The sequence below is a fragment of the Mesorhizobium sp. BAC0120 genome (genome assembly GCF_033542235.1).
Lineage (GTDB): Bacteria > Pseudomonadota > Alphaproteobacteria > Rhizobiales > Rhizobiaceae > JAWRCU01.
In genome coordinates this window covers 452,805-508,149 of the sequence record NZ_JAWRCU010000002.1, presented here as the reverse complement: position 1 = coordinate 508,149, position 55,345 = coordinate 452,805, and the positions used below count along the sequence as shown (strand labels likewise).

Annotated in this window: 57 protein-coding genes (1 of these 57 running past the window's edge); 36 read left to right on the top strand and 21 right to left on the bottom strand. The window is 62.2% G+C overall.

The window, feature by feature from the left end:
• Window positions 1–890: 890 nt before the first annotated feature.
• The 3 genes from SAZ10_RS05905 (at window position 891) to SAZ10_RS05895 (ending at window position 3,553) form a co-directional block, all read left to right on the top strand.
• Window positions 891–2,165 (top strand): hypothetical protein, encoded by a 1,275-nt coding sequence (locus tag SAZ10_RS05905; RefSeq protein ID WP_318608257.1) that lies wholly within the window; start codon window positions 891–893, stop codon window positions 2,163–2,165.
• Window positions 2,166–2,700: 535 nt separating this feature from the next.
• A complete protein-coding gene (locus SAZ10_RS05900) occupies window positions 2,701–3,123 on the top strand; it encodes an Hsp20/alpha crystallin family protein (RefSeq protein WP_318608256.1) in 423 nt (140 codons plus the stop codon).
• A gap of 31 nt (window positions 3,124–3,154) precedes the next feature.
• The gene (locus tag SAZ10_RS05895) at window positions 3,155–3,553 is read left to right on the top strand and encodes an Hsp20/alpha crystallin family protein (RefSeq protein ID WP_318608255.1); all 399 of its coding nucleotides are present in this window, start codon (window positions 3,155–3,157) and stop codon (window positions 3,551–3,553) included.
• On the opposite strand, the gene SAZ10_RS33555 is transcribed toward SAZ10_RS05895, so the two are convergent.
• The 4 genes from SAZ10_RS33555 to SAZ10_RS05880 form a co-directional block, all read right to left on the bottom strand.
• Window positions 3,548–4,045: a methyltransferase gene (locus SAZ10_RS33555; protein WP_412535175.1), complete on the bottom strand. Its 498-nt coding sequence runs from the start codon at window positions 4,043–4,045 to the stop codon at window positions 3,548–3,550. The genes SAZ10_RS05895 and SAZ10_RS33555 overlap by 6 nt on opposite strands.
• A gap of 583 nt (window positions 4,046–4,628) precedes the next feature.
• Window positions 4,629–4,838 (bottom strand): cold-shock protein, encoded by a 210-nt coding sequence (locus SAZ10_RS05890; protein ID WP_318608254.1) that lies wholly within the window; start codon window positions 4,836–4,838, stop codon window positions 4,629–4,631.
• A gap of 179 nt (window positions 4,839–5,017) precedes the next feature.
• Window positions 5,018–5,164, bottom strand: a complete 147-nt coding sequence (locus SAZ10_RS05885) for a hypothetical protein (RefSeq protein WP_318608253.1) — start codon at window positions 5,162–5,164, stop codon at window positions 5,018–5,020.
• Between the two features lie 451 nt (window positions 5,165–5,615).
• Entirely contained in the window at window positions 5,616–5,861 is a 246-nt protein-coding gene (locus SAZ10_RS05880; RefSeq protein WP_318608252.1) for a ParB N-terminal domain-containing protein, read from the bottom strand.
• A 211-nt stretch (window positions 5,862–6,072) separates the two neighbouring features.
• Here SAZ10_RS05880 and SAZ10_RS05875 point away from each other — a divergent pair, with 211 nt between their 5' ends.
• The 8 genes from SAZ10_RS05875 to SAZ10_RS05840 all read left to right on the top strand — a co-directional run bounded on the left by SAZ10_RS05875 (window position 6,073) and on the right by SAZ10_RS05840 (window position 12,260).
• On the top strand, window positions 6,073–7,227 hold the full coding sequence (locus SAZ10_RS05875; protein ID WP_318608251.1) for a PHB depolymerase family esterase: 1,155 nt from the start codon (window positions 6,073–6,075) through the stop codon (window positions 7,225–7,227).
• 134 nt (window positions 7,228–7,361) lie between these two features.
• Entirely contained in the window at window positions 7,362–7,667 is a 306-nt protein-coding gene (locus tag SAZ10_RS05870) for a hypothetical protein (RefSeq protein WP_318608250.1), read from the top strand.
• Window positions 7,668–7,681: 14 nt separating this feature from the next.
• On the top strand, window positions 7,682–7,888 hold the full coding sequence (locus tag SAZ10_RS05865; protein ID WP_318608249.1) for a KTSC domain-containing protein: 207 nt from the start codon (window positions 7,682–7,684) through the stop codon (window positions 7,886–7,888).
• Window positions 7,889–8,314: 426 nt separating this feature from the next.
• On the top strand, window positions 8,315–10,321 hold the full coding sequence (gene uvrC, locus SAZ10_RS05860; RefSeq protein WP_318608470.1) for an excinuclease ABC subunit UvrC: 2,007 nt from the start codon (window positions 8,315–8,317) through the stop codon (window positions 10,319–10,321).
• Between the two features lie 102 nt (window positions 10,322–10,423).
• A complete protein-coding gene (gene pgsA, locus SAZ10_RS05855) occupies window positions 10,424–11,014 on the top strand; it encodes a CDP-diacylglycerol--glycerol-3-phosphate 3-phosphatidyltransferase (protein WP_318608248.1) in 591 nt (196 codons plus the stop codon).
• Window positions 11,015–11,275, top strand: coding sequence for a molybdopterin converting factor subunit 1 (moaD, locus tag SAZ10_RS05850; protein WP_318608247.1), 261 nt, complete (start codon window positions 11,015–11,017; stop codon window positions 11,273–11,275).
• Window positions 11,276–11,281: 6 nt separating this feature from the next.
• Window positions 11,282–11,755, top strand: coding sequence for a molybdenum cofactor biosynthesis protein MoaE (locus SAZ10_RS05845; protein WP_318608246.1), 474 nt, complete (start codon window positions 11,282–11,284; stop codon window positions 11,753–11,755).
• 79 nt (window positions 11,756–11,834) lie between these two features.
• A complete protein-coding gene (locus SAZ10_RS05840) occupies window positions 11,835–12,260 on the top strand; it encodes a YbaY family lipoprotein (protein ID WP_318608245.1) in 426 nt (141 codons plus the stop codon).
• 75 nt (window positions 12,261–12,335) lie between these two features.
• Here the strand turns inward: SAZ10_RS05840 and ndk are convergent, their stop codons facing one another.
• The gene (gene ndk, locus SAZ10_RS05835) at window positions 12,336–12,758 is read right to left on the bottom strand and encodes a nucleoside-diphosphate kinase (protein WP_318608244.1); all 423 of its coding nucleotides are present in this window, start codon (window positions 12,756–12,758) and stop codon (window positions 12,336–12,338) included.
• Window positions 12,759–13,011: 253 nt separating this feature from the next.
• On the opposite strand from ndk, the gene SAZ10_RS05830 reads away from it, so the two are divergent.
• From SAZ10_RS05830 to SAZ10_RS05820, 3 genes are all read left to right on the top strand, one after another.
• The gene (locus SAZ10_RS05830) at window positions 13,012–13,392 is read left to right on the top strand and encodes a VOC family protein (RefSeq protein ID WP_318608243.1); all 381 of its coding nucleotides are present in this window, start codon (window positions 13,012–13,014) and stop codon (window positions 13,390–13,392) included.
• Window positions 13,393–13,477: 85 nt separating this feature from the next.
• The gene (locus tag SAZ10_RS05825; protein ID WP_318608242.1) at window positions 13,478–13,990 is read left to right on the top strand and encodes a DinB family protein; all 513 of its coding nucleotides are present in this window, start codon (window positions 13,478–13,480) and stop codon (window positions 13,988–13,990) included.
• 53 nt (window positions 13,991–14,043) lie between these two features.
• Window positions 14,044–15,921 (top strand): ABC-F family ATP-binding cassette domain-containing protein, encoded by a 1,878-nt coding sequence (locus SAZ10_RS05820; RefSeq protein WP_318608241.1) that lies wholly within the window; start codon window positions 14,044–14,046, stop codon window positions 15,919–15,921.
• A gap of 93 nt (window positions 15,922–16,014) precedes the next feature.
• Here SAZ10_RS05820 and SAZ10_RS05815 read toward each other — a convergent pair whose 3' ends face one another.
• Complete coding sequence (locus SAZ10_RS05815; RefSeq protein WP_318608240.1) at window positions 16,015–16,464, bottom strand: DNA polymerase III subunit chi; 450 nt, start codon at window positions 16,462–16,464, stop codon at window positions 16,015–16,017.
• A 30-nt stretch (window positions 16,465–16,494) separates the two neighbouring features.
• A complete protein-coding gene (locus SAZ10_RS05810) occupies window positions 16,495–17,988 on the bottom strand; it encodes a leucyl aminopeptidase (protein ID WP_318608239.1) in 1,494 nt (497 codons plus the stop codon).
• A 375-nt stretch (window positions 17,989–18,363) separates the two neighbouring features.
• On the opposite strand from SAZ10_RS05810, the gene SAZ10_RS05805 reads away from it, so the two are divergent.
• The 6 genes from SAZ10_RS05805 to rsmA all read left to right on the top strand — a co-directional run bounded on the left by SAZ10_RS05805 (window position 18,364) and on the right by rsmA (window position 25,976).
• Window positions 18,364–19,572, top strand: a complete 1,209-nt coding sequence (locus SAZ10_RS05805; RefSeq protein WP_318608238.1) for an LptF/LptG family permease — start codon at window positions 18,364–18,366, stop codon at window positions 19,570–19,572.
• Window positions 19,569–20,654, top strand: coding sequence for an LPS export ABC transporter permease LptG (gene lptG, locus SAZ10_RS05800; protein WP_318608237.1), 1,086 nt, complete (start codon window positions 19,569–19,571; stop codon window positions 20,652–20,654). Before SAZ10_RS05805 ends, lptG begins: the two co-directional genes overlap by 4 nt.
• 155 nt (window positions 20,655–20,809) lie before the next feature.
• Complete coding sequence (locus SAZ10_RS05795) at window positions 20,810–23,083, top strand: LPS-assembly protein LptD (RefSeq protein ID WP_318608469.1); 2,274 nt, start codon at window positions 20,810–20,812, stop codon at window positions 23,081–23,083.
• Window positions 23,084–23,172: 89 nt separating this feature from the next.
• Window positions 23,173–24,117, top strand: a complete 945-nt coding sequence (locus SAZ10_RS05790) for a peptidylprolyl isomerase (protein WP_318608236.1) — start codon at window positions 23,173–23,175, stop codon at window positions 24,115–24,117.
• A 9-nt stretch (window positions 24,118–24,126) separates the two neighbouring features.
• Window positions 24,127–25,143 carry a 4-hydroxythreonine-4-phosphate dehydrogenase PdxA gene (gene pdxA / locus SAZ10_RS05785; RefSeq protein WP_318608235.1) on the top strand — a complete coding sequence of 339 codons (1,017 nt, stop codon included), beginning with the start codon at window positions 24,127–24,129 and terminating at the stop codon, window positions 25,141–25,143.
• Window positions 25,140–25,976 (top strand): 16S rRNA (adenine(1518)-N(6)/adenine(1519)-N(6))-dimethyltransferase RsmA, encoded by an 837-nt coding sequence (gene rsmA, locus SAZ10_RS05780; protein WP_318608234.1) that lies wholly within the window; start codon window positions 25,140–25,142, stop codon window positions 25,974–25,976. The genes pdxA and rsmA overlap by 4 nt, the downstream gene beginning before the upstream one ends.
• A gap of 94 nt (window positions 25,977–26,070) precedes the next feature.
• On the opposite strand, the gene gmk is transcribed toward rsmA, so the two are convergent.
• From gmk to fabD, 7 genes are all read right to left on the bottom strand, one after another.
• Window positions 26,071–26,727, bottom strand: coding sequence for a guanylate kinase (gene gmk / locus SAZ10_RS05775; RefSeq protein ID WP_318608233.1), 657 nt, complete (start codon window positions 26,725–26,727; stop codon window positions 26,071–26,073).
• Window position 26,728: 1 nt separating this feature from the next.
• Complete coding sequence (locus tag SAZ10_RS05770; protein ID WP_318608232.1) at window positions 26,729–27,616, bottom strand: YicC/YloC family endoribonuclease; 888 nt, start codon at window positions 27,614–27,616, stop codon at window positions 26,729–26,731.
• Window positions 27,617–27,640: 24 nt separating this feature from the next.
• Entirely contained in the window at window positions 27,641–28,831 is a 1,191-nt protein-coding gene (mltG, locus tag SAZ10_RS05765; protein WP_318608231.1) for an endolytic transglycosylase MltG, read from the bottom strand.
• 233 nt (window positions 28,832–29,064) lie between these two features.
• Window positions 29,065–30,327 (bottom strand): beta-ketoacyl-ACP synthase II, encoded by a 1,263-nt coding sequence (gene fabF / locus SAZ10_RS05760; RefSeq protein ID WP_318608230.1) that lies wholly within the window; start codon window positions 30,325–30,327, stop codon window positions 29,065–29,067.
• A gap of 40 nt (window positions 30,328–30,367) precedes the next feature.
• Complete coding sequence (locus tag SAZ10_RS05755) at window positions 30,368–30,604, bottom strand: acyl carrier protein (RefSeq protein ID WP_318608228.1); 237 nt, start codon at window positions 30,602–30,604, stop codon at window positions 30,368–30,370.
• A gap of 192 nt (window positions 30,605–30,796) precedes the next feature.
• Window positions 30,797–31,534 (bottom strand): 3-oxoacyl-[acyl-carrier-protein] reductase, encoded by a 738-nt coding sequence (gene fabG / locus SAZ10_RS05750; RefSeq protein ID WP_318608227.1) that lies wholly within the window; start codon window positions 31,532–31,534, stop codon window positions 30,797–30,799.
• 51 nt (window positions 31,535–31,585) lie between these two features.
• Window positions 31,586–32,530: an ACP S-malonyltransferase gene (gene fabD / locus SAZ10_RS05745; RefSeq protein WP_318608226.1), complete on the bottom strand. Its 945-nt coding sequence runs from the start codon at window positions 32,528–32,530 to the stop codon at window positions 31,586–31,588.
• A gap of 452 nt (window positions 32,531–32,982) precedes the next feature.
• Between fabD and rpsF the strand changes: the two genes are divergently transcribed.
• From rpsF to SAZ10_RS05725, 4 genes are all read left to right on the top strand, one after another.
• A complete protein-coding gene (gene rpsF / locus SAZ10_RS05740) occupies window positions 32,983–33,468 on the top strand; it encodes a 30S ribosomal protein S6 (RefSeq protein WP_318608225.1) in 486 nt (161 codons plus the stop codon).
• On the top strand, window positions 33,468–33,716 hold the full coding sequence (gene rpsR, locus SAZ10_RS05735) for a 30S ribosomal protein S18 (RefSeq protein ID WP_318608224.1): 249 nt from the start codon (window positions 33,468–33,470) through the stop codon (window positions 33,714–33,716). The genes rpsF and rpsR overlap by 1 nt, the downstream gene beginning before the upstream one ends.
• Window positions 33,717–33,920: 204 nt before the next feature.
• A complete protein-coding gene (gene rplI / locus SAZ10_RS05730) occupies window positions 33,921–34,505 on the top strand; it encodes a 50S ribosomal protein L9 (RefSeq protein ID WP_318608223.1) in 585 nt (194 codons plus the stop codon).
• A 132-nt stretch (window positions 34,506–34,637) separates the two neighbouring features.
• Window positions 34,638–35,948, top strand: a complete 1,311-nt coding sequence (locus SAZ10_RS05725; protein ID WP_318608222.1) for a cyclopropane-fatty-acyl-phospholipid synthase family protein — start codon at window positions 34,638–34,640, stop codon at window positions 35,946–35,948.
• 153 nt (window positions 35,949–36,101) lie between these two features.
• On the opposite strand, the gene SAZ10_RS05720 is transcribed toward SAZ10_RS05725, so the two are convergent.
• From SAZ10_RS05720 to SAZ10_RS05710, 3 genes are all read right to left on the bottom strand, one after another.
• Window positions 36,102–36,326, bottom strand: a complete 225-nt coding sequence (locus SAZ10_RS05720) for a hypothetical protein (RefSeq protein ID WP_318608221.1) — start codon at window positions 36,324–36,326, stop codon at window positions 36,102–36,104.
• Window positions 36,327–37,034: 708 nt separating this feature from the next.
• Window positions 37,035–37,256, bottom strand: coding sequence for a hypothetical protein (locus tag SAZ10_RS05715; RefSeq protein WP_318608220.1), 222 nt, complete (start codon window positions 37,254–37,256; stop codon window positions 37,035–37,037).
• Window positions 37,257–37,301: 45 nt separating this feature from the next.
• Window positions 37,302–37,733: a hypothetical protein gene (locus SAZ10_RS05710; protein WP_318608219.1), complete on the bottom strand. Its 432-nt coding sequence runs from the start codon at window positions 37,731–37,733 to the stop codon at window positions 37,302–37,304.
• 160 nt (window positions 37,734–37,893) lie between these two features.
• Here SAZ10_RS05710 and SAZ10_RS05705 point away from each other — a divergent pair, with 160 nt between their 5' ends.
• The 8 genes from SAZ10_RS05705 to purF all read left to right on the top strand — a co-directional run bounded on the left by SAZ10_RS05705 (window position 37,894) and on the right by purF (window position 46,971).
• Window positions 37,894–38,610: a response regulator transcription factor gene (locus SAZ10_RS05705; RefSeq protein ID WP_318608218.1), complete on the top strand. Its 717-nt coding sequence runs from the start codon at window positions 37,894–37,896 to the stop codon at window positions 38,608–38,610.
• Window positions 38,607–40,019: an ATP-binding protein gene (locus tag SAZ10_RS05700; protein ID WP_318608217.1), complete on the top strand. Its 1,413-nt coding sequence runs from the start codon at window positions 38,607–38,609 to the stop codon at window positions 40,017–40,019. Before SAZ10_RS05705 ends, SAZ10_RS05700 begins: the two co-directional genes overlap by 4 nt.
• A 115-nt stretch (window positions 40,020–40,134) precedes the next feature.
• On the top strand, window positions 40,135–40,458 hold the full coding sequence (locus tag SAZ10_RS05695; protein ID WP_318608216.1) for a YnfA family protein: 324 nt from the start codon (window positions 40,135–40,137) through the stop codon (window positions 40,456–40,458).
• Window positions 40,459–40,460: 2 nt separating this feature from the next.
• Entirely contained in the window at window positions 40,461–41,435 is a 975-nt protein-coding gene (locus tag SAZ10_RS05690; protein ID WP_318608215.1) for a small ribosomal subunit Rsm22 family protein, read from the top strand.
• A gap of 202 nt (window positions 41,436–41,637) precedes the next feature.
• Window positions 41,638–43,125, top strand: a complete 1,488-nt coding sequence (locus tag SAZ10_RS05685) for a replicative DNA helicase (RefSeq protein ID WP_318608214.1) — start codon at window positions 41,638–41,640, stop codon at window positions 43,123–43,125.
• Between the two features lie 245 nt (window positions 43,126–43,370).
• Window positions 43,371–44,768: a DNA repair protein RadA gene (radA, locus tag SAZ10_RS05680; RefSeq protein WP_318608213.1), complete on the top strand. Its 1,398-nt coding sequence runs from the start codon at window positions 43,371–43,373 to the stop codon at window positions 44,766–44,768.
• 53 nt (window positions 44,769–44,821) lie between these two features.
• Window positions 44,822–45,427, top strand: coding sequence for a CvpA family protein (locus SAZ10_RS05675; protein ID WP_318608212.1), 606 nt, complete (start codon window positions 44,822–44,824; stop codon window positions 45,425–45,427).
• Between the two features lie 80 nt (window positions 45,428–45,507).
• The gene (gene purF, locus SAZ10_RS05670) at window positions 45,508–46,971 is read left to right on the top strand and encodes an amidophosphoribosyltransferase (protein WP_318608211.1); all 1,464 of its coding nucleotides are present in this window, start codon (window positions 45,508–45,510) and stop codon (window positions 46,969–46,971) included.
• 34 nt (window positions 46,972–47,005) lie between these two features.
• On the opposite strand, the gene SAZ10_RS05665 is transcribed toward purF, so the two are convergent.
• Window positions 47,006–47,428 carry a DoxX family protein gene (locus SAZ10_RS05665; protein ID WP_318608210.1) on the bottom strand — a complete coding sequence of 141 codons (423 nt, stop codon included), beginning with the start codon at window positions 47,426–47,428 and terminating at the stop codon, window positions 47,006–47,008.
• A 394-nt stretch (window positions 47,429–47,822) separates the two neighbouring features.
• On the opposite strand from SAZ10_RS05665, the gene SAZ10_RS05660 reads away from it, so the two are divergent.
• The 3 genes from SAZ10_RS05660 to SAZ10_RS05650 all read left to right on the top strand — a co-directional run bounded on the left by SAZ10_RS05660 (window position 47,823) and on the right by SAZ10_RS05650 (window position 52,370).
• The gene (locus SAZ10_RS05660; protein WP_318608209.1) at window positions 47,823–48,608 is read left to right on the top strand and encodes an SDR family NAD(P)-dependent oxidoreductase; all 786 of its coding nucleotides are present in this window, start codon (window positions 47,823–47,825) and stop codon (window positions 48,606–48,608) included.
• Between the two features lie 121 nt (window positions 48,609–48,729).
• The gene (locus SAZ10_RS05655) at window positions 48,730–49,614 is read left to right on the top strand and encodes a DMT family transporter (protein ID WP_318608208.1); all 885 of its coding nucleotides are present in this window, start codon (window positions 48,730–48,732) and stop codon (window positions 49,612–49,614) included.
• Window positions 49,615–50,129: 515 nt separating this feature from the next.
• Window positions 50,130–52,370 (top strand): AMP-binding protein, encoded by a 2,241-nt coding sequence (locus tag SAZ10_RS05650; RefSeq protein WP_318608207.1) that lies wholly within the window; start codon window positions 50,130–50,132, stop codon window positions 52,368–52,370.
• A 101-nt stretch (window positions 52,371–52,471) separates the two neighbouring features.
• Here SAZ10_RS05650 and pssA read toward each other — a convergent pair whose 3' ends face one another.
• Window positions 52,472–53,302, bottom strand: coding sequence for a CDP-diacylglycerol--serine O-phosphatidyltransferase (pssA, locus tag SAZ10_RS05645; protein ID WP_318608206.1), 831 nt, complete (start codon window positions 53,300–53,302; stop codon window positions 52,472–52,474).
• The gene (locus SAZ10_RS05640; RefSeq protein WP_318608205.1) at window positions 53,299–54,000 is read right to left on the bottom strand and encodes a phosphatidylserine decarboxylase; all 702 of its coding nucleotides are present in this window, start codon (window positions 53,998–54,000) and stop codon (window positions 53,299–53,301) included. The genes pssA and SAZ10_RS05640 overlap by 4 nt, the downstream gene beginning before the upstream one ends.
• A 200-nt stretch (window positions 54,001–54,200) precedes the next feature.
• On the opposite strand from SAZ10_RS05640, the gene SAZ10_RS05635 reads away from it, so the two are divergent.
• Window positions 54,201–54,848 carry an imm11 family protein gene (locus SAZ10_RS05635; RefSeq protein WP_318608204.1) on the top strand — a complete coding sequence of 216 codons (648 nt, stop codon included), beginning with the start codon at window positions 54,201–54,203 and terminating at the stop codon, window positions 54,846–54,848.
• 79 nt (window positions 54,849–54,927) lie between these two features.
• Here SAZ10_RS05635 and SAZ10_RS05630 read toward each other — a convergent pair whose 3' ends face one another.
• Window positions 54,928–55,345: the 3' end of an ABC transporter permease gene (locus SAZ10_RS05630; RefSeq protein WP_318608203.1), read on the bottom strand. 587 nt of this gene lie beyond the right edge of the window; 418 of the gene's 1,005 nt are visible here — the last part of the coding sequence; its start codon lies off the right edge, out of view; its stop codon occupies window positions 54,928–54,930.

The window sequence follows — 55,345 nt, the reverse complement described above, 5'->3', positions numbered from 1 at the left end:
CACATGAAGGCAGCAACACCAACCCGCACCGGGCAGCGCTCATGCTCGCCTGCCCACGACCACTATTGCTGATAGATCGGGAGTGAACATGGACAACGCACGTATCATGTGCTTGAGGCGCCTCTTCGTCAGGCTTTCTGCCGCGGCTTTGCTTGTCTGGACATGCGATATCGCCGCGGCCGCCCTTCGCGTTGAGGGACAGGTTCAAGGAGGCGGCAGACCGATTGCGCACTCCGCGGTGATACTCTGGAGCGCAACGGCGAGCGCGGCTTCGCAACTTGCCCAGGTTCGGGCCGATGCCGATGGCCGCTTCGAGATTTCCGTCGAGAAGTCGCCGAACAGCGATACGAGCCTTTACCTGGTGGCCACAGGCGGCGACCCCGTTGGCGCCAATGGCGGTGGGGACAATCCTGCGATCGGATTGATTGCTGTGCTTGGCAACACGTCACCGGCAAAGGTGACGATCAATGAGTTCACAACCGTCGCGTCGGTGTGGACGCACAACCAGTTCCTCGAGGGCACCGCGATCAAGGGCCCTGCGCTCAGCCTGCGCATCGCCGCGGGCAACGTGCCCAACTTCGTTGATCTCGAAAGCGGGCGCTGGGGACCGGCCATCGAGGACCCGCTTAACAGCAACCAGACTCCGACGATGGCAAATTTCGCGACGTTGGCGAATGTGCTTGCCGGCTGCATCACGCGGGTTGCCGCCGATGCGTGTGACAGGCTCTTCGCCGCGGCGACGCCGCCGAAAGGCGCGGCTCCAACCAATACCCTTGCAGCGGCCGAGGCAATCGCAAAGTATCCGTCGCACGAGCCGGCACGGGTGTTTGCGCTGCTCGACGCGTTCTATCCGATCCCCCAGGGCAAGACCCTCAGGGGCCACCCCGTACATGCCGTATCTGAGCTACGCGCCGAGTGCCTGGGTGCTGCCGCTCAAATTCACCGGCGGCGGCCTCAATGCGCCGGGGAAGATCATGTTCGACGGCGAGGGCAATGCCTGGACGGGCGTCAACTTCATAGTCGGCTCGCAAGCGGGCGACGCGCTCTGGGACGGCAACCTGTCGAAATTCGCGCCAAACGGAAAGCCGCTTTCTCCCGCGACGACGGGGTTCGAGGGCGGCGGCATCGAAGGCCCGGGCTTCGGAACGGCCATCGATTCAAAGGGCCGCGCCTGGGTGACGAGCACGGGCAGCAAGACGATCTCGCTCTTCGACAAGGAGGGCAAACCGCTTTCGCCGCCCGAGGGCTATAATTTCGGCGGGCAGCTCGGAGTGATGCAAGGCATCATCGTGGCGCCCAACGGCGACGTTTGGGCGCTCGACTTCGAGAAGGACCAAGTCGTCTACATGCCCGAGGGCGATCCCAGCAGAGTGAAATTCTTCTGCAGGTCCACTGACGGCAGGCCAAACAAGGACAGCCCCTGCAAACTGAACGGGGCTTTCCACCTTGCGATCGACCAGCAGGACAGAATTTGGATCACCAGCGCTTTGGGCGACACTGTTGCGCGTTTTCCCGCTAGCGATCCGGAGAAAGTCCAAGTGTTCCCCACCGGCGGTCATAGCGGCAAGGGCATGGCGATCGACAGCCAGGGCAATGCCTGGATCACCAATACTCTGGGCACCGGGCTCGACTTGGGCGTCAAGGCGAAGTTGCTGGAGTTGAAGCTGACTGGTCAGACCAGCCAATTCCATCGAGTGGTATTCGACTATTTGAACGCCAACCGCTCGCTGGGCAGCATCTCGATGTTGCGTCCTGATGGGACCCCGGCCCCCGGCTCACCGTTCCATGGCGGCGGCAGCTGGGGATCCTGGGGCGTGGTAATCGATGGCAACGATCAGGTCTGGAGCTCGAATTTCGCCGGCGGGTCGATCACCCATCTTTGCGGCGCACGGACTGAGACCTGTCCGCCGGGCATGAAGACCGGTGATCCGATCTCGCCGCCCGAGGGCTATGTCGGTGGCGGCATGCAGCCTTTGACCGACATCGCCATCGATCCGGCCGGCAACGTCTGGGTTGCCGACAACTGGCAGCGACCCGAGAGCTGTTTTGCCCCCTACGCCAGCGAAGCGCATTCGACTCAATGTGGTGGCAATGGACTGACGGTCTTCTACGGAATGGCGAAACCGGTGCGTGCCCCGCAAATCGGTCCGGCCCAGCCGATGTAGTCCACCGGGAGGCATCAACTTCCCGCCGACGCAGAACCCGGCAAGTCACAGTCTTGAGCAGGTCATGCAACGGGTCAGGGAGATGCGGACGGCCGGTCGCTCCGATTGACGGGCTATCCGGCGTATTACACGGAGGCGGCCAGGGAGGCCGCCCCCATCCGCCACGGATTTTGACCTGACAAGCTTCTGCCGCACATCACGCCGGGGCGAAAATTGGCATTACCTCATCTGTCACGTTCGCGTCCCGGTGCAGCAATGCCCGATTGGCGCTGTTAGCGGAACATCGTTTGGCGGACGACAATGACCGCAACGGGTCAAACCTGCGCACTCACCGATCGCGCAGGCACGGTGCGCGAACTGCACCGCATCGATGACCGCCCCCTCTTGAACACCACCCTTTCGCTTCCTAATTCGATTAGCACTCGAAGGCAGGGAGTGCCAAGCGGCAGGGAGAAAGACCTTCCGCGGGTGACGTTCACGCTTTCAGCCGCTTCCGCCCTGGCTTCACTAGTAACCCTTAGAAGCGAGGAGAATCATGGCAACGCTGATAGCTGATCCATTCGAAACGCTTTTCAATCTCCAGCAGGCCCTGGACACGTTCCGGCAAAGTGGTTGGCTGGGATCCAGCCTAAGCGGCACCGGCGCTTATCCGCCGGTTAATGTGTTTCGCAAAGGCGACGACTTCGTCATAATTACGGAAATCCCAGGCATTGGGAAGTCAGACCTCGATATCCAGGTCAAGAACAGTTCCGTCCGGATCGCAGGAAGCAAATCCATCGACTATGACAAGGGCAGCCTCCATCGCAGGGAGCGCTCAGCAGGGCGCTTCGATCGAGCCGTCACCCTTCCGGTTCGCATAGACGCTGACCGTGTCAAGGCGGAGTACCGGGATGGAATTCTGGCGATCTACTTACCGCGCGCCGAGCAGGACAAGCCCCGGTCGGTCAAGATCGCCTGAGCTCGCAAACTCTGGCTCACTGATGGTAACAATGGCGAAATCGCAGGAACTTTCGGTGCAGCAGAAGAAGGAGGTCACCGCGAAGGAAGAGAAGACCGTTCCGGCCCGCTACTTCATGCCCAATACTGACATCTATGAGACGGAGCAGGCGCTTACTCTCGTGATGGAGATGCCTGGCGTCGAGAAAAAGGACGTTCTCGTTCAGCTGGAGAATGACGTTTTGCGCGTCGAAGGTCACATCGACTTCGTCAAATACGAAGGCCTCGAACCAGTCTACTCCGAATACAATGTGGGACACTATGCGCGCCGATTCACCTTGTCAGACAAGATCGACCAGGACGGCATCAGCGCCGAACTGGCCGACGGCGTACTGACGCTTACCCTCAACAAGGCGAAGTCAGCTCTGCCCCGTCGCATCGCAATTTCATGAGAGATGAGCTCTGCGAGCCCCGCTTGCCAAAGACGATTTCGAAGCCGCCCGGGCCTTAGCGGGCGGCCTTCGAATTTCGCGGCGATGACGGGCCCATATTGTTGGAAAAGGCAGCGCCTCAAGGATGGAAATGGGTTGTTGGGTCTGAATCACTTGTTCAAGCCGTGGTCCCGCTGCGTCGAACAGGCTTGCATCCTGTGCCTCCATCCTCTCCAGGCCGCCGGTCACGGTCAGCATGACCACGTGATTCCTTTGATCTGGTTCGGTTCGTCGCCCGACGGCACGAGCGTCTCCCACAAGTACCTTTCCGTTCGGTAGCATGGCCTTGCGGCAATTTCGCAGGATCGTGGCGGCACGCCTATCGTCCCAATCGTGGACGACCTTCTCGATAACCTGAAGATCACCGCTCGGAACGCTCTCAAAGAAGTCGCCGGCGCGTTCGCGCCCCGCCGGGTGAAGGCGCGCGCCCTGCCCTTCTCGATGATAGCTCAGTGCGATCGCCGTTATATTTATTTCGTGCAGCCAGTTGGGGCAGTCCGTGGCTCCTCGACCAGCGTGGCGAGCTGAGGCTCGATAAATTGAAGGCCGGCGGCCTTAGGAGGCATGGATTAGCCGGGCTGAAGCCCTCGACCTGATCCATCACTTCGGGAATGACCGGAAGGGCTAGGGAAGCGAACAAGCTCAAAACTGTGAATGACTAGCGCCGAAGAGCTCGCCCGGCGGCAAGGGCGCCCGTTACGTCGGCGAATTGCGTTTGCGTGGCCGGGTATTTGCCGCTGCCGGCGTTATCTCCGGTTCGGCCTGTTCCTTAGACATCCGAGCCAGCCTCAGGCTTCGGGTCTTTGCCTCGCGAGCTGATCTCTCGGTATCGATGATCTTTTGCGCGGCACGAGCAGTCGCTTCGTTTTTCCTCTCGCCACTCGTCGGCTTCGGCTTGAAAACGTCGGTCGGGATTGGATGTCGCATAATCTACTACTCCTAACAAACGAAAAAGGCCGGGCTTCCCCGACCTTCCCCAATCGCCTCGATGGCCAGTGCCAGTACATCCGTGGTCAAGGACCGGAAGCGATATTCCTTATACGGCCTGGAGATTTTCGGCCGAGGACTTTCCACGGCGTTCATCTCGTACCAAGTCAAACGAGAGTTTCTGGCCCTCGACGATCGTGCGCATGCCAGCACGCTCGACAGCGGAGATATGAACGAATACGTCCGCGGCGCCGTCATCTGGCGCGATAAAGCCGAAGCCTTTGGTAGCGTTGAAGAACTTAACGGTTCCAATGGTCATGACGATTTCCTTTCAATCGGCATACAGGTTCGGTGTCTGGCCGAAAGCCAATCCATATCAGTCGAAATTGAGAGGAAGATCGTTAGACGCCGAAGCGCAAAAACAAGCTCAGCAAGCAAGATCGATGACCGGTATATAAGCGAAAGTCGAGGCTGGCACAAGTCAGCCGTGAAGTTCGATCAGTCTTGTTTAGAGTCGGTCTTCCGTTCCTCTGCCGGCTCAGAAGCCTTCTTTGCCTCTTTGGCCGCCTTCTTCTCCGCCCTTTTCGCAGCTTTGATGCGATCACGCTCTTTGCGCTCGAAATTGTAATTCGGGGTGCGGGGCATATCGACTCCTTTCCCTCAGCCATAGTGGGTCGGCATTCAGTGCGCAACCGCCGGTCATATGGCTCTACGCACACGCGAACCAGCCGCCCTTGCTCGAAGCCGGTAAGCAACGCGAAGCGCTTCTGTGAGCATCCGAGCCAATTGCAGTTAGTGCCTGGCCAAGGGCAACAAGGCAAATTCTCCGAGAGAGTGGAAACGGCTCGGCCAGCAACGGTGTCGCAGTGTCGCCCGGCTGCGGCGACCTGGTGCCGCCGCAGCGATGCATCAAGCGCTGCCACTGCTGCAGGGCCTTGGTCACCGGGGCCGTTGTGGTCGGCGCGACACCAGGTTGATCGGTCGAGGCTGTCGGCATCGGCTCGGACGTAGAAGTCGTACCAGGCAAGGGAGCGAGCCAGCGCTGAGCAAGGCCGCCGGAGCCCGGATCGGCCCATCCTTCAGACGAGTTGGCGCTCTAGTGTCTGCGAGCCTGGACCAAATAGGCGTCGATCATCGTCTCGCCCAGCCACTTGGCTGCTTCCAGCCGATGCAGGCCCTCGATCAGGACATGGCGCTTGCCGTCATGGCGAACCTGGATCGGCGTCTTCAGCCCATTTTCGAGAATATCCTCGGCAAGCAGCCGCACCGTTTCCGGGTGCAGCGTCTTGCGCCGCGCCGCCGGCACGTAGATGTTGTCAATTGCAACCCTGGCGCGCAGCATGAGGACTTCTCCGGGAGAGACCGCGAGTCCCTTGTGGAGCATTCAACAGCAGTCGGCAAGCCGGCAGACCCTGATCCAGTCGCCCAAGGTTCCAAAGCGTCGGCTGGTCTCTGTCGGCTCCTTTTTATTGTGCATTGCAGCAACGATGTTGCTGCGAGTGCGTTGTGCACGTTGCCGTCCAATCCCGGGCGTCACAAGCAAGGACGGCTTCATGCGAAGAATTTCCGACACGATTGCGCGGCTCGCCGCGCTGCGAGCGCAACATGGCACTTATACCGCCGACCCCGACAAACTCCAGACGCTGACAAACTTCGGCTCCAACCCCGGAACGTTGAAAGCGAAGTGCTATCTGCCGAAGGACCTTCCCACGGGCGCGCCGCTGGTCGTCATATTGCATGGGTGCACGCAGAACGCGGCCGCCTACGACCATCACTCCGGCTGGTCGCAACTCGCCGACGAAGCCGGCTTTGCGCTGCTCTATCCCGAGCAGCAACGCGCCAACAATCCGAACCTCTGTTTCAACTGGTTCCTTCCCAATGACACGAGCCGCGATTCCGGCGAGGCGCTTTCGATCCGTGAGATGGTCGAGGCGATGGTCGTCACCCACGGCCTCGATGGCAAGCGCATCTTCGTCACGGGCCTCTCGGCCGGAGGCGCAATGGCGGCGGCTATGCTCGGGACTTATCCGGAGGTATTTGCCGGAGGTGCGATCATTGCAGGATTGCCCTCCGGCAGTGCGACGACGATCCCGGCGGCGTTTGATCGTATGCGCGGCCACGGCGGCCCGTCGGAACAGGATCTGGAACGGGCCCTCCGCGGCGCATCGGATCACCGAGGTCCATGGCCTAGGATTTCGATCTGGCACGGCACCGCCGACCATACTGTTGCGCCATCCAACGCGGAGGGGATTGCGGACCAGTGGCGGCGTGTCCACGAGCTGGACGTGGCGCCCACGTACTCGGAGTCAATGGGCAGACATGCCAAGCGGGTTTGGTGTGATGTTGCGGGAGAGGCAGTGATTGAGATCAACATGATCACCGGGATGGGTCACGGTACGCCGCTTGGTAATGGCCTCGGCTCCCCGGGGCCCTACATGCTCGATGTCGGCATCTCTTCCACACAGGAGATCGCCCGCTTCTGGGGCATCTCGGCAACGGGGAAGAGCGTCTTCACGAGATCCCAGCAGGAGGTGCCCGCCAGTCAGCGGCCCCTTTCCCGCTCAGGGGTGCCACATGAGGAAAAGGCGAAAACCAAATCCCCGGAGCCAACTGGCATCCACTTGTTCCAGCATCCTCCTGCGTCGGGCGCCCCAGGTGTGAATAAGATCATCGAGGATGCTCTTCGGGCGGCGGGCTTGATGCGCTAGCCCAACGGGCAAACCGCTCACACGCTTCGGTCTCGGGCCGCACTCCGGATATCAGCAAAGCCCCAGCGGCCCAGGCAACCAAGGGAACGTCGTGCTCTCCGCGATCGTTGATTGCTTTTCAGCGAGCGGTCGCCATGCACCTCGTCCAGATTTTGCTGCCCCGCGCGGACAACGCCGGCCAGCCCTTCGCCCGGGAAGATTTCGACTGCGTAAAGGAAGAACTAGCCAGCCGCTTCAAGGGCGTCACGGCTTATCTGCAGGCGCCTGCTGAAGGTCTGTGGCGGCGGGGCGCCCAGTCCGCCAATGATGACATCGTCATATTCGAGGTGATGGTGGAGGAGATCGACCTGCCCGACTGGCGCGACCGACGCGCAGAACTCGAACGACGCTTCCGGCAGGACAAAGTGATCATCCGCTACATGCCGGTGGCGCTCGTCTAGGGGGAGCCGAAATCATGCCGTCGAGCTCGATCCGCAAAGCCGAGTACGATCCTGAGTCCAGGGTTCTTTCCGTCTGGTTCGTCGCGAGCGGCAAGCGTTACGACTACGACTCGGTGCCTCCCGAGACCTATGCGGCCTTCCGACGAGCCTTCGCGAAAGGCCGATTCTTTAACGAGCACATCCGCGATCATTTCCCGTACCGGCTGGTCGCCAACGCGTAACATGCTCTCTATGCGTCGGTGTCGGAGTTCGAGCTGCCACATTCGACTGTTCCGGAGGCGCGGAATACGCGCCCATCGCCTGTGACATCCTGCGCACATTGGCGGAGTCTTGCCGGGCGAACCTCATTCTCTTACGATCAGGTCCAAGGAAGCCTTCTATGCCAGTCACGTTGACGGTTAGGAGGGTCCGTGCGTGCGCTACGCTGGATTGGCAATCGTCAATTTCACCCTATCACCCGTGAGCGATAAGATGCGAAGCTTCAGGAGACTGGAGGCTCTCCTCAGGACCATCGGCAATCCGCGAGATGCCTATCCAACGCCCGATATTACAGGCATGACCGAATGAACTCAGAGGATTCGAACCGAACTCCGCCGGCCGGAAAGCGGCGCGGCGTCGGCGTGGCCAGCGACGACATCGCGGGCTACATGCCGGGGCACGACGTGGAGATAGACGACGAGGAAGAGGAGCTGGCCATTCCCACCGCTCCCGACGTGGCTTTCACCAAGCTCGAAGGGGAACAGGCGGCCAGCGAAACGGAGACGGTAGCCGGCCCGGAAGTCATCCAGGGCTTCGTGAAGCAGCTGCCCAACGCGCCCGGCGTCTACCGCATGATGAATGCGGCCGGCGACGTTCTCTATGTCGGCAAGGCGCGCAGCCTCAAAAAGCGCGTGACCAGCTATGCCCAGGGCCGTTTCCATACCAATCGCATCGGCCGGATGGTCCGCGAGACGGCTGCCATGGAGTTCGTCGTCACCCGCACCGAGACCGAGGCGCTGCTGCTGGAAGCGAACCTCATCAAGCGTCTGCGGCCGCGCTTCAACGTCTTGATGCGGGACGACAAATCATTCCCATACATCCTGCTCACGACCGACCACGCCTCGCCCGGTATCTTCAAGCATCGCGGTGCTCGCTCACGCAAAGGCGAGTATTTCGGCCCGTTCGCCTCCGCGCAGGCGGTCGGGCGCACGATCAATTCGCTGCAGCGCGCCTTCCTGCTCAGAACCTGCACGGACTCGGTCTTCGAGAGCCGGACGCGGCCCTGCCTGCTCTACCAGATCAAGCGCTGCTCCGGTCCTTGCACCGGCGAAATAGGCCCGGACGACTATGCAGGCCTGGTCGACGAGGCGCGCAATTTCCTCACGGGCAGCAGCCAGAAGGTAAAGGCCGAGATGTCGAGCGCAATGCAGCACGCGGCCGAAGACCTCGATTTCGAGCGCGCCGCCATCTTCCGCGACCGACTCGCGGCATTGTCGCATGTGCAGACACATCAGGGCATCAACACGCAGGCTGTCGACGAGGCAGACGTCTTCGCCGTTCATCAGGAGGGTGGCCAGACCTGCATACAGGTCTTCTTCTTCCGGACCGGCCAGAACTGGGGCAACCGCGCCTACTTCCCGAAGGCCGATCCAGCTCTGGAAGCTGGCGAGGTGTTGAGCTCGTTCCTCGCGCAGTTCTATGACGACAAGCCGGTGCCGCGCGCGGTCTTGCTTTCGCATGCGGTCGAGGAGCAGGAACTGTTGACCGCGGCACTGTCCACAAAGGCGGGGCGCCGCATCGCAATCTCGGTACCGCAGCGCGGCGAGAAGAAGGATCTGACCGACCATGCGCTGCAGAACGCACGCGAGGCGCTTGGCCGGCGGCTCGCCGAAACCTCGACGCAAGCCAGGCTCTTCGCCGGCTTCGCCGAGACCTTCGGCCTGCAACGCGTGCCGCGTCGTATCGAGATCTACGACAATTCGCACATCATGGGCACGAATGCCGTCGGCGCAATGGTGGTCGCCGGCCCCGAAGGCTTCGTCAAGAACCAGTACCGCAAGTTCAACATCCGCTCGACCGAGATCACGCCGGGCGATGATTTCGGCATGATGCGAGAGGTGATGGAGCGCCGCTTCTCGCGGCTGATCAAGGAGCACGAGAGACCCGACACCGAGGCCGGCGCCCCGGCCGAGGACGAGGATATTTCGAACGGCGCTTTCCCGGCCTGGCCGGACGTGATCCTGATCGACGGGGGTCAAGGCCAGATGTCGGCGGTGCGCTCGATCCTGGACGGTCTCGGCGTGACCAAGGACGTGACGGCGATCGGCGTCGCCAAGGGCGTCGACCGCGAGGCCGGACGCGAGCGGTTCTTCGTCTCCGGTCGCGAGCCGTTCTCGCTTCCCGTGCGCGACCCGGTGCTCTATTTCGTGCAGAGAATGCGCGACGAGGCGCACCGCTTCGCGATCGGCTCACACCGGGCGCGCCGCAAGAAGGAGATGACGAAAAATCCGCTCGACGAGATCGAAGGTATCGGGCCAAGCCGCAAGCGCGCGCTTCTGCTTCACTTCGGCACCGCCAAGGCCGTGAGCCGCGCCGCACTCGAGGACCTGATGGCGGTCGAGGGCATATCCGCATCGACGGCGAAACAGGTCTATAATCACTTTCACGAAAAGTGATGCCCTGCACCTCATGATTTTGCCGCTGTGCCAAACAGCTGTAGTTGACCGCCAAGGCCGGCATCTGGTTTGACAAGCGGTCGCCATCCGATTGAATCCAAAATGGCCAAACGCGCGCTTAACCTGCCCAACATCCTGACCTATGGACGAATTCTTGCTGTTCCTCTGGTCGTTCTGTGTTTTTTCGTCGACGGCAGGCTTCAGTCGAGCGACTTCGCGCGCTGGTCGGCGCTCGTGATATTCATCGCGGCGAGCGTCACGGACTATTTTGACGGCTATTTCGCGCGTGCCTGGCAGCAGCAGTCAAACATCGGCCGCATGCTCGATCCGATAGCCGACAAGCTGCTGGTCTCAACCTGCCTGCTCCTGCTCGCGGCAGACACGGACCGCACAATTGCAGGCTGGACGTTGTGGGCGGCGATCATCATCCTTTGCCGCGAGATACTGGTCTCCGGGCTGCGCGAATATCTGGCCGAGCTGAAGGTGAGCGTGCCGGTGACGTGGCTGGCCAAATGGAAAACCACGCTGCAGATGATCGCGATTGCCGTCCTGCTCGCCGGTCCTGCGCTGGACAAGATCATCTCCTACGCGACCGAAACGGGCATCACGCTGCTTTGGATCTCGGCGATCGTTACGCTATATACGGGTTATGATTATTTCCGCGCCGGACTGAAGCACATCATGGATGACTGAATGGCTGCGACAAAACTCATCTATTTCGCATGGGTGCGCGAGCGGATCGGGACGCCGGAGGAAGCCGTCGAGCTGCCGGAAAACGTGACCACCGTGAAGGAGCTGCTGGCTTTCCTCAAGTCACGCGGCGACGGCTATGAAGCAGCTTTCCTCCACCCGGAGGTCATCCGGGTTGCGATCAACCAGGAACATGTCCATCACGACACCGCCATCGTCGGCGCCCGCGAGATCGCGCTTTTCCCGCCGATGACGGGGGGCTAGCCGGCCATGACGGCGCATGTCCGCCCGAGCGTGCGCATACAGGCCGGAGACTTCGACACCGGCGCCGAGATCGCACGGCTTTGCGCCGGGCGCAAGGATGTTGGGGCTGTGGTTACGTTCAGCGGGCTTTGCCGCGATGAAGGCGCAAGCCTGGCAGCGCTCGAGCTCGAGCACTATCCGGGCATGGCCGAAGCCGAGATTTCCCGCATTGCCGAGGAGGCGCTGACGCGTTGGCCCTTGACGGGTCTTACCGTGATTCACCGCTTCGGCCACATCCAGCCAGGCGAGAATATCGTGCTGGTGGTCACAGCCTCCAGCCATCGCCAGGCGGCTTTCGAAGCAGCTTCGTTTTTGATGGATTATCTGAAGTCGCGAGCGCCCTTCTGGAAGAAGGAGCACCGCCGCGACGGCAGCGAAGCAGGCTGGGTCGAGGCAAAGGCCGCCGACGAAGAGGCGGCGGCGCGCTGGAAAACGCCTTAATTTCGGCAGCGTTCAGCCACGCAAGTTCCGCAATCCTCCTGTTCTCTGCCCGCCCTCAACGCGGAGCAGGGAGAGAAATATGATACTCTCCGAGTTGGAAGAATTCATCATCTTCGGCTTCTTGCCCCTGATGATCGGCATTTTCAGCGGCACCTCCAGTTCACGGACGGCCGAGCGGACCGTGACGGGCAAGATCACTATTCCGCGCTCGCCCCCGCTTCCGGATGATGCTGTCGTAACCGTCGAGCTCGTCGAGCAACAGCGGGGACAAACGGTGCTGCCGGCGCTGGCGCGCGAGACGATCCGGTGGCGCGGATTGACCACGCTGAAGTTTGCGATCCGCTTCGATCCGTCGCTTATTGAGCCGATGGCCTGTCACGCGGTTCAGGCACGCATCACAGCCGGTGGAACGGTCTGGTTCGAAACCGGCTATCCCCAGCCGGCTGCTCCGCTGTCGGGCGATCCGATAGATCTGGCGCTCGCCCCGGCCTCGCGACCGTGTTGATCTGAAGAAAAAAGCCGGGGCTTGACCCCGGCTTTCTCAGCGACAAATTGTGCGAACGTTGCCGGCGAGATGCGCTCAGCCGACGATCTCGGTCTCCGAGAACCAGTAGCGGATTTCCTGAGCCGCCGTCTCCGGTCCGTCCGAGCCGTGTACCGAATTTTCGCCGATCGAGAGTGCATGAACCTTGCGGATCGTGCCTTCGTCCGCATTGGCCGGATTGGTGGCGCCCATCACCTCGCGGTTCTTGGCAATGGCGTTCTCGCCTTCTAGCACCTGAACGATCGTGGGGCCGGACGACATGAATTCGACCAGCTCGCCGAAGAAGGGACGCTCACGATGCACGGCATAGAAGCCCTCGGCCTCGCGCCGGCTCATCCAGACCCGCTTCGAGGCGACGACGCGCAGGCCGGCATCCTCCAGCATCTTGGTGATCGCGCCAGTCAGGTTGCGCCGCGTCGCATCCGGCTTGATCATCGAAAAGGTGCGTTCGATCGCCATGTCTCATCCTTGGTTGAATGGGCTTCTGAAAGGTGGCGGTCCTATACAGGCCGGCTGGCTCATTGCCAAGGGAGCACGGTAAGGTGAGAGGCGGCAGTGCGACGCAGCTGGCGCGTGCAGCCATTAGGTCAAGCACGAGGTGGCCGAAAATTCCGGGGTTCCCGGTCTGCCGCAAGCTGCTTTGAACATGGTGTTCGCCGCCGCCCTCGACTGATCTATGATGGCTATCTGGCGTCTTTTTTCGGGGGCAAGAATGAATTACCGATTGGACCATATCGCGCTCCTGGTTCGCGACCTGGACGAGAGCGTGGCTTTTCTGACTGGGGTACTCGGCCTCGCCGAGATGCCAAACCCAATGGGCGGCACCACGATCCGCTGGATCGAGATCGGCGACGGCAGGCGGTTCCACGTGCAAGCCGGCGACATCGGCCGCGTGCATGTCGAGAAGCAGACGCACTTCGCCCTCACCGCCTCCGACTTCGACGCCGTGCTCACCCGCTTGCGCCGCGACGGCATCCCCTTTAGCGACATGAAGGGCACGGCAGGCGCCATCAACACCCGGCCTGATGGCATGCGCGCGATCTTTCTCCAGGACCCTAACGGCTACTGGTTCGAGATCAACGATCAGAAATAAGAGGCTTGGGCCCCGAATTCGGTTCGTCCAGTGACCGCCGCCAGGCGGCCTGAGGATCTGAGCGGCCACGAAATCGAGGAAGAGGATGAAGCAGCATTTCCAGATGTTCGCCGCCTACAACAAATGGGCGAACGGCCGCATTTACGATGCAGCGGCAGAACTGTCGGCGGACGAGTTCGAGCGGGACATGGGCGCCTTCTTCAGGTCCATGCTGGGCACGCTCAACCATCTGCTCGTCGCCGATCGCGTCTGGATGAAACGCTTCACCGGCGAAGGCGATGCGCCGGCCGCACTCGACGCCATCCTGTTTCGCGATTTCGCAAAGCTGCGCGCTGCACGCGAGGCCGAGGACCAACGCATTCTTAAGTGGGTTGGGTCGCTCAAGGAAAAGGACATTTCGGGACGGTTTACCTACACCCGGCTTTCCGACATGAGCACCCATTCGCAGCGGCTCGCGCCCGCTCTCGACCATGTCTTCAACCATCAGGCGCACCACCGCGGCCAAGCTCACATGATTTTGACTGCACTCGGCAGGCCTTCGGTCGTGCTCGACCTCGTGGCGTTCCAGCGCACGGAGGATGGGCGGGCGTTTGGTTGACTTCTCCCCCTACCCTTGCCATCCCGCAGCCTCTCGGCCATTAACCCCGCGCCATGCTCATTATCAACGACCTTTCGCTGCGCATTGCCGGGCGGCTGCTGCTCGATCATGCTTCGCTCACCTTGCCTTCGGGCTCGAAGGCGGGGCTGGTCGGCCGCAACGGGACCGGCAAGACCACATTGTTCAAGGCCATCAGCGGCGAGATCGCAGCCGAGACGGGCTCGATCGGCCTGCCGAAGAACGTCCGGATCGGCCAGGTTGCCCAGGAAGCGCCCGGGACCGAGGAGCCGCTGATCGAGATCGTGCTCAAAGCGGATACGGAACGGCAGGCGCTGCTCACCGAGGAGATGACGGCGACAGACGCCCACCGCATCGCCGAGATCCACATGCGGCTCGCCGACATCGACGCGCATTCGGCGGAAGCACGAGCAGCGACCATTCTTGCCGGCCTAGGCTTCGACACCGAGGCGCAGAAGCGGCCGGCCTCGTCCTTTTCGGGCGGCTGGCGCATGCGCGTGGCGCTGGCTTCGGTGCTGTTCGCCCAACCTGACCTGCTCCTGCTCGACGAGCCGACCAATTATCTCGACCTTGAAGGCACGCTGTGGCTGGAGAACTATGTCGCGCGCTATCCGCACACCGTGCTCCTCATCTCCCACGACCGCGACCTGCTCAATCGAGCGGTGAACTCGATCGTGCATCTCGACCAGCAGAAGCTCACCTTCTGGCGGGGCGGCTACGACCAGTTCGAGCGACAGCGCTCGGAGCAGCTCGCGCTGCAGGAGAAGAACAGGATCAAGCAGGAAGCGGCGCGCAAGCACATGGAAGCCTTCGTCGAGCGCTTCCGCTACAAGGCTTCGAAGGCGCGCCAGGCCCAGTCGCGCATCAAGGCGCTGGAGCGCATGAAGCCGATTGCGGCCGTGGTCGAAGGTACGGTCAGGCCGTTCAGCTTCCCGGAGCCGGCAAAAACCGTCGCCTCGCCGATCATCGCGCTGCATGGCGGAGCGGTGGGATACCAGCCCGGCAAGCCGGTGCTCAGGCAGCTGACGCTTCGGATCGACAATGACGACCGCATCGCCCTGCTCGGCGCAAACGGTAACGGCAAATCGACCTTTGCCAAGCTACTGGCGGGCCGGCTCAAGCTGGAACAGGGCACAATGACGGTCGCGCCTCAGCTCAAGGTGGCGATCTTCGCGCAGCACCAGCTCGATGATCTGAGGCCCGAGGAAAACGCCTACGAGCATGTGCGCCGGCTGATGCCGGACGCGCCCGAGGCAAAGGTGCGCTCGCGCGTCGCGCAGTTCGGGCTTGCGACCGAGAAGATGAACACGGCGGCCAAAGACCTGTCCGGCGGGGAGAAGGCGCGGCTGTTGATGGGACTTGCAGCCTTCGAAGGGCCGAACCTTTTCATCCTGGACGAGCCGACCAACCATCTCGACATCGACTCGCGCGAATCGCTGATCGAAGCGCTGAACGACTTCCCCGGCGCCGTGATCGTGGTCTCGCACGACCGGCACCTCATCGAAGCGACGGCAGATCGCCTCTGGCTGGTAAAGGACGGAATGGTGCAGCCTTATGAGGGCGACCTCTCTGATTATCGGCAGGAGATCGTCGGCAATGCGGCCGACCGTAAGGAGCGGCGCGAGGCGGAGAAGGCATCCAAGGCGGAGCGGCGGCGCGAAGCTGCACAGCGGCGAGCCGCACTCGAGCCCCTTGCCAAAGAGATCAAGGCGACCGAGGCGCTGATCGATCGGCTCCGCAAGCGCATCGACACGATCGAGGATGAGCTTGCCAATCCAGCTCTCTACGAAAAGGATCCGATCGGCGCCACACGGCTTGCCAAGGAGCGCGCGGAACTCGGCGGCACGCTCGCCGGCCATGAGGATCGCTGGCTGAGGCTGTCGGAAGAATACGAGGCCGGGATCGAAGGGTAAGGCCCCCCACCCGAGCGCCGGCCCGAGCAGGAACCAGGAATGCGACGGCCGCCTGATGTGCCTGCTTGTCGCCGCCGGTCTCAGGCGTCGGCCTCACGCCTTCCGCTCCCAGCGGCGATCCGGAGTCTGTTGCCAGTACGTGACCTCGTGATTTTGCGCCTTGAGCTTCTTCCACTGCTCCCGTGCGCTCTCCACCTGTGCCTGGTCGTGGCCATCGAACAGGAATACCGCGCGCTGATAGTCGTCAAGGCCCGGCGGCTCGGCGCCGTCGACGACGAAACGGATCTCGGCATCGTTGCCGTTGCCCTGCCCCGTGGTCAGGAGGACCGGCTGGTCAGAAGGGTGAGCCTCACGGTCAGTCCCATGGGCCAGGAACGAATCGTCGCGAAACGTCCACAGATGCGTGTCGAGCGCATCGCGTCGTTCCTCGGTGCCGGTCTGCACCACTGCCTTCCAGCCGCGCTGCAGGCTCCGCTCGAGGAGGCCCGGCAGCGCATCCTCGAGCGTTGATTCCGTCAGGTGGTAGAACAGGACTTCCGCCATCAGAGCCTTTCCACCTTTCCTGGAATTGCTCTAGCCCTCGTAGTGATCACGGACGAGCTGGTCGAGCAGGCGCACGCCGAAACCCGAGCCCCAAGACTGGTTGATCTCGGAGGAAGGCGACCCCATCGCGGTGCCCGCAATATCGAGATGTGCCCAAGGCGTGTCCTTGACGAAACGCTGCAGGAACTGCGCCGCGGTAATCGCCCCGCCCTGGCGTCCGCCGATGTTCTTCATATCGGCATTCTTGGAATCGATCAGCTTGTCGTATTCCGGCCCGAGAGGCATGCGCCAGAGCTTTTCAGCAGTCGCAATACCTGCGGCGGTCAACCTTTCGGCCAGTTCGTCACTGTTGGAGAACAGGCCGGCATGCTGGTTGCCGAGCGCAACCATGATGGCGCCGGTCAGTGTCGCCAGGTTGACCATGAATTTCGGCTGGAAGCGATCGTTCACATACCAGAGCGCATCGGCCAACACCAGGCGGCCCTCGGCGTCGGTATTGAGCACCTCGATCGTCTGACCCGACATCGAAGTGACGATGTCGCCCGGCCGTTGGGCATTGCCGTCAACCATGTTCTCGACAAGCCCGATCACGCCGACCGCATTGACCTTTGCCTTGCGCCCCGCAAGCACGCGCATGAGCCCGGTGACGGCGGCAGCGCCGCCCATATCTCCCTTCATGTCCTCCATGCCCTGCGCCGGCTTCATCGAAATGCCACCCGAATCGAAGACGACGCCTTTGCCGACAAAAGCTATGGGCTTGTCCTTGGGCTTGCCTCCGTTCCAGCGCATGACGACGAGCCGGGGCGAGCGGGGGGAGCCTTGCGCGACGCCAAGCAGCGCGCCCATGCCGAGCTTCTTCATCTCCTTCTCGGTCAGCACCTCGACGGTGACGCCAAGCGCTTCGAGCTCCTTGGCGCGGGCCGCGAACTCGATCGGCCCGAGCATGTTGGCGGGCTCATTGACGAGGTCCCGCGCAAAGGTGACGCCGGAGGCGACCGCCTCGGCCTCGGCGAAGGCTTTCTTCGCTGCGGTTGCGGCCGCGGTCATGATCGTCACCTTGACCTTCTCGACTTCGTCGCCGTTTTCGGAATCGCTCTTTTTCGTGCGATATTTGTCGAAGCGATAGGCGCGCAGAAGGATGCCGAGCGCGACGCCTGCAGCCTCACTGCCACCGATCTCGAAACCCGGCGCATCCAGATAGACCGTGACCTTCGGCGTTTTCCGCAGCTGGCTCTGGATCGTGCCGCCCAGTTTTAGCCAGGTCTGGGCATTGGCGGCCGAAGCCTCGCCGAGACCGACAGCCAGTATGCGGTCGAAGGTCGAGCCAGCCGGCGCGATGAGGTCGAGCGTCGCGAGCGCCTTTCCGGAGAAACCAGACACCTTGACCGCCTTATCGATCACCTTGCCAGGATCGGCCTGCTCTGCAGCGGCTGCGAACTCGGCGCCGGCTGCAGCCAGAAGCACTGCGAGTCCGTCGCCCGGCTTGGCGCTACGCGTGAAGGTGATTTCAACTGTACTGGGCATTTGAACTCCGAGGGAAATTACGGTCGTGGGCGCGCGATCATCTTGCTTTCGCCGGCAAAGGCAAGGGCCAGCCTTCGTCTTAAAGCAGGATCAAATGAGTGCAAGCCGACCGTATGCTGAATCGTAGTTGCATTTCCGCAGCGCAGCATCCAATTGCACAGGGCTGGTCGCCCGCCGGATAGACTCGGGCAAGCTGTTGGAACGATAGGAATTGCCGGGCGCTGGATCGATTCGAATGTTAACCATGTTTATTGCAGCAATTTTAGCCATTCCGGCGTTCCATGCCGCCTCTGGGATGGCTATGATCGTGCGGTGCGTCCGAAGCGACGCACGCGTTCGCGTTATCGGGACAGGCGTTCTCTCCTTGAAAGCACGATGAAGCTGCTCGAACGGTACATCTTTCGGCGCACGCTCGTGCTGTCGCTGCTGACGTTGTCGGCGACAACGCTGATGGTGCTCGTCACTCAGGTGCTGCTCTACGTCAACCTGCTCACTGCCTCGGGTCAGGCTTTACTGACGTTCTTCGCGCTTGCCGGGACGCTGATCCCGCCCATGACCAATCTGGTAATGCCCTTCGCACTCTATATCGGCGCCAGCCAGACGCTGAACGGCATGAACTCCGATTCGGAGCTGGCAGTGATCGAGGCGGCCGGCGGTTCGCGGTCGATCCAGACGAAACCGATCATCTATCTCGCCATCCTGATGTCGCTGGTGTCGCTGGGGCTCAGCCATTTCGTCGAGCCCTGGGCGCAGCAGAACAAGCGGGAGATCGTCACCAAAGCGAGCGCCGATCTCATTCGCTTTGCCGTGCAGTCCGGCACGTTCCAGGAGATAGGGCCGAACCTCTACATCCAGATCGCCGACCAGACCGCTTCCGGCGATTTCGCCGGTATTTTCATCGCCGATTCGCGCAAACCCGAGACCGATCTCGTCTATTATGCGAAGCGCGGCGCCATTCAGCGTCTGCCGGGCGGTGATGTGCTCGTGTTGGCAGACGGAGAGGTACAGCGCCGTAACACGGCCAACAACGAGCTTTCGGTGATCAGCTTCGAGTCCTACCTGCTCGATCTCAACCAGTTCGGCGCAACCACGACCGGAAGGAATTACTCGCCGAAAGAGCGCAGCACGGCCTTCCTCCTGTTCGCTCCGCGTACGGACGACTTCTTCCTGCGCAACGAGCCTGACGAGATCCGCAGCGAAATATATCGGCGCTTCTCGGACTGGCTGTATCCCTTGGTCTACGGCACGATCGCCATCTACTTCGCCGTCGGTGCTCGATCCAACCGGCAGGAACGGCTGTGGAGCCTCACGGCCGGCGCGGGAGTGGCGCTCGCTGTCAGGGGCATGGGCTTTTTCCTTGTCAACGTTTCCGGCACAAACCCGCTCTACGCATTCCTCAATTTCGCGGTCCCCGTCGGCTCGGTCGTGGTGTTCTCGACGCTGCTTTTCATGGACAAGTCCGTGCGCTTCCCTCAGTCCTGGGTCGATCGTGCCAGCGCGCTCGCCGCCGCCATCACGCGCGCGTGGGCAAACCTGCGCTACGGCGGCGCGCTGCAGTCGCCCGGCGGAGGGGGATCGCAATGATCGGGCGCACCCTTTTTGCTTATTTTTTCAGGCGATACGTCGCGACGTTCGTTCAGTTTTTTATAGGCCTGTGCCTGATTGCCTATCTCGTCGACTTCACCGAGATGTCGCGCTTCAAGTCGACCCTGCCCAACTATACGGTAGGTGCCGGCCTGCTCGTTTCGGCGCTTCACGTGCCGCTCATCGCCCAGACGGCCATTCCCTTCATCGTTCTCTTCGCGGCGATTGCCACGCTGATGGCGCTCAACCGGCGTTACGAGCTTGTGGTCGCCCGCTCGGCGGGAGTGTCGGCCTGGCAGTTTCTCGCACCACTATGCCTGGGTAGCTTTCTGGTCGGCGTCGTCGCCGTGACAATCTTCAACCCGGTCGGCGCACATGCCCTGACCTGGGCGCAACAGCTGGAAGCGTCCTTCTCAGGTGATGAAGGGAACAATGTTGATGCACGCGCCCCTTGGATCAGGCAGCGCGACCAGGACGGCGTCACCATCATCGGCGCGAAGAGCACTGCGAAGCGCGGCCTGCAACTCAATCAAGTCACTTTTCTGCAGATTGATGATTCCGGTGATATCATCCAGCGAATCGATGCCCGCCAGGCGAATCTCGCGGAAGGGAAGTGGGTCGTCGACGGCGCGACGCTGCAGCGCAGCGGCGATGCTCCCGAGAGAGTCGGGCAGACGGAGATCAAGACCAACCTCAAGCCGGAATATGTTGAGCAGAAGCTCGCGCGGCCTGAAACGATCCCGTTTTTCGAGCTGCCAGCGAAAATGCGGGCGGCGTGGTCGTTCGGACTCAATGCCAACGGCTTCGGCATGCAGTTCCACTCGCTCATCGCGCTGCCGATGCTGCTGGTCGCAATGACGTTGATCGCTGCGACGGTTTCCATGCGGTTTGCGCGAATGGGCCAGTCGGCAACGATGATTCTGGGTGGCGTCCTCGCTGGCTTTCTGCTTTATGTCGTATCGGTTTTGGTAAAGGCATTCGGGACCGCCGGGATCGTGCCACCTGTCGTTGCGGCATGGATTCCTGTTGTGGTTGCTATGTTTTTCGGGGTGACGTTCCTTTTGTATAGGGAAGACGGCTAGTGGCTATCGTGCCGGTTGAGGGCCGGAAACGATCGGTCTGGGGGCGCCTGCTCGGCGCAACCGCGCTTGCGCTCGTGTTGGCGCAAGCCGTGAGCGACAATGCCTATGCCCAGGATGTAGGCCTTGCCGCGAGCCAGGTTCCGAGCAATTCCCAGATGCTGCTCGAGGCAGATACGCTCGTTTATGACAATGACAAGAACACGGTAACGGCTGTCGGCGGCGTACGGATCGACTATGGCGGTAACCGGCTCGTCGCCAACCGCGTCGTCTATGATCGCAAGACAGGCCGTGTCGTCGCGAGCGGCAACGTCCAGATCATCGACAGCAGCGGCACCAAGATCTACTCCGAAGAGATCGACATCACCGACGACTTCTCCGACGGTTTCGCCAACGCGCTACGGGTCGAGACCACCGACAAAACCTATTTCGCTGCTGAAAGCGCGGAGCGGAAGGGTGCCAATCTCACCACCTTCAACAACGGCGTCTATACCGCCTGCGCGCCTTGCGAGAAGAAGCCGGATCGGGCGCCGATCTGGCGCGTTAAGGCCCAGAAAATCATCTGGGACGGCAAGGCAAAGACGGTGCGTTTCGAGAGTTCGCGCTTCGAGCTCTTCGGGCTGCCGATCGCCTATTTCCCGGCCTGGGAGGTTCCCGACCCGACCGTCAAACGCAAATCGGGCTTCCTGCTGCCGGGGATCGCCTTCAAGAGCGACCTCGGCGTCGGTGTGAGCATCCCCTATTACTTCGCGCTCTCGCCGACATATGACCTGACTGTTACCGGCCGCTACTACAGCAAGCAGGGCTTCCTCGGGCAGGCCGAGTGGCGGCAGCGCTTCAACAACGGCTTCTACAGCCTCAAGACGGCTGGGATCTATCAGCAGGATCCGGAGGCTTTCGACGTCAATACGATCGATTCCGGCCGCCCAGGCGATCCCAACCATCTGCGCGGCATGGTCGGCTCGAAAGGCCTCTTCAACATCAATCCCCGCTGGACGTTCGGCTGGGATGTGTTGGCGCAGTCCGACAAGGACTTCTCCAACATGTACCAGATCGGAGGTTATGAGCAGGCTGTGCACCAATCCGAGGTGTTCCTGACCGGGCTCAACGACAGGAACTATTTCGACCTGCGCGCCATGCACTTCGACGTGCAGGAAATCTATTTCAACGACAACCCGTTGGCCCGCCAGGAGAAGCAGCCCTGGGTCCTGCCGACTTTCGACTATGCCTATACGCCGGACGAGCCGATTGCCGGCGGCGAGCTCAACGTCAATGTCAACGCCAGGCAGCTTAACCGCAATGAGCAGGACCTGATCTGCGCAGAGCCGGTAGACCTGAGCGTAATAGCATGCCCGAACGTGGCCACCAACATAGCAGGTGTTCGCGGCATCAAGGGAAGCAACGGACGGGTAACAGCCGAAGCGGAGTGGAAGAAATCGATCGTCGCTCCGGGCGGCATGGTCATCACTCCGCTGCTCGCCTTGCGCTCCGACGCAAGCTATTCGGACGTAAGCGACCAGTCGCTGGCGGCAATCCAGGACGACGCGACGACACTTGGAGTCGGAGCCGACGTCAGGTCGGAATTCTACCGCTATATGGCGACCGCCGGGCTCGAGTGGCGGTGGCCGGTACTGTTCTCATCGGTCAACTCCACCCATGTCATCGAGCCGATGGCGCAAGTGTTCGCGCGGCCGAACGAGCAGGACGTCAGTGAGCTCGGCATCCCGAACGAAGATGCGCAGAGCTTCGTCTTCGATGCCTCCTCGCTTTTCGACCGCGACAAATTCTCCGGCTATGACCGGATCGAAGGTGGCACACGCGTCAATGTCGGCGTGCGCTATTCCGGCGCCTACAGCAACGGCGTCACGACCAATGCGATCTTCGGCCAGTCCTACCAGGTGGCAGGGGAAAACTCGTTCGCAGCCCCGGATCTGGTGAATGCCGGCGCTTTTTCGGGCCTCCAGACGCCGACATCGGACTATGTCGGGCTGGTCGGTTTTGCGACGCCGTTCGGCCTATCGTCATCGGTGAGCGCCCGCTTCAACGAGCAGAATTTCGATGTCGAACGCACGGAGTTGAAGGCCGGCCTGGTGCATTTGCCTGTAGCATTGACGGCGAAATACGCTTTCATCGCTGCACAGCCGCTTTACGGCTTCCCGCAAGATCGCCACGAGGCGACGCTTGCTGGATCCTTGCGGTTCCTTCAGAATTGGCGCGTCTTCGCCTCCGGCACCTACGATCTCGTGGAGCACGTGGTGACGAGCGACTCGGCCGGGTTCGCCTATGACGACGAGTGCTTCTCCTACTCGATGACCTATAGCCAGACCCGGGACAGGATCACCCAGGAGAGCACAACAAGCGTCGGTTTCAACGTCTCCTTCCGGACGATCGGCGACTTCGGAACAAGCTCGAACACTTTCGCTGCTCAGTGACCATGTGTTGCGCCGGGCCATCGTTTCGCCGCATACGCTCCGCATGGAGCCATCGAGGATGGAAATCCCTCTCAGGAGGACATGAAGCCATGAAGCCGCTGACGAAGCGTCTCGTCGCAGCGGGATTTGCGACGCTGCTGACCACCGCTCCCCTTTGCCTGGCCGCGATGACCGCGCCTGCACAGGCGAGTGAAATCAAGTACGTGGTCAATAATCAGGCCATCACCAGCTACGACATTCAGAAGCGTGCGGCGTTCATGAAGCTGCAACACAGACCCGGCGCATCGCCGAAACTTGCCGCCGACGACATGGTCGATCAGGCGCTGAAGTCGCAAGAGATGGCGCGCCGCAACATCAACATATCCAAGGCTGCAGTGGACAGTTCGTTCGCCAAGTTCGCAGCCTCGAACAAGATGACGGCCAAGCAGCTCTCGGACATCCTCGACCGCGCCGGCGTGACCGCCTCGCATTTCAAGGAGTTCATCCGCGTGCAGATGGGCTGGTCGCAGCTTGTTGCATCCCGCTACCGTGCCGAAGGCGGCGGAATGACCGAACAGGACGTGGCACGGCGCATGCTCCAGCAGGGCGGCGCAAAGCCGACAGCGACCGAGTATCTGCTGCAGCAAGTGATCTTCGTCGTGCCGGCTTCGGACAAAGCTAAGCTCGGCCAGCGCAAGCGCGAGGCCGAGGCCATGCGTCAGCGCTTCACGAGCTGCGAGACAACCCGGCAATTTGCCAAGGGACTGATCGACGTCACCGTCAAGGATCTTCCGCGTCTGTTGGCGCCGCAGCTGCCGACTGAATGGGCCGATATGATCAAGTCCACACAGCCCGGGAAAGCGACGAATGTGCGCGAGACCGAGCGCGGCATTGAATTCGTCGGCGTCTGCTCGAGCCGCGAAGTCTCAGACGACCGTGTCGCCCAGATGGTGTTCCAGAGCGAGGAAAACAAGGACGGCAACAAGAAGGGCGAGGAGCTCTCCACTAAGTATCTCGGCGAGTTGCGCAGCAAAGCGAAAATCGTCGAACGTTGAAAGCCCGGCGTGCCGTCCCACACCGCATTGCCGATTGCCGTCACCATCGGCGATCCCTCGGGCATCGGCCCGGAACTAGCCATCAGGGCATGGCTTGGCCGCGACTGCCCTCCCTTCTATGTTCTGGGCGACCCGGCTCAGCTTGTCGCGCGTGCGGCGGCGGTCGGCGTCACTCTGCCCGTCGCCGAAGTTGAGCCAAGCGGCACGGCAGCCGAATTCCGGCGCGCGCTCCCGGTCGTTCCGCTGACAAACACCCTGCTGGAGAGCCCGGGACGACCCGATGCGGCGAACGCGGCCGGCATCACGGAATCAATCGAGCGTGCAGTCGACGACTGCTTCCGCGGCCGCGCTGCAGGCATGGTGACGAACCCGATCGCCAAGAAGTCGCTTTATGATGCCGGGTTCCGCTTTCCGGGACATACGGAGTTTCTCGGTTACCTTGCCGAGCAGGAAACGGGCGAGACCTATCTTCCCGTGATGATGCTTGCCGGCCCTGCTCTGCGCACCGTTCCCGTCACCATCCATGTGCCGCTCTCGGAAGTGCCGCCCCTTTTGACCACGGACCTGATCGTCTCGACGGCCCGCGTCGTCGCAGCGGATCTGCGCTGCCGTTTCGCAATCGCCAGCCCGAGGCTGGCGGTCGCCGGCCTCAACCCGCATGCCGGCGAGGATGGCGCGATGGGCGCGGAAGACATTCGCGTGGTCAAGCCGGCAGTGGCGGCACTGAATGCCGAAGGTATCAAGGCAACGGGGCCGCTTCCTGCCGATACCATGTTCCATGAGCGGGCGCGGGCCACGTATGATGCGGCAATCTGCATGTATCATGATCAGGCACTGATTCCGGTGAAGACACTCGCTTTTGACGAGACGGTCAACGTGACGCTCGGCCTGCCTTTCATACGCACCTCCCCCGACCACGGCACCGCCTTCGACATCGCCGGAACGGGCAAGGCGCGGCCGGACAGCCTGATCGCTGCGCTGAAGCTCGCCGCAAGGCTCGCCGCCGCAGAACATGCCGCAGCATGAGCGACGGGCTGCCGCCGCTGCGCGAAGTCATTGAGCGTCACGGCCTGGCCGCCAAGAAGTCACTCGGCCAGAACTTCCTTCTCGACCTCAACCTGACCGGGAAGATCGCGAGGGCCGCCGGTGATCTCACTTTGGCTACCATCATCGAAGTCGGGCCAGGTCCCGGCGGGCTGACGCGTGCGCTGCTCGCCCACGGTGCCCGCAAGGTCGTTGCCATCGAGCGCGACGAGCGCTGCCTTGACGCGCTTGCCGAAATCGCCGGGCACTATCCCGGTCGGCTCGAGGTGATGGCAGGCGATGCGCTGAAGGCCGATTTCGCCGCGCTTGCGTCGGATGGGCCGGCTCGGATCGTCGCCAACCTGCCCTACAATATCGGCACCGAACTGCTCGTGCGCTGGCTGAGCCTCGCGGACTGGCCACCCTTTTACATGTCGATGACGCTGATGTTCCAGCGCGAAGTCGCCGAGCGAATCGTGGCTGAACCCGGCAGCCAAGCTTACGGCCGGCTGGGCGTGCTCGCTGGCTGGCGAACCCAGGCACGAATTGCCTTCGACGTGCCGCCCCAGGCCTTCACGCCGCCTCCCAAGGTCACTTCATCGGTCGTCAATCTCATACCTCGCATCTCGCCGCTGAATGCTGACGTTCGTGTCATCGGCCGCGTCACCGAAGCTGCTTTCGGCCAGCGCCGCAAGATGTTGCGGCAAAGCTTGAAATCCCTTGGCGGCGAACGTCTGCTACAGGCTACCGGCATCGACCCGACACGTCGGGCCGAGACACTGAGCATTGCCGAATTCGTGGCGTTGGCCAATGCCGTTAGCGCCGGGGACTGGTAGCACTGGGCACAGTTTCTTCTTCTCCCGCCGAAAGGGAGAGCCGCATCCAAGCAGGTGCGCGGGTGGAGAATACCAGACCGGCCCCCGCGCCTGCCTACTCGGTCCTCTCGTCGAGGAGCCGCGAGACGAAGTCGAACAGACCGGGCCTGCGGTCGCGCCGCAGCCGCTCCGCAGTGACGATCGCCCTCACTGCGGAGAAAGCCCGATCGAGATCGTCGTTGATGACGACATAGTCGTATTCGCGCCAGTGCTCCAGTTCGCTGCGGGCATTGTGCAGGCGCGTCTCGATCGTCTTCGCCGAATCCTCCGCTCGCCGCTGCAACCTTGATTTCAGCTCCGTCATCGACGGCGGCAGGATGAAGATCGAGACGATGTCGGCGCGCATCTTCTCGCTGAGCTGCTTGGCGCCCTGCCAGTCGATGTCGAACAGCATGTCCCGGCCGTCGGCCATCGCCGCTTCCGCGGGTTCGCGCGGCGTGCCGTAGAAATTGCCGTGGACCTCCGCCCATTCGAGCAGTGCATCCGAATCGCGCAGCCGCTCGAACTCGCGCATGCTCAGGAAGTGATAGTGGACACCGTCGATCTCGCTGCCACGCCGTGCGCGCGTGGTGACACTCACCGAAAGCTCCAGTGACGGATCGGATTCGAGCAGGTTGCGGGCGATCGTAGACTTGCCGGCGCCCGAAGGCGACGACAGAACGAGCATGATGCCGCGTCGGCGGACCGCGGAAGGGACTGTCTCGGCGTTCATGCTATTCCAGATTCTGTACCTGCTCGCGGAACTGGTCGACAACGGCCTTCAGCTCCAGCCCGGTGGCTGTCAGCGACGCCGCGCTCGACTTCGCGCACAGTGTATTCGATTCGCGGTTGAATTCCTGTGAAAGGAAATCGAGCTTGCGGCCGACAGGGCCGCCACCGTCGAGAAGAGCGCGCGCCGAAGCAATATGCGCTTTCAGCCGGTCGATTTCCTCGCGCACGTCGGCCTTGGTCGCCAACAGCGCCGCTTCCGTGTTGAGCCTGGTTTCGTCGAGCCCGTTGGCGCTGTCGAGCAGCAGGCGCACCTGCTCGGCAAGACGCTGGCGGATCGCTGCGACCTCGCGCGACGGGTCGGCCTCCGCCTGGCCGGTCAGGGCCTCAATTCGATCGAGGTGGCTGCGCAGCACCGTTGCCAGCGCTTCGCCCTCGGACGCGCGCGCCTGCTCCAATCCAGCAAGCGCCGTGTCGAGCGCCGAAAGGATCACGGCGTCCGAAGCGGCACGCTCATCGTCGGTTTCCAGGATCTCCGGGGGCTCGAGCACGCCTCGCAATGCGAGCAGGCCGTCGGCGCTCGGCGGCCTCACGTCGAACTGCTCGACGAGCCGCTTCGCAAGTCCGGCAAGGTCCTTCAGGAACTCCTCATTGACTACCGGCTGCGCCCCGATGCCGGCGTGAACGACTGCGAGCGTGGCCTGCACATTGCCGCGCGAGAACCGCCTCTGGACTGCCTGCCTTGCCGGCTGCTCGATCCGCTCGAAACCGGGCGGGAATCGGGTCCGCACCTCAAGGCCCTTGCCGTTGACGGACCTCACCTCCCAGGCAATGGCCGCGCCCCTCAGCTCCGCGCCGGCCCGCGCGAAGCCTGTCATACTCTGCAATGCCATGGCCCAAACCCCCGTGTGCCGCCTTCACTGGGCGGTGTCGCTCGCGCCGTCGCCCGGCGTCGCGTTTTCGCCAGCTGCCTTGGCCGCCTCAGCCTGCTTCTTCTGAAACTTGCGGTAGCGTGCCACGTTCTCATTGTGCTCCTGGAGCGTTGCCGCGAACACGTGGCCGCCCGTTCCATCTGCAACGAAGTAAAGATCGTTGGTCTTGGACGGATTGGCAACCGCTTCGAGGGCTGCGCGACCCGGATTGGCAATCGGCGTCGGCGGCAAGCCATCGATCTGATACGTATTGTAAGGCGTCGGCTTGTCGATATCCGACTGGTACAGCGCGCGGTCTGCAGGCTTTCCCTTGCCGCCGAACAGGCCATAGATGATGGTCGGATCAGACTGCAGCCGCATGTGTTTCTTCAAGCGGTTGAGGAAAACAGCCGCGACGCGGGAGCGCTCTTCGGCGATGCCGGTCTCCTTCTCAACTATGGATGCGAGCGTCACGAACTCATCGACCGTCGAGATCGGCAGGTCCGGAGAGCGGCGCTCCCAGATATCGTCGACCAGCTTCTTCTGGTCGGCCAGCAGCTTCTTGACGATGTCCTGGCGTGTCGCGCCACGGGTAAACCGCAACGTGTCCGTCGCGATGCTTCCTTCGGGCGGCAGTGGTGGCATGTCGCCGGAGAGCACGTCATGCTGCGCGATCCGCTCGAACGCCTGCTCAACCGTCAGTCCTTCGGGAATCGTCAGCGAATAGAGGATCGACTTGCCGCTCTTCAGGATGTCCATGATCTCATGCATGGAAGCCCCGGCCTTGATCTCGTATTCGCCCGCCTTGAGCTGGCCGTCGCTGCGGTAGGCGCCGACGCCCAGCCAGAACACGCGCGAGTCGCTGATCAGTCCCCGCCGCTCGAGCAGTTCCGCGATCTCCTGAACACCGGTGTTGGGCTTGATGAGGATCGTCGAGGCGGTAGTTGTCGGCCCGGGCGATTCGAATTCTCGCTTGCCGAGATAGGCAAGGACGCCGCCGGCAAGCACGATGAAGACCAGCAACGTCATCAGGAAATTGAGAAAAACGATGATCTGGTTGTGCGACCTGCGCGAACGCCGCGGCGGCGGAGTTCCGGCCTCCGGCCGGAGCGCCTCGTTTGCAGTCTTCGGAACGATTAGCCCAGGCTGGCTAGGCCGTTGACCAAATTCACCCGAGTTCGGAGGACTCGTATTCATATCGTCACCGCTCGCCCGCTTCGCTTAGAGCCGCGAACGAGACCGGAATCGCCTTCACCGCTCTATTTCTTTGTCTAGCATCGGACTTGTCCGAATACCGCTTGGCACTTTTCGCTGACGCGGTCCTTCGGTTCGACCCGATGCTTTAAGCCCCGCCCCCACGTTAGTTGCGAATATGGCAAAAATCGCGGTACGCCTCTCACTCGGCCCCGAGGTGCGCGACCAAGCGCACCTCAAGCATCATAGCGCTGGAAGATCAAGCAGGCGTTGGTTCCGCCGAAGCCGAACGAGTTGGAGAGCGCCACATCGATCTGGCGCTGGCGCGGCTTGATGGGCACGAGATCGATGGCCGTTTCGCGCTCGGGATTCTCGAGGTTGATGGTGGCCGGAGCGACGTTGTCACGAATGGCAAGGATCGAGAAGATCGCCTCCGCAGCTCCAGCCGCACCAAGCAGGTGCCCGATCGACGACTTGGTCGAGGACATCGATATCTTCGAAGCGGCATTGCCGACCAGCCGCTCGACGGCGGCAAGCTCGATCGTGTCGGCCATCGTCGAGGTGCCGTGCGCGTTGATGTAGTCGATGTCGGAAGCCGTAAGGCCCGCCCGCTTCAACGCCGCGACCATGCAGCGATACGCGCCGTCGCCATCTTCGGCCGGGGCGGTGATGTGGTAGGCGTCGCCTGTAAGACCATAGCCGGTCACCTCGGCATAGATCTTCGCGCCACGCGCCCTGGCGTGCTCCAGTTCCTCCAGGACGAGGACGCCGGCGCCCTCGCCCATGACGAAACCGTCACGGTCGCGATCATAGGGTCGCGAGGCCTTCTCAGGGGTGTCGTTGCGGTCCGTCGACAATGCGCGGCATGCGGCAAAGCCGGCCAGCGAAAGCCGATTGATCGGGGCCTCGGTGCCGCCCGCGACCATCACGTCGGCATCGCCGAAGATGATCAGCCGAGCCGCATCGCCGATCGCATGAGCGCCAGTAGAGCAGGCAGTGACGACCGCGTGATTGGGCCCCTTCAGCTTATGGCGAATCGAAACCTGGCCCGAGACCAGGTTGATGATATTGCCCGGAATGAAGAATGGGCTGATGCGGCGCGGCCCGCGCTCCTTCAGGATGAGGGCGTTTTCGGAGATCCCTTCTATCCCGCCGATTCCGGAGCCGATCATGACGCCGGTCGCGTTGCGATCGGCCTCAGTCTCCGGCTTCCAGCCGGCATCGGCCAAGGCTTCGTCGGCAGCGGCAATCCCATAGAGGATGAAATCGCCGATCTTGCGCAGTTCCTTGGGTTCCAGGACAGCTTCTGGATTGAAGGTTCCGCCGCTGCCGTCGCCACGCGGGATTACGTGCGCGATCTTGCAGGGCAGATCCTCAACATCGAACTGATCGACTCGGCGCGCAGCACTACGGCCGCTGAGCAGCTCCTTCCAGCTGTGCTCCGCACCCATGCCAAACGGGGAAACCAGACCAATCCCTGTGACGACGACGCGTCTCATGCCAAGCCTTCTCGGACTTGCGCATTGCAACTTACGGGGATCAGGCCGAAGCCTTCTCTATATACTTGACCGCGTCACCGACGGTGAGGATCGTCTCGGCCGCGTCGTCCGGGATCTCGACGCCGAATTCTTCTTCGAACGCCATCACGAGCTCGACGGTATCGAGGCTGTCCGCGCCAAGATCGTCGATGAAGCTCGCAGACTCAGTCACCTTATCGGCATCCACTCCAAGATGCTCGACAACGATCTTTTTGACGCGCTCTGCGGTATCGCTCATGTGGGCATCCTCGTAATTTCGTCGGTTTGCTAATTTCAGTTAACGGCCGGAAAGCCGCCGATCAAGGTGAAACATGTTCCCCGCGAGACGCGAGGAGTTACCTGCAATTCTGCTTTCCGCAGGCGGGTCGCAGGCGCATTACACGAAAATTTGCCTGTGTCCAAGGCGAAAACGCCGACTTAACAGGCTTCGTCAGATCATCGCCATGCCGCCATTGACGTGCAGCGTCTGGCCGGTCACGTAGCTGGCCTCGTTGGAGGCGAGATAGATAACAGCGGAAGCAACCTCGGCGCCCGTTCCCATGCGCTTTGCCGGGATCGCGGCCATGATCGTCTCTTTCCGTTTGTCGTTGAGCTTGTCCGTCATTGCGGACTCTATAAAGCCCGGCGCAACGCAGTTCACGGTGATATTGCGGCTGGCGATCTCCTGCGCCAACGACTTGGAAAAACCGATCATGCCGGCCTTGGAGGCGCAGTAATTCACCTGGCCCGGATTGCCGGTGACTGCGACCACCGAGGTAATATTGATTATGCGTCCGAAGCGCCGCCTCATCATCGGATGCGTCAGCTCGCGGGTAAGCCGGAACATGGCAGCGAGGTTGACTTCGAGCACGGAATCCCAGTCCTCGTCCGACATCCTGACGAACAAGCCGTCCTTGGTGATACCCGCATTGTTGACCAGGATATCGACGCCTTCGAGCTCGGCTTCCGCCTTCTGACCAAGCGCCTTCACTTCGTCGCGCTTCGAGAGGTCGGCCGGAAATATCTTGGTACGGCTGCCGAGTTCGCCCGCCAGCGTTTCGAGCTTCTCCACGCGCGTGCCATGCAGGCCGACGGTCGCACCCTGGGCGTGGAGGGCGCGTGCAATAGCCTCGCCGATGCCTCCCGATGCGCCAGTGACCAGCGCCTTACGTCCGGTGAGATCGAACATGTCTGAACCTTTCAAATAGAAGCCGGCGAACGCATTTCCGGATGTTTCGTATCACTTGCCGAGCGCCGCCACTGCCGCTTCGACTTCGGCGGGACTCCCCACCGCCGCCGTCGCGACATCACGGTTGATTCGCCTTGCTAGGCCGGAAAGAACCTTTCCCGCGCCGATTTCGTAGAGCGTCCCGACGCCGTTGCCGGCAAACCATTCGACCGTCTCGCGCCAGCGTACGCGGCCTGTAACCTGCTCGACCAGCTTTGCCGCGATCTCCTCGGGCTCGCTCAGCGGCTGAACCGAAACATTGGCGACGACTGGAATCATGGGCGCGGACTTCCTCACCGCCGCCAGCGCGTCCCGCATGACGTCGGCCGCAGGCTGCATCAGGGCTGAATGGAAGGGCGCTGAGACGGGCAGCATGATGGCGCGCTTGGCGCCCTTCTCAGTGCAGAGACGTGCGGCATGCTCCACCGCCGGTTTTGCGCCCGAGATCACGAGCTGTCCGCCACCATTGTCGTTGGCGATCTGGCAAACCGACCCCTTCGCCGCTTCGGCGCAGGCAGCCTCGACTTCGGCCTGATCGAGGCCGATGATCGCCGCCATCGCCCCCTCCCCGACCGGCACAGCCTGCTGCATGGCGTTGCCGCGCGTGCGCAAGAGACGAGCCGTGTCGGCTATCGAGAACGTGCCCGCGGCTGCGAGCGCGGAATATTCACCCAGCGAATGGCCGGCAAAGTAGGCGACCTTGCCTTTCGGCTGAAACCCACGGGCTTCCAAAGCGCGGAAAGCCGCAAGCGACACGGCCATAAGCGCGGGCTGGGCATTCGCGGTCAAGGTGAGGACATCCTCCGGCCCTTCCCAGATCACCTTCGAAAGCTTCTCGCCGAGCGCGTCGTCAACCTCTTCGAAGACCCGCCGGGCCTCGGGAAAAGTGTCGGCAAGGTCCTTACCCATGCCCACAGACTGGCTGCCCTGCCCCGGAAAGGTAAATGCAATGGCCACCTGGAAACTCCTGCGAGTTGTCGTTCGAGCGCCGTGTGACGCCCGCACGCGCGGGTGTCAAGGCTCCGTGCCCTGCCCACTCCTATTCGATTGCCCGGCTGCAGACCACCGGGAGCGAGCATGCATTGCACATTCCTGAACGTCATCAGATAGTTTCGCGCTAGCACTGTGGCAAAGGGCGCAGAAGGGGCGCCCTTGCCATTTCTGCATTTCCCTTGTATCAGCCGCCGCAATCTGCCGGTCCCAGCTGGGGGCTGAACGGAGGGCCGGGCCCGCCAAGCTTTTGGTTGGTTCGTCGTGAAGCCAGAAGGTCTTCCGCCTCCCGTGTCTCCGCTCTCGACCGTCTCGGAATGCGCCTTTCTTCCCGTCCTCGATTTTTCGAAGGCATGGGTCAGAAGAAGTCGCAGAGGCTTAGCCGCCGGAACCGGTAGAGAAACAAAGAAAGGCAGAGAATGGCACTATATGAACATGTGTTTCTCGCCCGTCAGGATCTGACGCAGCAGCAGGTCGACGACCTTGTCCAGCATTACAAGGGCGTCGTCGAGGCGAATGGCGGCAAGGTTGGCCGGGTCGAGAATTGGGGGCTGAAGTCCCTCACCTATCGTATCAAGAAGAATCGCAAGGCTTATTACACCCTCATGGATCTCGACGCGCCGGCGAAGGCGCTCAATGAGATGGAGCGGCAACAGAGCCTTTCGGAAGACGTGCTGCGCTTCCTCACCGTCAAGGTCGACGCTCACGAGGAAGGTCCGTCAGCGATGCTGCAGAAGCGCGACCGCGACGAGCGCGGCGACCGGGGCTTCGGCGACCGTGGCGACCGTCCGCGCTTTGGCGACCGTGACCGCGGCCCGCGCAGCTTCGGCGATCGCGAAGGCGGTGATCGTGGCGACCGTGGCCCGCGCCGCCCTCGCGAGGGTGCTGAAGGGAGTGCAGAATAATGGTCGACATCAACCAGATCCCGACCCGCCGGCCGTTCCATCGCCGTCGCAAGACTTGTCCTTTCTCCGGCGCCAACGCGCCGAAGATCGACTACAAGGACGTGCGCCTGCTGCAGCGCTACATTTCCGAGCGCGGTAAGATCGTGCCGTCGCGCATCACCGCGGTTAGCCAGAAGAAGCAGCGCGAACTCGCCGCGGCGATCAAGCGCGCCCGCTTCCTCGGCCTTCTGCCCTACGTGGTGCGATAAGTTCCGGCGGCGGGCGGCTAGCCGCCCGCGCCACCCTGCCGCGACGGGCGCGGCCGGGTAATTGAAATCCCGAGTTGGGCGTTCAGCCTGAACTGGATGCCCTAACTGCCTCAGGCAGGACAGCGACCGAAAGCGCATGGCGCTCTGCTTCCTGCCTGTTCCAAATTTGGATCGATCGCGGTCCACCATGAAAGGAACAGAACGATGGAAGTCATTCTTCTCGAACGCATTTCCCGCCTCGGCCAGATGGGAGAGACCGTCAAGGTCAAGGACGGCTACGCTCGCAACTTCCTTCTCCCGCAAGGCAAGGCACTGCGCGCCAACGACGCGAACAAGCAGAAGTTCGAAGGCCAGCGGGCGCAACTCGAGGCGCGCAACCTCGAGCGCAAGTCGGAGGCCGCAAAGGTCGCCGAACAGCTCGACGGCAAGAACTTCGTCGTCGTGCGCTCGGCCGGCGAGACTGGTCAGCTCTACGGCTCGGTCTCGACGCGTGACATCTCGGATATCCTGACCGCCGAGGGCTTCACCGTCGGCCGCAATCAGGTCGAGCTCAACCAGCCGATCAAGTCGATCGGCCTCGTCAACATTGCGATCGCGCTGCATCCCGAGGTCGAGGTGACGATTACGCTGAACATCGCCCGCTCGGCCGAAGAGGCAGAGCGGCAGGCACGCGGCGAAACGCTCACGACCGCCGAGGCGATCTACGGCGAGGACATTAACGAGAACGCGCGGCCGGACACCTTCTTCGACCCGAATGCGGAGCAGGAGGAAGGCGAGGAGAACGCCTGAACTCCCCCTGGACCAATAAGTGGACCAAAGCCCGGGTCGAATGATCCGGGCTTTTTTATGCCAGGGAGAACTTTTCAGCCCGCTACTGTTTGTCGCATAATGAGGGGTCTGCTTTCGAATTGATGCCGAGCCATGACCTCTTTCTTGCTGCGTTTGATCAGGAAAATTATCCGCAAGGGCAATCTGCGCCTCACAACCGCCAACGGCGTCGTCCACGCATTCGGCGACGGCAGCGGCGCTCCGGTGCACCTGCGAATCAACAGCGCGCGCGCCGAGCGCTCGATCGTGCTCAACCCGTCGCTTGCCGTCCCCGAAGCCTACATGAACGGCGATCTCGACTTCCTCGAGGGCGACGTGCTGCAGCTCCTGCAGGTTGTCTACGTCAACACCGGCCCATCCGGCGTGTTCGACCAGAGGTTGGCAAGGGCGGCGGAGAGCCTGCGCTATGCGGTGCGTCGCGTGCATCAGCTCAACACGACAGCTCGGTCAAGGCGCAACGTTCAGAGGCATTATGACCTGTCTGGAGAGCTCTACAAGCTCTTCCTGGACAAGGATATGCAGTATTCCTGCGCCTATTTCGAGCGGCCCGACATGACGCTTGAGGAGGCGCAGCTCGCCAAGAAGCGGCACATCGCGGCGAAACTGCAGATCAAGCCCCGCCAGACGATCCTCGATATCGGATGCGGCTGGGGCGGGCTTGCGCTCTACCTCGCCCGCAACTTCGACGTTGACGTGCTCGGCGTCACTCTGTCCACCGAACAGCATGCGGTCGCCACCGAGCGCGCCCAAGCGGAAGGGCTCGAGCATCGCGTTCATTTCGAGATCAAGGACTACCGGCACCTGTCCGAAAGGTTCGACCGGATCGTGTCGGTCGGCATGTTCGAGCATGTCGGCGTGAACCACTACCACACATTCTTCGACAAGATCGCGACGCTGCTCAAACCGGACGGCGTGATGCTGCTGCATTCGATCGGCCGATTCGGGCCGCCTTCAGCTACGGCAGCCTTCATCCGCAAATACATCTTCCCGGGCGGTTACATCCCTGCAATTTCGGAGGTGATGCCGGCGGTCGAGAAAGCCGGGCTCATGACCGGCGACATCGAGATTCTGCGCCTCCACTACGCCGAGACGCTGAAGAACTGGCGCGAACGCTTCATGGCCAATCGCGACAAGGCCAAGGCGATCTATGACGAGCGCTTCTGCCGGATGTGGGAATTCTACCTGTCAGGCTCCGAAGCGGCATTCCGCTGGCAGGATATGATGAATTTCCAGATACAGCTTACGCGCCGCAACGACACGCTGCCGATGACGCGGGGCTACATGGAGAAATGCGAGAAGGCGCTCGCGCTCCACGAGATGGGACATCAGCCCGTCGAGACCAAGGTCGACCCCAAGCCCGCCGCGGAAGCCAAGCCGGGGCGCAGGCGCAAAGTCGCAGACTGAAGAGTTCGGTTAGCGTCGGCTTACCGTCTGCGGGCCTGGTGAGCCGCTCGTTCGCACTCTACTCTCGGCCCGCTGCGACGACGCACGAAGAACCGTGTGGGCCGCCGTAGCCCGACACGGCCTCTGTCATGAAGGCGCTGCGCGCCGCTTCCGTCAGCCCGTCGTCGTCTTCTTCTTCGCGGTGGAGGAGGAGGTGTGCTTCCCGGTCCGCGGGTGCGGTTTCTTGTGACGATGCGGGTTCGTGCCGGCACCGGAAGTGTTCGGCTGGGGGGTAGCCTGCGGGGTGGTTTGGGCATTCGCGCTCGTGGTCGCGAGAAGTGGTGCCGAGAAGGCGACCGCGAGGGCAAGGCTGAGAGCTGCGAGCAATGATTTTGTCATGGACTCGTTCCTGTCATGGTAGGTTCAGCGGGCCATAGAGCTGGTTCAATCACTGTCGATCGGCTTCGCTCCGAGTAGCTTCAGAGCTTTCGCGAGGTCCCGGATTCCCTGTGCCCGTTTGTCCCGGGCACAGCCGGACGCGTTGTTTCTGAAGCACGCTCGCCGCGGCGACCTGCTTGTCCGCGGCATTTGCTTTGTTGGCGCTGTCGACTGCCGGCTCAGCCGGCAGCAACGCTCCGCAGGGGTGATCGTGACCTCGGCGAGGGAGGGCGCTGCCGGCCGCGACCGAAGCGATCGGCAGCATTGCAATCCCACAATCGACAAGAGCCCGATCCATCGGCGTCCCCGGTGCGAGACGGACGCCTGCCATCCGGCGACCGCCCGACCGTTATGGCCGTGTGGCTTTTCCTGAGTTTTTCCGATTTGTTGAATTTTGTTTCCGCTTTGTAGCGGCGGCGATCGGGTGCTGCCCAGGTTCTGCCCTCCCGTCCTCGTCCGGCCTCCCGCCGAAGCAAATCTTTTCGATCTTCTGAAGCGCCGACGCCTATAAGATCGGGAATGGACGAAAGTATGTGGACATTCGCATGATCCCGGCCTGACGCGAATGTTCACAGACCTAAGGTCCGCTCCCGACCAAGCACAGAAAACCGTGCGGGCCGCCGTGGCCCGACACGGTCTTTGTAATGAAAGCGCTCCGCGCCGCTTCCGTCAGGACGACGTCTTCTTCTTCGTGGTCGTGCTGGGGGCCGCGGAGGAGGTGGTGTGCTTCTTCTTCTTCTTCGTGTGCTTCGTGGTGGTCGGGTGTGTCGTCTGGGTCCCGTTCTGCATGGTGCTGGTCCCCTGGGCACTGGCGCTGGTGGTCGCGAGAAGTGGTGCCGAGAAGGCGATCCCAAGGGCCAGGCTGAGGGCTGCGAGCAACGATTTGGTCATGGTCTGTTTCCTGTCATGCTAGTTTCAGCGGGCCATGGAGTTGGTTCAATCGATGTCGATCGGCTTCACTCCGAGCAGCTTCAGAGCTTTCGCAAGGCTCCGGATTCCCTGTGCCCGCTTGTCTTGCGCACACAGCCGGACCCCCCTCTTCTGAAGCACGCTCACCGCGGCGACCTGCTTGTCCGCGGCTTTTGCCTTGATGGCGTCGTCGACCTGCCGGCTCAGCCTGCTGCAACGCTCTGCCGGGGTGATCAGGTCTTTCGTGAGGGACGGCGCGCTGCTGGCCGCGATCAAAGCGGCCGTCAGCATTGCAAACCCACAGTCGACTAGACCACGATGCATCGGCATCCCCGGTGCGAGACGGCGCCTGCCATCCGGCGACCGCCCGACACTTATGGCCGCGTGGCTTTTCCCGAATTTTTCCGGTTTGTTGAATTTTGTTTCTGGCTTGTAGCGGCCGCGCGCGGCACTGGCCATAAACGCCGCTTAGCTCTAATTTGCCGGCGCCGTTAGAGCAGAATGAATTCGAGCGGTGTCATTCATCCTGGCTCTAACTCGTTGTTTCGTCGCATGATCTTGTCCGAAAAGTCTGCAACTTTTCGGGATCATGCTTTAATAGCGGTGCGCGAGGTCCCGCGTGAAATCCGATGCACATATTCTAATCGTCGACGACGACACCGAAACCCGGACTCTCCTGACTGATTTTTTCCAGAAAAGGGGATTGAGCGTCTCTGTGGCCGGAGACGGCGACGAGATGCGCGCCGTGATCCGGCGCAAGCCGATCGATGTCGTTGTCCTCGATGTCATGCTGCCTGACGCCAATGGCTTCGATCTCTGCCGCGAGCTTCGAGCCCACTCGCCAGTGCCCATCATCATGCTCACGGCCGTGACCGAGACGACCGACCGCGTCGTCGGGCTTGAGATCGGCGCGGACGACTACGTCCCGAAACCGTTCGATCCGCGAGAACTTCTGGCGCGCATCCGGGCGGTGCTGCGTCGCTTCGATCCAGCTTCGACCGCAGCCAGGACGGCCCCGCAGATCTACGGTTTTGCCGGCTGGACGCTCGATTGCGCCCGCCGCCGTCTCATGGCGCCGGACAAGGTCCGTGTCGAGCTGACCAATGCCGAGTTCAACCTCCTCCAGGCCTTCGTCAGGAGCGCGCAGCGGGTGCTGACGCGCGATCAGCTGATAGAGCTCGCCGGCGGCGACACCGGATACAGCTACGACCGCAGCGTCGACATCCTGATCAGCAGGCTACGACGGAAGATGGAAGACAACCCGCGCACCCCGAAGCTGATCCGGACCATACGTGGCGGCGGATATCAATTCGTCCCGGAGGTCGTATCCGAATGAGGCGCCTGCTACCGCAAACCCTGCCAGGCTGGGTCCTGATCATCGTGATCGGCGGCCTGCTGATGTGGCAGATCGGCACGTTCGCAATTGTTTCGCATGACCGCCAGACCGCGAACGACATCCTCGAGCTCTACCACGTCAACGAACGCGCATTTTCGCTGATCCAGCTGCTGTCGGCAGCCCCAAACGAAACAGAACGCAAAACGATCGCAGCTGCCCTATCCAACTCCAGCTATGCACTCGTGATTTCCGACGATCCGGTCGTCACATCACCGATCGCCTCTGACGATACACTTGCCGAGCTGGAAGACGTCATGACGGGGCGCCTGGCGAAATTTGGCGTGATAGACGCTCGCGTGCGTCGCGACCCGCCCAGCCCGCCGGGCGCCAGGATACGCCAGACCGCGGAGGATCCCGACATCGGCGACGTCGAACGCCAGCTGCTGTCGTTGGCTGCGAATTTCGCCCAGAGCGAAAAACTGACAGCGTCCATTCAGTTTGCCGATGGACAATGGTTGAACTTCACGACGCCGGTGACGCCTGTGCAACCGCTCCTCAACGAAGAGAGCCTCCCGCTCTATGGGGCAATCGGGGCCCTCGTCCTGGTCATGTCGATCTGGTCGATTCGCCGTCTCACCGCTCCCTACCGGCTCATGGAGGAGGCTGTGAAAAGGATCGGCAGCGATATCAAGAGCCCTCCGGTATCGGAGCAGGGCAGTCGGGAGTACCGTTCCGCGGCGAAGGCAGTCAATGCCATGCAGTCCAAGCTCCGCGAATATGTCGAGGATCGCGAGCAGCTGGCCGCGGCGCTGGCACATGATCTGCGCACGCCCCTCACCCGGATGCGGCTGAGGATGGAGAACATCAAGCAACCGGCGCTGCGCAACGCGCTTTCCCATGACATCGGCGAAATCGAATCGATCGCCCGCTCGGTCGTCGACTTCGCAACGATGGAGGTCGTGGAGGAGGAGCCGGAGCGAATCGATTTCGGATCGCTCGTGTATTCGATCGCCGACGCCTATGCGGCCGCCTCTTTCGACGGGCCTCCGCCGAAATCGCGCAGCATGATCTGCTCGGCTCGCCCGGTTGCCTTGAAGCGCTGCATAACGAACCTGATCGAGAATGCGATCACTTACGGCAAGCGAGTGCGGCTCAGCCTTGCGCAGTCGGAGCGGGAAATCGTCCTGACCCTGCTCGACGAAGGGCCTGGCATTCCCGAGGCCGAGCTGGATTCGGTCTTCCGCCCGTTCGTGCGGATCGACAAGTCGCGTAACCGTCAGACCGGGGGCCTTGGACTGGGCCTCACCATCGCCCGGAACATTGCACGGGGGCTGGGCGGTGAAATCAGGCTTTCCAACAAGCAAGAAGGCGGCTTGAAGACCGAACTGCGCCTGCCGCGCGCGGCTTGAGGCGCGCGCCCGTCGCCCCTGCGGTTGCAATTCTCACAACTGCGTCTATCGGTAGCTCGGCCATGAGGGGCAGAGATCGGCCCCTGCTTGTTCAGTTATTCCTGGGTTGATCCGCATGACCTACTTGGTCTTCGCCACGGCGGCGGCTGCAGAAATTGCAGGCTGCTTCGCTTTCTGGGCCTGGTGGCGGCTGGACAAGACGGTGCTTTGGCTCGTGCCGGGCATCCTGTCGCTGATCGTCTTTGCCTGGCTGCTCACATTCGCCGGGACAAATGCTGCGGGCCGCGCTTTTGCCGCTTATGGCGGCATATACATCGCCGCGTCACTAGTCTGGCTCTGGGCGGCCGAAGGTATCCGGCCCGATCGATTCGATGTCGTCGGCGCTGCTATCTGCCTTGTCGGAGCGTCCGTGATCCTGCTGGCTCCGCGCGGTGCATAGGCATGGAGCTGCCGTCCTTTCTGAGGCAGGGCATCGACCGGATGCTGGAAGGCGTGCCGATCGCCGAACTGCGGCATTCGGCCGAGCTTTTGTCTCGGCGTTACCGAGCCGAGATGCGGGACGGCAAGCTGCATCTGGCGGACGAGTTCGCCGTCAAAGCCTATCTGGCGACACGCCTGCCGGCCACTTACGCGGCGATCAGGGCAGCCATGGGCGGTCTGTCGGAGGCCTTGCCTGAGTTCGGGCCCAAATCGCTCCTCGACATAGGCGCGGGTCCGGGGTCGGCGCTTTGGGCGGCAGCCAATTGCTGGCCCGGGCTCGAGCAAGCCGCGCTGGTAGAGGCCAGCACAGCGGTGCGGAAGGCAGGAGAGGAGCTGATGTCGGATGCGCCGTTACCGCACGCGCAATGGATCACGGCCGACCTCGCCGGCGCGTTTCCGACGCTGAGCGCAGCCGATCTTGTGACGATCGCCTATGTATTGGACGAACTTCCGCCAGCTGCGATCGGACCGCTCGTCGAGCGGTTATGGGAGTTGACGGCCGGTGTGCTTCTGATCGTAGAGCCGGGCACGCCGGCCGGATGGGGCCGCATCCTCGAGGCGCGACGGCAACTCGTGGAGCTCGGTGCGCGCCTGGTCGCGCCCTGCCCGCATGAGGCGCCCTGTCCGTTGAAAGCGCCCGACTGGTGCCATTTCGCCCGGCGTGTCGCCCGCTCGCGGCTGCACAGATTGGCGAAATTAGGCGACGTGCCCTGGGAGGACGAAAAGTTCATCTATTTAACAGCTTCGCGCATGCCCGCCGCCCCGCCAGGGGCACGTGTGCTCGCGCCACCGCGTTCCGCAACAGGGCGCGTGACGCTGAAGCTTTGTCATAGCGACGGGACGGCAAGCGAACTGGCGATGAGCAAGCGGGAGGGCGCGGTCTACAAGCAGGCACGACGCCTCGACTGGGGCGACATATTCCTGCCTGGCCGCTGATTGCAGGCACATAAACGTTCCTGATATGTTCTTCAACAAACTGAGTCGCGCAAAAGGCGCAGTCAAACGGAATCGCGGGTCGGGTTTTTGTCTCTTGTGGACGAGCCTGACGTGCTGTGAATCGTGTGCACGGCACGGCGATTCTTTAACCGGCTGCCAGCTCAGGTGATACTGCAAATCGGGGATACGAGACGGGGAAGTCATGGCAGAGGCATTGCGCAAGATCGCTGCGGCGGAGACGCCGCTCTACCGCGAGGCGCCAAACAATATCGAGGCGGAGCAGGCGCTGCTCGGGGCAATCCTGGTAAACAACGATGCCTTCTATCGCGTCTCGGATTTCCTGAAGTCCTCACATTTCTACGAACCGCTGCACCGCAAGATCTATGAGGTCGCAGGCGAGCTCGTCCGCATGGGCAAGCTTGCCAATCCGGTAACGATCAAGACCTTCCTGCCGGCCGACGAGAAGGTCGGCGACATGACGGTCACTCACTATCTCGCGCGCCTGGCGGCCGAAGCCGTCACCGTCATCAACGCGGGCGATTATGGCCGGGCGATCTACGACCTCGCCACACGACGTGCGCTGATCACGGTCGGCGAGGATATGGTCAACATCGCCTATGACGCGCCGGTCGACATGTCGCCGTCGGAGCAAATCGAGGACGCCGAGCGCAGGCTCTTCGAGCTGGCCGAGACCGGCCGCTATGACGGCGGCTTCGAGAGCTTTTCCGACGCCATCAAGACCGCGGTCGACATGGCCAGCGCCGCCTATCAGCGTGACGGCGGACTATCGGGCATATCGACCGGGTTTCATGATCTGGACCAGCGCATGGGCGGGTTGCAGCCTTCAGACCTGATCGTTTTGGCGGGCCGTCCCGGCATGGGCAAAACCTCACTCGCCACGAACATTGCCTACAATATTGCCGCCGCCTATCAACCGGCCCAGCAGGCCGATGGCTCCTTCAAGGCAGCGAATGGCGGTGTCGTCGGCTTCTTTTCACTCGAAATGTCGGCCGAGCAGCTTGCCACCCGTATCATCTCGGAGCAGACCGAAATCCCGTCGTCGAAGATCAGGCGCGGAGACCTGACCGAAGCCGATTTCCACAAGCTCGTTGCCTATACGCAGGAAAACCAGAAACGCCCGCTGTTCATCGACCAGACCGGCGGTATCTCTATCGCTCAGCTTTCGGCCCGCGCCCGACGCCTGAAGCGGCAGCGCGGACTGGACCTCATCATCATCGACTATATCCAGCTGATGACCGGAGCTAAGAAAGCGGGGGAAAATCGCGTCCAGGAAATCACCGAGATCACGACCGGCCTCAAGGCGCTGGCCAAGGAACTGGCGGTGCCGATCATCGCGCTCTCTCAGCTCTCCCGCCAGGTCGAGAACCGCGACGACAAGCGTCCGCAGCTTTCGGACCTGCGTGAATCGGGCTCTATCGAGCAGGACGCCGACGTGGTGATGTTCGTCTACCGCGACGAATACTACCTCAAGAACAAAGAGCCGGAGCGCAACACACCCGAGCATCTGGCGTGGGAAGACAAGATGCGGGAGATGCAGGGCAAGGCCGAAGTGATCATCGGCAAGCAGCGCCACGGGCCTACCGGCACGGTCATGATGGGCTTCCAGGGCGAATACACGCGCTTCTTCGACCTTGCGGAGGATAGTCATTTGCCGGACAGGTTTGAGTAAGTTGGCGGCCAGTATCGGAATTTCTGCGGGAGAGGCTGGCGGGACAGCGCCCCCCTCTGTCCTACCGGACATCTCCCCCACAAGGGGGGAGATTAGACTGCCGCTTTCTTCGGCGCTTTTTCTGCGACGTAGCTCGTTGGCGAAGGCATTAATGAAGGCCAATCTCCCCCCTTGTGGGGGAGATGTCCGGCAGGACAGAGGGGGGCAACGTAGGGCGTCTTGCCTTTCAAGGAGCGGGCGTCCTTATGGCTAAGACCCGCATCCAGTTCATCTGCCAGAACTGCGGCACGGTGCACTCGCGCTGGGCCGGAAAATGCGATGCCTGCGGCGAGTGGAACACGCTCGTCGAGGAAGGCACTACCGGCGGCATTGGCGGTGGCCCATCCGCGCTACGCTCGCCGCGCAAGGGGCGGCCAGTCGCCCTGACGACGCTTTCAGGCGACATCGAGGATGCGCCGCGTATTGCAACCGGCATCGCCGAGCTCGACCGTGCGACCGGCGGCGGCTTCGTTCGTGGCTCTGCGCTTCTTGTCGGCGGCGATCCCGGGATTGGCAAGTCGACGCTGTTGATGCAGGCCGCGGCAGCGCTGGCCAACCGGGGGCATCGCGTCGTCTATGTCTCCGGCGAGGAGGCGGTCGCGCAGGTCCGCCTGCGCGCTCAGCGGCTCGGAGCAGCCAGTGCGCCGGTGGAGCTCGCCGCCGAGACCAATGTCGAGGACATCCTCGCCACGATCGCCGAAGGCAAGCGCCCAGACATCGTGATACTGGATTCCATTCAGACGCTTTGGACCGACATCGCCGAATCGGCACCCGGCACGGTGACGCAGGTGCGCGCTTCGGCACAAGCGATCATCCGCTATGCCAAGTCGACGGGGGCGGCGGTCGTGCTGGTCGGCCATGTGACAAAGGAGGGGCAGATCGCAGGCCCGCGCGTCGTCGAGCACATGGTCGATGCGGTGCTTTATTTCGAGGGCGAAGGCGGACACCACTACCGCATCCTCAGAACCGTAAAGAACCGTTTCGGCCCGACCGACGAGATCGGCGTCTTCGAGATGTCGGACCGCGGCCTGCGCGAGGTCGCCAATCCCTCCGAGCTCTTCCTCGGCGAGCGCAGCGCAAAGGCGCCGGGAGCGGCCGTCTTCGCCGGCATGGAAGGCACGCGGCCGGTGCTCGTCGAGATTCAGGCGCTGGTTGCTCCCTCCCCGCTCGGCACGCCGCGCCGGGCAATCGTCGGCTGGGACGCCGCGCGGCTCTCCATGGTGCTCGCGGTGCTGGAAGCGCATTGCGGGGTGCGGTTTGCCCAGCACGACGTCTATCTGAACGTCGCCGGCGGCTACCGCATCAGTGAGCCTGCGGCGGACCTTGCCGTGGCAGCCGCCCTCGTCTCGTCGCTGACCGCTCTTGCCCTTCCCGCCGATTGCGTCTATTTCGGCGAAATCAGCCTTTCCGGCGCTGTCCGGCCGGTGGCGCACGCGCTTCAACGGCTCAAGGAAGCGGAAAAGCTGGGGTTCGGACAGGCTGTCATGCCATCGGCGGCCGACGAGCTGTCCACGGGGATAGGAGCCAATGCCTTCCAGCCGGCGATGCTGACCGATCTCGTGGTGAGGATCGCGGGTTCCAAGCGAGCACGGCCGGAAGGGTGACGGCAGGTTCAGGTATCCACAGCCGCGGGGCTGTACAAGGAGTGTGAGACGACATGCCGATAACGTTGCTTGACGGTGTTCTCGTCGGCTTCACGCTCGTTTCGGCAATGCTTGCGATGGTGCGCGGCTTTTCGCGCGAGATCCTCTCGATTGCGTCCTGGGCGGCCGCCGCGGCAGCGGCGTTCTTCTTCTATCCGAAGGTCGTTCCCTACGTTCAGCCCTACATCGACAGCGAAAAGATCCAGATGGTTGCAGCGGCCGGCGCGATTTTCGTCATAGCGCTGATCGTTGTCACCTTGATCACCATGCGGATCGCCGACTTCATTATCGATTCGCGCGTCGGCGCGCTCGATCGCGCACTCGGATTTCTTTACGGTGCTGCACGCGGCATCCTGGTGGTCGCGGTCGGCCTGCTCTTCTTCGATTGGCTGGTCGGAGCACATCCGCCGGCATGGATTACCGAGGCGAAGTCCCGGCCGTTCCTCGAGGAGATCGGAGCCAAGATCCAGAGCTTCCTGCCGGACGACCCCGAGAACTCGATCCTGAAGCGGCTGGTGCCGGGTGGCGACAACCCGTCGACAGGCAATGGCGACAGCCCGACTGAAGGTGGAGCGGAAAGCCAGCCGGCCGAGGCACCTGCCGAGGGTGGAAACAATTAGCCGGATGCTGGCGAAACGACGGTTTCGCTCCCATATCCCAGCTTTCTGACGAGAGGCTTGGTCGCATGGCGGACACGAGCATGACAGCAGGACATATTGCCGGTGAAGCGGACGACCATTTCCACGATGAATGCGGCGTGTTCGGCATCTTCGGCCGGCAGGACGCCGCGCCTATCGTTGCGCTTGGACTCCATGCCCTGCAGCACCGCGGCCAAGAAGCAGCAGGCATCGTCTCCTATGACGGCACGCAGTTCCACGTGGAGCGTCATGTCGGCCTGATCGGCGACACGTTCACAAAGCAGGCGGTGATGGACCGGCTGCGCGGCACGCGCGCCATCGGCCATACCCGCTACGCGACGACCGGCGGCGCCGGGCTGCGCAACGTCCAGCCCTTCTTCGCCGAGCTCGCCGATGGCGGGCTGGCGATCGCCCATAATGGCAATCTCACCAACGCGATGACCGTACAGCGCGCGCTGCAAAAGGAAGGCGCGATTTTTTCGTCCACCTCGGATACGGAGACGATCCTTCACCTCGTCGCGACGAGCCGCGAGCGCGACCTGAATTCGCGCTTCATAGAGGCCATACGCCAGGTCGAGGGCGCATTCTCGCTGGTCGCGCTGTCGTCGAAGAAGATGATCGGCGTGCGCGACCCGCTCGGCATTCGCCCGCTTGTCCTCGGTGACCTCGATGGCGCCTGGATTCTCGCCTCCGAAACCTGCGCCCTCGACATTATCGGAGCCCGTTTCGTACGCGATCTCAAGCCGGGCGAGATGGTGGTGGTCACCAACAAGGGCATCGAGAGCCTGTTCCCGTTCGAGCCGCAGAAGCCGCGCTTCTGCATCTTCGAATATGTCTATTTCGCGCGGCCCGACTCGACGGTCGAAGGCCGCAACGTCTACGATGTGAGGAAGCGGATCGGCGCGGAGCTGGCGGTCGAGAACCCGGTCGAGGCGGACATCGTGGTGCCGGTGCCGGACTCGGGAACGCCCGCCGCGATCGGCTTCGCTCAGCAGGCCAGCATCCCCTTCGAGCTGGGCATCATCCGCAATCACTATGTCGGCCGCACCTTCATCCAGCCGGGCGACTCGATCCGCCATATGGGCGTGAAGCTCAAGCACAACGCCAACCGCAAGATGATCGAGGGTAAGCGCATCGTGCTGGTCGACGACTCGATCGTGCGCGGCACGACCAGCCAGAAGATCGTGCAGATGGTGCGCGACGCCGGCGCCAGGGAGGTGCACATGCGGATCGCCTCGCCGCCGACCATGTCGTCCTGCTTCTATGGCGTCGATACGCCTGAGAAATCGAAGCTGCTCGCCTCGCGCATGTCGGTGCAAGAGATGGCCGAGTTCATTCGCGTCGATTCGCTCGGCTTCCTGTCGATCGACGGGCTTTACCGCGCCGTCGGCGAGGCTGGCCGCAACAATGAGCAGCCTCAGTTCTGCGATGCCTGCTTCACAGCACAATATCCGACGCGGCTTCTCGACCACGAGGGCTCGGACAACGTACGAACCTTGTCGCTGCTCGCTGCCGGCGGTCAGTGAGCGCCCTGCCCGCTGCTAACCTCGGCTTCGCAGATCAGCTCACGGCAGCGGTTTCGCGCCTCCAGACGAAGCTCCGATGCAATGCCAGTTGTTCGCCGGGGCCGTGGACGGCTGCGAACAGAAGTCCGGCAAGGAAGGTAAAGTGGTCGACGAAGAAGCCGAACTCGGCCTGATTTCCTTCCCAATGCGACGGGCCGTGGAAGGCGAAGGCAAGGAAGATCACATAAACACCGGCAAGCAGCGCGGCCTCTGAAAAGAAGGCGCCGGTCAGAAAGGCCAGCACGAGGGCAACCTCGAAGATCGCGGCGAGCCAGGCCAGAAGCAGCGGGAAGGGAAAACCGGCCGAGGCGATATAGCCGGCCGTGTCGGACATTCCGGCGAACTTGAAGGCTGCAGCCATCGCAAAGACAGCGGCGAAGATCAGCCTTGCTATGAGGATGGCAACTGTTTTGCTCATGGGTCCTCTCCAATGATATGCGTTTCGCGACCCTGCACGCGGCAAGTGCGGGCTCCCTTGTGCGCCGCCAATTTTCTATATTTGTGAACGGTCGGCGGCAGCCATACTTATTACAGGGTTTCATCCCAGGCAAATCATCCTGCCTCAGGCTACTGACATGCTGAAGCATGATCCCGCAAAGTTGCAGAATTTCGGCCAACATCTTGCTTGCAACAGCAGGAACCAAGCAGAGTGAATACCTCCGATCCACTTCTTCCTGCTCAGCCGACGTGGATCTCCATTCCTCCGCCCTGCTCGACCAAGCCGACACCTCGGCACGACGCGCGCTTTGCCGCAACCTCGCCGGTTCCGTTCGACATGCTTTCGTTCTATTGGCACGGAACGGAGCCAAGAAATGACTGTATCCATCGACCTCACCGGCCGTATTGCGCTTGTCACGGGCGCCTCGCGCGGCATCGGCTATTTCATGGCCAAGCAGATGGCGGCTGCCGGCGCGCATGTGATCGCGGTTGCCCGAACCGTCGGGGGCCTCGAGGAACTCGACGACGAGATCAAGGCCGAGAACGCCAGAAGCGGCAAGGGCGCGGCGACGCTGGTTCCGCTTGACCTCGCCGATATGGCCGGCATCGACCGGCTGGGCGGGGCGATCCACGAGCGCTGGGGCAAGCTAGACATTCTCGTCGCCAATGCCGCCGTGCTCGGCGTGATAGCGCCGATCGGCCATGTCGAAGCGAAGACCTTCGAGAAGGTCATGACAATCAACGTGACGGCGACCTGGCGGCTGATCCGTTCTGTCGACCCGCTGCTGCGCCTGTCCGATTCGGGCCGTGCAATATTGATGTCGGCCAGCTCCGCGCATTCCGCGCGTGCTTTCTGGGCACCCTATGCCGCCTCCAAGGCGGCAGTCGAGACGCTGGCCCGGTCCTGGGCAAACGAGACGATAAACAGTCCCCTGAGGGTGAACTCGGTCGATCCCGGCGCCACCCGGACCGCCATGCGTGCACAGGCCGTGCCCGGCGAAAATCCCGACACGCTGCCTCATCCCTCCGAGGTGGCAGCCGCGATCCTGCCGCTTGCAAGTCCGTCGCTCCAGGAAACCGGCATGCTCTATCTGGCGAGGGCAAGGCGGTTCGTCAGCTACCCTGACTTCCCGGCGGGAACAGACTCGGTGAAGGTTTAGACCCAGACATCTGCCATAAATCAAAGCCGGCCGTGGATGAGCAGGTCGGTCCTGCAAAGCTGTAAGGGATCAACAGGCCGCGCAGCGCTCCCTTTCGCGCGGTGCCGTCAGGAAATCCCGCATGTCCGCAGTCACGCTCGACACAGGCGACCGTATCTTCGCGGGCATTCTGTTGACCGGCTTCGCCTATTTCCTCTTTACCGTCCACGATTCGATGGTGAAGCTCCTGGTCGCCGCGATCCCGGTCTGGCAGGTGCTGTTCTTTCGCAGCCTGACGATCCTCACCGGCTGCCTGATCTTCGGCGGCCGACAGATCTGCAAGGAAGCCTGGCATTCGCCGGTTTTCAGGTCGATGTTCCTGCGCTCAATCCTGATGCTTGCGGCCTGGCTGTGCTTTTACACCGCCGCGCGCGAGCTGCAGCTCGCCGAGCTGACCACGATCTATTATGCCGCGCCGATTATCGTCACCGTGCTCTCGATCCTGGTACTCGGCGAAAAGGTGCCACTCACCCGCTGGGCCGCCGTGGCAATTGGCTTCGTCGGCGTGTTCGTCGCCTGCGACCCGGCCAAGCTGGGGCTTTCACTGCCGGTTCTGCTTGTGCTGAGTGCCGCTTGCCTCTGGGGCTTGTCGATTGTGCTTCTGCGCAAGATCGCGTTGCAGGAGAAGACCATTGTGCAAATGGTCCTGAACAATGGGTTCTCCCTGCTGACGGCGGGTCTGCCTTTGACGCTTCTCTGGATGACGCCGTCGCTCAGCCAGGTCGTGCTGCTTGCTGCGACCGGCTTGGTCGCCGGTTTCGCACAGTTCACGCTCTACGAGGGCATGAAGCGGGCGCCTGCCTCGGTCATCGCGCCATTCGAATACACGGCACTCGTCTGGGCGTTCCTGCTAGGTTTCCTGATCTGGGGCGATGTTCCACGAAGCGAAGTGTTCGTCGGCGCATCGATGATCGTCGGCGCCGGGCTCATCATCATCGCCGGCGAGCGCTTTCGACGCCGCGCATGACGAACGGAAAAAATCTGTGACCTGCAGGGAACCAATATCGAGCTCGCGAGTTTGATGACCTGACGGGTTGTAAATCCCCCCCGAAACACCCCTCCGACCCGTCACATATTAAGCCGGCCTAGCTAGGCCGGCTTTTCTTTTTGCGCACGGACCGGCGCTCCATGTCGATTGACGCCGCTCCAGCCATTCTCGTCGCCCCTTCGGCGGCGGAACCCGACCTGCTGGTCGCCAATATTGCTCGGACGCCGACAGCAACATGAGCAATGTTGAAGCCGGCATTGACCGCGGCGCAGCTTTCGCTACCCTCTGGCACCCAACGGTGGCTAGTGTCCCGTTTCTGAAATTCCTCCCGGTTGGATATAGGCCGTGCACGAATTTCAGGACCAAGGGACCTTTAGCGACCTGGATCCCTAGCGTAATGATTTCGAAGTTCGTTCCGAGCTCGATTTCAAACTTGGGCGAACTTCGAATCACGACACCAGGCACACCGCCCGGTTCTGCGGTGGAGGAGCGGCATGATCCTGACCGGAGCCATTCTTGCCGGGTTGATTGCGGCTTATCTGGTGATCGCCGGCATCGAGACCTGGCGTCTGGGCATCGCCTTCCGTCAGGCGTTGCTCTACGTGCCTTTCAAGCTGGCCTACCGCGTCGAGGACGACGACATCCGCCTTGCACGCGAGGCCAAAGCGCCGGTCATCTATGTCGTAGCACATCAGTCGGCGATCGACCCGGCCTTGATGCTTACGCTGCTCCCCGAAGATACGTTGCATATCCTCGACGAGTATTCGGCGCGCGCCGCACGGCTGGAGCCGTTCCGTAACCTAGCCCGCACGATCGCCTTCAATGCCGAACACGTCTTCGTCAGCCGCCGGCTGGTGCGGCTGTTGAAGGGCAAGGGGCGGCTTGCGGTCTATATACCGGACACGGTCGAACCCGACGCCAAGGCGTTCCGGCTGTACCGCGCGGTCGCGCAGATTGCTGCGAAGTCCGAAGCCAGGATCGTTCCGATCTTCATTCGCGGGGCCCGCTTCCTGCCTTTCTCGAAGATACCGCCGGAAAAAGCTCCCCGCGTCCTCTTTCCCCAACTCTCGATCGCAGCGCTTGAAGGCAAGACACTGCGCGATCTCGCCGAAGGTGCGGACCTCGGCCGCACAACGGCGGCCAATGCGCTCTTCGATCGCGTCGCCGAAGTGCGCGTCAAGGCTGGCCTCGGGGCCGGACCCGGCAATGACAGCCTGTTTGAGGCAATGCGCGATGCCGCAGTTGCCCTCGGGCCATCCCGCATCATTGTCGAGGACGCGATGGGCCGCGCGCTCAGCTATCGCGAGCTCTTTGCCGGCGCCCGCATCCTCGGACGGCGCTTCGAGGGCTTCAGCGCACCCGGCGAAGCTGTCGGGCTGCTTCTGCCCAATTCGAACGGAATTGCGTTGTCGCTGCTCGGGCTGCTCTCAGCCGGCCGCGTTGCCGCCATGATCAACTACACTTCGGGGGCGGCGAACGTCACCGCCGCCATTCGTACGGCAACGATACGGATGGTTGTTTCCTCCCGCGCGTTCATCGAGAAGGCAAAGCTTGCCGACATCGTCACGGCTGTGGAGGCCGGTGGCGCCAAGGTCATTTGGCTCGAGGACGTGCGCGAGAGCATCAACTGGGTGGAAAAGGCTGCAGCGGCAGTGCTTTGGCGCTTCCCCCTGGCTCGCCAGGCTGCTGAAAGACCGGCCGTCATCCTCTTCACTTCGGGTTCGGAGGGCACGCCAAAGGCCGTCGTTCTCTCCAGCCGCAACCTGCTTGCCAATGCACGCCAGGTCGAGTCGCGGCTAGCGCTCTGGCCTCACGACAGGCTGCTCAACGTGCTGCCGGTATTTCACGCCTACGGGCTGACCGGAGGCACGATCATGCCGATCCTGCTCGGGGTCCGCGTCTTCCTTTACCCCTCCCCGCTCCACTTCAAGCAGATTCCCGGGACCGCGTCGAAGACGAAGCCGACCATCATGTTCGCCACCGACACGTTCCTCACCGCCTATGCGCGATCGGCCGGCGACGCGGATTTCGAGACGCTGAGGCTGGTGGTGGCCGGCGCGGAGCGGGTGCGCGCGGAGACGCGGCGCATCTGGCGCGAGCGTTTCGGTGCGGAGATCGTCGAAGGGTTCGGCATGACCGAAGCCTCGCCGGTGGTCGCCGTCAATTCGGCAACGCATGGCCGCCACGGTACGGTCGGCCGCCTGGTGCCCGGGATGCATATGCAGATCGAGGCCGTCGAGGGAATAGCCGAGGGCGGCAGGCTATGGGTTTCCGGACCGAACGTGATGTTGGGGTACATGACCTCGGAGCGCCCGGGCACGATCGCCCCGCCAGAGAACGGCTGGCACGACAGCGGCGACATCGTCACGGTCGACCGCGAAGGCTTCATCGAGATTAAGGGCCGCGCCAAGCGGTTCGCCAAGATCGCCGGCGAGATGGTATCGCTGGGTGCGATCGAGGTGGTGGTGCACTCGCTCTGGCCGGAGGACCATCACGCGGTTGTCTCGGTGCCCGACAAACGGCGTGGCGAGCGCATCGTGCTCGTCACCACCGCAAACGAAGCCGACCCCAACGTGCTGCGCGAAGAAAGCAAGAAGAGCGGTCTCGCCGAGCTCATGGTGCCTGCCGACATCGTCAAGGTTGCGGAGTTGCCGCTGCTCGGCTCCGGCAAGGTCGACTACACGTCGGCGCGACGTATTGCCATCGAGATGCTCGGGCTCGACGCCGCGGCGTAGCCCATCGGACCGAAAGTTGCGTAGCGGTTTTCGGATAATCCGATGCACATACAACCAGATAACGAGGCTGCCAATCCTTTGGGTGCACTATGCCCCAGACATCAGCTGGATGACGGGCTCTGGGATTCCGTTTGCACGAGCTTCGCCTCCTCGAGCTTCGCCCGCCGTGAATAGGCGCGCGCGCTGAGCGGCAGGTAAATCAGATAAGCAATGGCCGACACAGAGAGCGTCTGCCAGGGGTAAGTCGCCATCAAGAGCACGTAGAGGACCACGGCGAAGATCAGCGGGATGACGCGGTCGGCAGAAATTCGCTTGCCGGCGGTCTTGCCGGAATAAACAGGCAGGCGGCTGATCATCAGGAGAGCGATCAAGACCGTGTACACGCAAGCAGAATAGACGAGCGGCCGCCCGGTATCGACACCCATGAAGCCGAAATAGGCCGGGAGCAGCACCACCGCTGCACCGGCGGGCGCTGGGACGCCGACGAAGTATTCCGCCTGCCAGGCCGGTCGTTCCTCATCCTCGTCGAGCACGTTGAAGCGCGCGAGCCTGAGGCCGCAGGCAATGACGAACAGCAGCGCTGCTATCCAACCCGGCGAGCCTGCCCGATCGAGCAGGAAGGCGTAAAGCACAAGGGCCGGTGCAACGCCGAAATTGACGATGTCGGCCAACGAATCCATCTGGGCGCCGAATTTCGACGAGGCCTTGAAGAGCCGAGCCACGCGCCCGTCTATGCCGTCGAGAAAGGCAGCGATCAGCACCATCACCACCGCCGTCTGGAAGCGGTGTTCGAACGCGTGGCGAATACCTGACAAGCCGGCGCAGATCGCGAGCACGGTGACGAGGTTAGGCAGGATGAGGCGGATCGGGATCTCGCGAATCCGCGGCCCGCCCCTGCCATGGGGTTCAAAGGAAAAGAACACCTTCTTCACGAGACCCGCACAAGCGGCGTTGCGCCAGCCGCTGCATCGAATTCAGCAAGCACAGTCTCGCCCGCGACAGCCACCTGGCCCACGGCGACGCGCAAAGCAGCGCTCCTCGGCAGGAACACGTCAACCCGCGAGCCGAAACGAATCAAGCCGAAGCGCTCGCCGATTCCGACGCTCACGCCCGGCTCGACCCAGCAGACGATGCGGCGCGCCACAAGGCCGGCTATCTGCACCGCGGCGACAAGCCCGTTGGGACTCTCGATCACGAGCCCGTTCCGCTCGTTCTCGGCGCTTGCCTTGTCGAGATCTGCGCTCAGGAACTTGCCCGGCCTGTGCTCGATCTTCACGATCCTGCCACGAACCGGCGCACGGTTCACATGGCAGGAAAAGACGTTCATGAACACGGAAATGCGCGTCATCTCGGCTCCGCCGAGGCCGAGCTCGCGCGGCGGCACGGCGGGCCCGACAGCGGAGATCACGCCATCGGCAGGACTCACCACCAGCCGGTCGTCGACCGGCGTCACGCGCTGCGGATCGCGGAAGAAATAGGCGCACCAGGCCGTGAGAATGAGGCCGATCCAGAACAGGCTCGTCGAAAACAGCCCAAGCAGCACCGCCGCCACTCCGAAAGCGGCGATGAAGGGCCACCCCTCGCGGTGGATCGGGACGAAGGTATTTCGGATCGTATCGACTAAGGTCATGACCACGCTAAGCTGCCGAACGGATGCGGCTCTCTAGCGGATATGCCCATTTCTCGCAACGCAACAGCGGGTGAGGCGATGTGCAAGGGAAAGCCTACCATTTGCCGTGCCCGTCGTGACTTTCGTGAAGTCGGACGCAGACGAAAGGATTTCTGCTTGACCGCCACCTTGTCGATACGTTGGATTTCCGCGAAAACCCGATGACATTTACGGTCTACACATTTGAGGTGGTGCCGGGCCAGGAATGGATACTCCCGGCCGACGAAGGCCATTTCGAGATGTTTTTCGCGATGGATGGGAAGGTTATCTCGGATTGGGATCCACCTGTCATGAAAGTCAATCGCGAAATCAATCATGAGGAGAGATTTGGTTCCGACTTCCCGTGGCTTGACGAACACGTGCCATTTTTGAGAAAGCCGGCGACGATCCTGCTGAAGTATGGACAGCTTCTACTTAGTCGCGAGGAGAGGTTCTATTCCGACTTCCCTTGGCTTGGCGAGCATGTGCCGTTTTTGAGAAAACCGGCGGTAGAGGCTCTAAGGCACATTTTGTTGCAGTATGGACAGCTTCTGCCCGTTCGGGGAGAAGAGGTTTGGCTCTTCAACGCAACGAATGTGCTCGACGCTCTCGATCATGAGCGCTCCCGGATCGTGTACTTCGACGACGGAAACATTCTGGCAATCGAACGCCATGTTTTCGACAGAGGCAGGATCGGAACGGCGGAGATCTTCAAGCTCCCGATGAGGGCGTCACCCGTTTTTGTGACCGACAGTTTTGTCGAACAGGTACAAAGCGCCGGGCTTCGCGGCGTCTCCTTCAAAGCGTTGTGGAACTCCGCCGATCTGTGATTGTGGTCATTGCGTGACCATGGAAGTGGCCGCTTTCGCTTAGAGCCGTTTCACGAGATGCGCGACGGGCCGCCATTTCTCATCGGCGGATCCGGTAGAGCCGCTCCCGACGTATATGGTCGATTGCCACGGCGGCAATGAGAATTACCCCAACGATGATCGTATTGTACTGAGGGGGCACCGCTGCAACGATGAGCGCATTGTCGATTTCCGACAGCAGGATTGCGCCAACGGCGACGCCGGTAATGCTTCCCAGTCCACCGAGCAGGCTGATGCCACCAATGAGAGCCGCAGTGACCACCGCTAGGGTCACGCCCGATCCACCCGCGGATACTTGTCCGCTTCCGACACGGGCAGCGTAGATTATGCCGGCGAGTGCCGCCGTGAAACCACCGAGCACATAAAGCGTGGTCTCTATCCGGCCCACCCGCAGCCCATTGGCCGCCGCGGCCTTGCGGTTGCCTCCTACCGCGCGGACCTCGACACCGAACGGAGTC

Bases quoted from the DNA above. Each gene is read 5' to 3' on its own strand.
- SAZ10_RS05685 (WP_318608214.1), top strand. From the start codon at position 41,638: ATGGCAGAGGCATTGCGCAAGATCGCTGCGGCGGAGACGCCGCTCTAC.
- mltG (WP_318608231.1), bottom strand. From the start codon at position 28,831: ATGAATACGAGTCCTCCGAACTCGGGTGAATTTGGTCAACGGCCTAGC.
- SAZ10_RS05650 (WP_318608207.1), top strand. From the start codon at position 50,130: ATGATCCTGACCGGAGCCATTCTTGCCGGGTTGATTGCGGCTTATCTG.
- SAZ10_RS05695 (WP_318608216.1), top strand. From the start codon at position 40,135: ATGACCTACTTGGTCTTCGCCACGGCGGCGGCTGCAGAAATTGCAGGC.
- purF (WP_318608211.1), top strand. From the start codon at position 45,508: ATGACAGCAGGACATATTGCCGGTGAAGCGGACGACCATTTCCACGAT.
- SAZ10_RS05770 (WP_318608232.1), bottom strand. From the start codon at position 27,616: ATGGCATTGCAGAGTATGACAGGCTTCGCGCGGGCCGGCGCGGAGCTG.
- SAZ10_RS05675 (WP_318608212.1), top strand. From the start codon at position 44,822: ATGCCGATAACGTTGCTTGACGGTGTTCTCGTCGGCTTCACGCTCGTT.
- rpsR (WP_318608224.1), top strand. From the start codon at position 33,468: ATGGTCGACATCAACCAGATCCCGACCCGCCGGCCGTTCCATCGCCGT.
- uvrC (WP_318608470.1), top strand. From the start codon at position 8,315: ATGCCGGGGCACGACGTGGAGATAGACGACGAGGAAGAGGAGCTGGCC.
- SAZ10_RS05865 (WP_318608249.1), top strand. From the start codon at position 7,682: ATGCCGTCGAGCTCGATCCGCAAAGCCGAGTACGATCCTGAGTCCAGG.
- fabG (WP_318608227.1), bottom strand. From the start codon at position 31,534: ATGTTCGATCTCACCGGACGTAAGGCGCTGGTCACTGGCGCATCGGGA.
- SAZ10_RS05875 (WP_318608251.1), top strand. From the start codon at position 6,073: ATGCGAAGAATTTCCGACACGATTGCGCGGCTCGCCGCGCTGCGAGCG.
- SAZ10_RS05905 (WP_318608257.1), top strand. From the start codon at position 891: ATGCCGTATCTGAGCTACGCGCCGAGTGCCTGGGTGCTGCCGCTCAAA.
- SAZ10_RS05690 (WP_318608215.1), top strand. From the start codon at position 40,461: ATGGAGCTGCCGTCCTTTCTGAGGCAGGGCATCGACCGGATGCTGGAA.
- rplI (WP_318608223.1), top strand. From the start codon at position 33,921: ATGGAAGTCATTCTTCTCGAACGCATTTCCCGCCTCGGCCAGATGGGA.
- SAZ10_RS05700 (WP_318608217.1), top strand. From the start codon at position 38,607: ATGAGGCGCCTGCTACCGCAAACCCTGCCAGGCTGGGTCCTGATCATC.
- SAZ10_RS05890 (WP_318608254.1), bottom strand. From the start codon at position 4,838: ATGACCATTGGAACCGTTAAGTTCTTCAACGCTACCAAAGGCTTCGGC.
- pgsA (WP_318608248.1), top strand. From the start codon at position 10,424: ATGGCCAAACGCGCGCTTAACCTGCCCAACATCCTGACCTATGGACGA.
- lptG (WP_318608237.1), top strand. From the start codon at position 19,569: ATGATCGGGCGCACCCTTTTTGCTTATTTTTTCAGGCGATACGTCGCG.
- SAZ10_RS05825 (WP_318608242.1), top strand. From the start codon at position 13,478: ATGAAGCAGCATTTCCAGATGTTCGCCGCCTACAACAAATGGGCGAAC.
- gmk (WP_318608233.1), bottom strand. From the start codon at position 26,727: ATGAACGCCGAGACAGTCCCTTCCGCGGTCCGCCGACGCGGCATCATG.
- SAZ10_RS05830 (WP_318608243.1), top strand. From the start codon at position 13,012: ATGAATTACCGATTGGACCATATCGCGCTCCTGGTTCGCGACCTGGAC.
- SAZ10_RS05655 (WP_318608208.1), top strand. From the start codon at position 48,730: ATGTCCGCAGTCACGCTCGACACAGGCGACCGTATCTTCGCGGGCATT.
- SAZ10_RS05885 (WP_318608253.1), bottom strand. From the start codon at position 5,164: ATGCCCCGCACCCCGAATTACAATTTCGAGCGCAAAGAGCGTGATCGC.
- SAZ10_RS05880 (WP_318608252.1), bottom strand. From the start codon at position 5,861: ATGCTGCGCGCCAGGGTTGCAATTGACAACATCTACGTGCCGGCGGCG.
- SAZ10_RS05720 (WP_318608221.1), bottom strand. From the start codon at position 36,326: ATGACAAAATCATTGCTCGCAGCTCTCAGCCTTGCCCTCGCGGTCGCC.
- SAZ10_RS05900 (WP_318608256.1), top strand. From the start codon at position 2,701: ATGGCAACGCTGATAGCTGATCCATTCGAAACGCTTTTCAATCTCCAG.
- rpsF (WP_318608225.1), top strand. From the start codon at position 32,983: ATGGCACTATATGAACATGTGTTTCTCGCCCGTCAGGATCTGACGCAG.
- SAZ10_RS05660 (WP_318608209.1), top strand. From the start codon at position 47,823: ATGACTGTATCCATCGACCTCACCGGCCGTATTGCGCTTGTCACGGGC.
- SAZ10_RS05870 (WP_318608250.1), top strand. From the start codon at position 7,362: ATGCACCTCGTCCAGATTTTGCTGCCCCGCGCGGACAACGCCGGCCAG.
- SAZ10_RS05725 (WP_318608222.1), top strand. From the start codon at position 34,638: ATGACCTCTTTCTTGCTGCGTTTGATCAGGAAAATTATCCGCAAGGGC.
- ndk (WP_318608244.1), bottom strand. From the start codon at position 12,758: ATGGCGATCGAACGCACCTTTTCGATGATCAAGCCGGATGCGACGCGG.
- SAZ10_RS05820 (WP_318608241.1), top strand. From the start codon at position 14,044: ATGCTCATTATCAACGACCTTTCGCTGCGCATTGCCGGGCGGCTGCTG.
- SAZ10_RS05895 (WP_318608255.1), top strand. From the start codon at position 3,155: ATGGCGAAATCGCAGGAACTTTCGGTGCAGCAGAAGAAGGAGGTCACC.
- SAZ10_RS05840 (WP_318608245.1), top strand. From the start codon at position 11,835: ATGATACTCTCCGAGTTGGAAGAATTCATCATCTTCGGCTTCTTGCCC.
- SAZ10_RS05755 (WP_318608228.1), bottom strand. From the start codon at position 30,604: ATGAGCGATACCGCAGAGCGCGTCAAAAAGATCGTTGTCGAGCATCTT.
- SAZ10_RS05810 (WP_318608239.1), bottom strand. From the start codon at position 17,988: ATGCCCAGTACAGTTGAAATCACCTTCACGCGTAGCGCCAAGCCGGGC.
- SAZ10_RS05710 (WP_318608219.1), bottom strand. From the start codon at position 37,733: ATGGCCAGTGCCGCGCGCGGCCGCTACAAGCCAGAAACAAAATTCAAC.
- SAZ10_RS05790 (WP_318608236.1), top strand. From the start codon at position 23,173: ATGAAGCCGCTGACGAAGCGTCTCGTCGCAGCGGGATTTGCGACGCTG.
- moaD (WP_318608247.1), top strand. From the start codon at position 11,015: ATGGCTGCGACAAAACTCATCTATTTCGCATGGGTGCGCGAGCGGATC.
- rsmA (WP_318608234.1), top strand. From the start codon at position 25,140: ATGAGCGACGGGCTGCCGCCGCTGCGCGAAGTCATTGAGCGTCACGGC.
- SAZ10_RS05795 (WP_318608469.1), top strand. From the start codon at position 20,810: ATGCTGCTCGAGGCAGATACGCTCGTTTATGACAATGACAAGAACACG.
- SAZ10_RS05665 (WP_318608210.1), bottom strand. From the start codon at position 47,428: ATGAGCAAAACAGTTGCCATCCTCATAGCAAGGCTGATCTTCGCCGCT.
- SAZ10_RS05845 (WP_318608246.1), top strand. From the start codon at position 11,282: ATGACGGCGCATGTCCGCCCGAGCGTGCGCATACAGGCCGGAGACTTC.
- SAZ10_RS05805 (WP_318608238.1), top strand. From the start codon at position 18,364: ATGAAGCTGCTCGAACGGTACATCTTTCGGCGCACGCTCGTGCTGTCG.
- fabF (WP_318608230.1), bottom strand. From the start codon at position 30,327: ATGAGACGCGTCGTCGTCACAGGGATTGGTCTGGTTTCCCCGTTTGGC.
- SAZ10_RS05815 (WP_318608240.1), bottom strand. From the start codon at position 16,464: ATGGCGGAAGTCCTGTTCTACCACCTGACGGAATCAACGCTCGAGGAT.
- SAZ10_RS05640 (WP_318608205.1), bottom strand. From the start codon at position 54,000: ATGACCTTAGTCGATACGATCCGAAATACCTTCGTCCCGATCCACCGC.
- SAZ10_RS05635 (WP_318608204.1), top strand. From the start codon at position 54,201: ATGACATTTACGGTCTACACATTTGAGGTGGTGCCGGGCCAGGAATGG.
- SAZ10_RS05715 (WP_318608220.1), bottom strand. From the start codon at position 37,256: ATGACCAAATCGTTGCTCGCAGCCCTCAGCCTGGCCCTTGGGATCGCC.
- radA (WP_318608213.1), top strand. From the start codon at position 43,371: ATGGCTAAGACCCGCATCCAGTTCATCTGCCAGAACTGCGGCACGGTG.